We start from the raw sequence: 55754 nt of genomic DNA, 5'->3' as shown, positions 1-55754 counted from the left end.
CCTCGGCCTCATCCTCTTCTTCCGGCGTGGCCTTGGTGCGGCTGGTCTGCGCGTTCAGCATGTTCATGGCCATCATGATCATGATGAGACCGCCACCCACCTGAAGCGAAGCCACCGAGATATTGAAGAACTCGATGATCTGCTGCCCCAGCAACGCCGACACCGCCACCACGATTGCCACGGAGATCGACGCAATCTTGATAGTACGCAGCTTTTCCGCTTCGGTCTGCTGGTTGGTCAGGCTGATGAAGAACGGGATCGCCCCGATAGGGTTGATCAGCGCCAGCAGCGAGATAAACGACTTGAGCGTATCCATCGGTTGCGGGTTGCCAGCATCGCTGGCCGAATTCAGGCTGGAGAGGTGGGCGGGCGCCGCAACCAGCCGGCACGCCTACGGGTTCAGGAAGCTCAGAGCGTACCCTTGGTCGACGGGATCGTGTTGGCCGCGCGCGAATCCAGCTCAACCGCCATGCGCAGTGCCCGGCCGAAGGCCTTGAACACGGTTTCGCACTGATGGTGGGCATTGATGCCACGCAGGTTGTCAATATGCAGGGTCACGCCGGCATGGTTGACAAAGCCGCGGAAGAACTCAATGGTCAGGTCGACGTCGAAGCTGCCCACGCGCGCACGCGTGAACGGCACGTGGAACTCCAGGCCGGGGCGGCCGGAGAAGTCGATCACCACGCGCGACAGGCATTCGTCCAGCGGCACGTAGCTGTGGCCGTAGCGGGTGATGCCTTTCTTGTCGCCAATGGCCCTGGCGACGGCCTGGCCGAGCGTGATGCCGACATCTTCCACCGTATGGTGGTCGTCGATATGCGTGTCGCCGGTGGCTTCGACCTCCAGGTCGAACATGCCATGCCGGGCGATCTGGTCGAGCATGTGGTCGAGGAACGGCACGCCCGACGCCAGCTTCTGGCGGCCGGTGCCGTCGAGATTCAGGGAAACGCGGATTTGCGTTTCCGAAGTATTGCGGGTGACCTCTGCAACACGCATGGTGTTAATCCTGCAGCGACGCTGCGAATGCCTCTAGGAACTGCGCGTTTTCTTCGGGCGTGCTGACCGTGACGCGCAGACAATTGGCCAGCAACGGGTGCATTTTACTCACGTTCTTGATCAATACCTTCCGCGCCAGCAGGCGGTCGAAGGTCTGTGCCGCATCCGGCACGCGCGCCAGCAAGAAGTTGGCGGCGCTGGGGAACACCGTGACGCCTGCATGCGCGGCCATGCCATCGGCCACGCGGGTGCGCTCGGCGCGCAGCTGCGCGGCCTGTTCGTCCAGCACCGACACATGCTCCAGCGCGAACAGCGCGGCGGCCTCGGTCAGCACGTTGACGTTGTAGGGCGGACGCACCTTGTCGATCTGCGCCAGCCACTCCGGCGCGCCGGCCAGGTAGCCCAGGCGGATGCCGGCCAGGCCGAGCTTGGACACGGTGCGCATCACCAGCAGGTTGCCGAAGTCCGTCAGGCGCGGCATCCAGCTTTGCTGCGCGAATGGCTGGTAGGCCTCGTCGACCACCACCAGGCTGGTGCAGACATCGCCCTGCGCGGCGCGGAGGATGGCCTCCATGTCGGCCGCGTCGAACAGATTGCCGGTGGGATTGTTCGGATAGGCCAGGTAAACGATGGCGGGCTGATGCTCGGCCATCGCCGCCAGCATGGCATCGCGGTCGAGCGTGAAGTCGGCGCGCAGCGGCACGCCGACGAATTCGAGGCCGGCAAACTGCGCCGACATCGCATACATGACGAAGCCCGGCACCGGCGCCATCACCTTGGCCCCCGGCTTGGCGGCGGCCAGCGCCAGCATGCTGATGATCTCGTCCGAGCCGTTGCCCAGCAGCACATCCATGCCGGCGGGCACCTCCATCACGTCCCTCAGCCCGGCGCGCAGCGCTTCGCTGCTGGGCACGGGGTAGCGGTTCAGCGCTACCTCGCCCAGCCGCGCGGCCAGTTGCTGGCGCAGCTCCGGCGGGAGCTGGTAGGGGTTCTCCATGGCGTCGAGCTTGACCAGACCGTGCGAATCCGGCACGTGGTAGGCGCCCATGGCGCGCACGTCGTCACGGATGATGCGTTCGATCAGGGAGGGCTCTACGGCTGACATGGAAACTCCAGGTTTGACTGCGTGGGTTCAGTAAATCAACTGCGCTTGAAACGGTATTCCGCGCTGCGGGCGTGGGCCTGCAGGCCTTCGCCGTACGCGAGCTCGGCTGCAATCTGGCCGAGCATCTGCGCCCCGCCCTCGCTCACCTCGATCAGGCTCGAGCGCTTCAGGAAGTCATAGACACCCAGCGGCGACGAGAAGCGCGCGGTGCGCGAGGTCGGCAGCACGTGGTTGGGGCCGGCGCAGTAGTCGCCCAGCGATTCGCTGGTATAGCGGCCAAGGAAGATGGCGCCGGCGTGGCGGATCTTCTCGCTCCACTGGCGCGGGTTCTCGGCAGAGATTTCCAGGTGCTCCGGTGCGATCGCGTTGGCGATCTCGCAGGCCTCTTCCATGTCGCGCACCTTGACCAGCGCGCCACGGCCGGAGATCGACGCGGCGATCACGTCGCGGCGCGGCATGGTCGGCAGCTGGCGCTGGATGCTGGCTTCGACGCGGGCGATGTAGTCGCCGTCCGGGCACAGCAGGATCGACTGCGCCAGTTCGTCGTGCTCGGCCTGCGAAAACAGGTCCATTGCCACCCAGTCTGGGTCGGTGGTGCCGTCGCAGATCACCAGAATCTCGGACGGCCCGGCGATCATGTCGATGCCGACGGTGCCGAATACGCGGCGCTTGGCCGCGGCCACGTAGGCATTGCCCGGGCCGACGATCTTGTCGACCTGCGGCAGCGTCGCGGTGCCGTAGGCCAGCGCGCCCACGGCCTGCGCGCCGCCGATGGTGAAGACGCGATCAACGCCGGCGATCTGCGCGGCGGCCAGCACCAGCTCGTTGCGCAGGCCGCCGGGCGTGGGCACGACCATGATGATTTCCTTCACGCCGGCCACGCGCGCCGGAATCGCGTTCATCAGCACCGACGACGGATAGGCAGCCTTGCCGCCCGGCACGTAGATGCCGACGCGGTCCAGCGGCGTCACCTTCTGGCCCAGCATGGTGCCGTCGGCCTCGGTGTACTCCCAGCTGTGGCTGCCGCACTCGATCTTCTGCTTCTCGTGGTAGGCGCGCACACGCGCGGCGGCGGCTTCCAGCGCGGCGCGGCGCTTGGGCTCAAGGTCTTCGAGCGCGGCCTCGAGCTCGGCCTGCGACAGTTCCAGCGCCGCGATCGACGGCGCCTCCATGCGATCGAAGCGTTTCGTGTATTCCAGCACCGCGGCGTCGCCGCGTGCCTTCACGTCTGCCAGGATCTGTGCCGCCGCGCGGTCGATGGCCTCGTCCTCGCCGGCCTCGAAGGCCAGCACCTGGCGCAGCGCCTCGGCAAAACCCGGCTCTCTGGAATCAAGCCGGCGGATCGGCAGGTTTTCCATTTCGGATGCGGTTGCGTTCATGACTTCTTTTCCTTCTCAGTCGGCACCGGCCTGGTGTGGCCCGATGTGGCCTTACACCAGCGCCGCCGAAGCGCGTTCGAAAGCGTCGAGGATCGGCGCCAGCCGCTCGCGCTTGAGTTTGAGCGCGGCCTGGTTCACCACCAGCCGCGACGAAATTTGCACGATCTCTTCCACTTCGACCAGATTGTTGGCGCGCAGCGTGCTGCCGGTGCTGACCAGGTCGACGATGGCATCGGACAGGCCCACCAGCGGGCCCAGCTCCATCGAACCGTACAGCTTGATCAGGTCGACGTGAACGCCCTTTTTCGCAAAGTGCTCGCGCGCGGTCTGCACGTACTTGGTGGCCACCGCCAGCCGCGCGCCCTGGCGCACCGCGTTGGCGTAGTCAAACCCGGCAGGCACCGCCACCGACATGCGGCAGCGGGCGATGTTGAGGTCGATCGGCGCGTACAGGCCGGCCATGCCGTGCTCCATCAGCACGTCCTTGCCGGCCACGCCGAAGTCGGCGGCGCCATATTGCACGTAGGTCGGCACATCCGAGGCGCGCACGATCACCACGCGCACGGCGGGATCGGAGGTCGGCAGGATCAGCTTGCGCGAGGTCTCGGGATCTTCGGTGACCTGGATGCCGGCGGCTTCGAGCAGCGGCAGCGTTTCGGTAAAGATGCGGCCCTTGGACAGCGCCAGCGTCAGCTGGTTGGGCGAAGCATTGAAAGTGGGGCTCATCGGCGTCAGTTCTCGTGCTCAGGCAATGCGGCGGATCTTGGCGCCCACTGCAGACAGCTTGTCTTCCATGCGGTCGTAGCCGCGGTCCAGGTGGTAGATACGGTCGATCACGGTGTCGCCCTCGGCGACCAGGCCGGCGATGACCAGGCTGGCGGAGGCGCGCAGGTCGGTCGCCATCACGCTGGCGCCGGACAGGCGCGGCACGCCGTTGACCACCGCCGTGTTGCCTTCGACGGCGATGTCGGCGCCGAGGCGATTCAGTTCCTGCACGTGCATGAACCGGTTCTCGAAGATGGTCTCGGTCACGCGCGCGGTGCCTTCGGCCACGGCATTCAGTGCCATGAACTGGGCCTGCATGTCGGTCGGAAAGGCGGGGTATTCCGAGGTGCGGAAGCTCACCGCCTTCGCGCGGCGCGGCATCGCCAGGCGGATCCAGTCTGCGCCGGTCTCGATGCGGGCGCCGGCTTCGCGCAGCTTGTCGAGCACGGCATCGAGCAGGTCCGGGCGCACCTCGCGCAGCACCAGTTCGCCCAGCGTCGCGGCCGCGGCGCACAGGAAGGTGCCGGCTTCGATGCGGTCGGCGATCACGCTGTGGCGGGCGCCGTGCAGCTTGTCGACGCCCTGCACCACCAGCCGGTCGGTGCCGATACCGTCGATCTTCGCGCCCATCTTGACCAGCAGGTGGGCCAGGTCGGTGACTTCCGGCTCGCGCGCGGCGTTTTCCAGCACGGTCTCGCCGTCGGCCAGCGTGGCAGCCATCAGCAGGTTCTCGGTGCCGGTCACGGTGATCATATCGGTGACCACGCGCGCCCCCTTCAGGCGCCGGACGCGGGCATGGATAAAGCCATGCTCGATACTGATCTCGGCGCCCATCGCCTGCAGGCCCTTGATGTGCTGGTCGACCGGCCGAGCGCCGATGCCGCAGCCTCCCGGCAGCGAGACCCGGGCCTCGCCAAAGCGCGCCACCAGCGGACCCAGCACCAGGATCGACGCGCGCATGGTCTTGACCAGCTCGTACGGCGCCTCGAGCGAGTTGACGTCGGCGCCGTTGAGCGCGACGGTGGCGCCATCCTGTTCGGCGCGCATGCCCATCAGGCGCAGCAGCTTGAGCGTGGTGCGCACGTCCTGCAGGTTGGGCACGTTATCCAGCGCGACGGTATCGGCCGTGAGCAAGCCCGCGCACAGGATCGGCAGCGCGGCATTCTTGGCGCCCGAAACGCGGACTTCGCCCCGTAGCGGACCGTTGCCCTGGATCTGGAATTTGTCCATGTTGTGTCGATTCTGGCCGGGCCTGCGCCCGGCGTCATTGTTCTCGGACCGCGCATGCGGCGCGGTGCGGCACGGCCGGGCTTACTTGCCCTCGCCTGCCTGCCACTCGGCGGGCGTCAGCGTCTTCATCGAGAGCGCATGGATCTCGGCGCGCATGCGGTCGCCCAGCGCGGCATAGACACGCTGGTGGCGCTGGATCAGCCGCTTGCCTTCGAACTCGGTGCTGACAATGGTGGCAAAGAAGTGCTGGCCGTCGCCCTCGACTTCCAGATGTTCGCAGGGCAATCCTTGGGCAATGTATTCCCTGACTTGTTCCGGTGTAGGCAGCATGGGGTTCTCTTCAGCGTATTCAGTAATTGCGCAGTGTCAGTGCGGCCGCGCTCAGTGGCGCAGCTTGTATCCGGACTTCAGCAGCCGCAGCGCCAGCGCCGCGAGCACCACGAAGGCCGATCCCACCACCGCCAGGCTGAACAGCGGCGACACGTCGGAGACGCCGAAGAAGCCGTAGCGGAAGCCGTCGATCATGTAGAAGAACGGATTGGCGTGGGATACGGCCTGCCAGAAGGCCGGCAGCGAATGGATCGAATAGAACACACCGGACAGGAAGGTGGCCGGCATGATCAGGAAGTTCTGGAACGCGGCAAGCTGGTCGAACTTCTCGGCCCAGATGCCGGCGATCAGGCCGAGCGTGCCGAGGATGCCCGCGCCCAGCAGCGCGAACACCACGATCCAGCCGATGTTGGCGAAATGCAGGTTGGCAAACCACGCCGTCACCAGCAGCACGCCGAGGCCCACGGTCAGCCCGCGGATCACCGAGGCCAGCACATAGGCGCCGAACATCTCCCAGTGCGACAGCGGCGGCAGCAGCACGAACACCAGGTTGCCGGTGATCTTGGACTGGATCAGCGACGACGAGCTGTTGGCAAAGGCGTTCTGCAGCACGCTCATCATCACCAGGCCAGGCACCAGGAAGGCGGTATAGCTGATCTGGTCGTAGATCTTGACGCGGTCTTCGAGCACGTGGCCGAAGATCAGCAGGTACAGCACCGCGGTCAGCACCGGCGCGGCCACAGTCTGGAAGCTGACCTTCCAGAAGCGCAGCACTTCCTTGTACAGCAGGGTCCGGAAGCCAACCAGACCGCCAACGGCCATCGGGCCCAGGCGCGCGTCTTCCACCAGTTCGATTTCGCCGGGCTGCTTCATGCCGCGGCCTCCATGGCGGGGTCGGGCAGCGCGCCCGGCATGTGGCCCTCGCGCCGCATGATCTGGACAAACACGTCTTCGAGGTCGGCCTTGTTGATTTCCATGTCTTCAATGTCACAGCCCGCTTCGCGGCAGGCGGCCAGGATCGGCTCGACTGCCTGGTAGCCGGATAACCGCAGCCGCACCGCGCGCTCGCCCGGGTTGGCCGGCATGCGCAGCGGCTCCAGCGCTGGCGGCAGGGTGCCCCGCGCGAAAGTCAGCACCAGTTGCAGCCCGGCGAACTGCGTCAGCAGGTTGCTGGTGCGGTCCAGCGCCACCACTTCGCCGAACTTGAGCATGGCGATGCGGTCACACAGCGCCTCGGCCTCTTCCAGGTAGTGCGTGGTCAGGATGATGGTGTGGCCTTCCCGGTTCAGGCGCGAGATGAATTTCCACAGCGTCTGGCGCAGCTCGACGTCGACACCGGCGGTGGGCTCGTCCAGCACGATCACAGGCGGCCGGTGTACCAGCGCCTGCGCCACCAGCACGCGGCGCTTCATCCCACCCGACAACTGGCGCATATTGGAATCGGCCTTGCTGGTCAGGTCCAGGTTGGCCATGATCTCGTCGATCCAGTCGTCGTTATGGGTCAGCCCGAAATAGCCGGACTGCAGCCGCAGCGTCTCGCGCACCGTGAAGAACGGGTCGAACACCAGCTCCTGGGGCACCACGCCAAGCATACGCCGCGCCATCCGGTAGTCGGACACGACATCGTGACCCAGCACACGGACGTGGCCGGAGTCGGCACGGTTCAGGCCGGCGAGGATCGAGATCAGCGTGGTCTTGCCGGCGCCGTTCGGCCCGAGCAGACCGAAGAATTCGCCGCGTTCGACGGTGAAGCTGACGCCCTTGAGCGCCTGCAGGTTGCGGTAGCGCTTGCGAACGTCGTGGATTTCAATGGCTTTCATGGCCGATTGTTTGTGGCGTATCCGGCTTTTTTAGGGCCGCCCGCCTGAAAAGGGGGAGCTACTGCGTGCCCGGATGTCCTGGGCCGGTCCTGGCATGCACCGGAATCAGGCGGGGGGAAGGGCGAACAACCCGGAATTATAGGGGATGCGGGGTGGGTCCCGCTTGATCCCCACCGGATCCGCCCGCAGGGCGCGGCGACCGCACCAGGCCGTCGCCGGGGCATCGCGTTCGGACGCAAACGCCGCGCCCGGCGATGCCGGATCAATGTCGATGGTGGTGGCCCGGACGGGAAAGCGGGTCGGCGCCGTTCGCCAGGCCCAGCAGGCCATCGACGCCGTACAGGTTGGCCAGCTGCGACAGTTGCGCCGGCACCCCGCGCAGCGACAGCGCCAGGTTGCGGGCGGCTGCGGCACGATGCCACGCCAGCAGCACGGCAACCGCGGAGGAATCGACCTGCGCCAGGCCCGTGCAGTCGACCTGCACCTTGCCCTGCACCCCGCCCTGCGCCACGCGCGCCAGCCCGTCGCGCAGCACGGCGGCGGCATTCTGGTTGGTCAGCGAGGTACCCAGCGAAAGCATGGTGGCGTCAGGAGGTCGTTGGTGTGAAAAGAGAAAAATGCTGCGGCGGAAAGTAGAACTCCCGCGCTGAGGCGGGAGTCAGTGCCGCGAACGGCCATTGTAGTGCAAGATCGGCGCGCCGTGCTGCATTGCAGCGGCGCACGCTCGCCGGCTTAGATCTTGGCGTTGGCCAGCTGCCGGTTGCGGTCCTGCAGCGTCTTGATCACGCCCTCGACGCCCTGCTGGCCGACGATGGTGTTGAAGCTGCCCTTGTAGGCCTCGGTCAGCCACGCGCCCAGCACGTTGATGTCGTAGACCTTCCAGCCATTCGCGGTCTTCTCCAGGCGGTAGTCCATCTGGATCGGCTCGCCCTTGTTGATCACCTGGGTGCGGATGGTGGCATCGGTGTCCTCAGGCGTGCCGCGGTACGGGCGGTACTGCACAGCCTGGTCGCGGATCTGGGCGATGGCACCGGCGTAGGTGCGGATCAGCAGGGTCTTGAACTCCTCGGTGATCTGCTTCTGCTGCTCCGGCGTCGCCTTCGACCAGTTGCGGCCCATCGCGATCTGCGTGGTCTTCTGGAAGTTGGCGTTCGGGATGATCTTCTGCTCGACCAGCGCGGTGATCTTGGCAATATTGCCCGCCTGCATGTCCTTGTCGGCCTTGACGGTCGTCATCACGTCCTCGACCACCGACTTGACCAGCCCGTCCGGGGTGGCCGCGTCCTGAGCCGACGCCTGTGCATGGGCAGCGCCGGCGAAGGCTACTACCGTAAGAAAGGGGACCAACAGTCGCTTAATCATGGATTTTTCCTTCTTTCTCAAAGTCGTTTGCCGGCGGATCCGCCGGCTGGGCGCCGCCTGCCGGCAGCGGCCTTTGGGTGATTGGAACATAGCCCGGGCCGCGGGTTGCACGGACCAGCGCCTTCTCCGCCACTTCCAAACAAATTGTTTCAGCCCTGACAGGGCATTCACAGCCTGGCGCCCAGCCCGTCGGGCGTGGCGCCACACGGCCGTCAGCGGTCAGCGAATCCGGATCACGCCCGGGACGATACGCTGCATCGGCTCCACCGTCGGCACCGGCAGGCTCTGGCTTTCCGGCTGGATGTCGCCCTTGGGCAGCGTCGCTGCGGGCGCGGAGGCGTCGGCAGGCGGCGCGGCCGCAGGGGCGGAAGCGTCCACGGGCTGGGCCGCTGGCGCCGGCTGGGCTGGCGTTTGCGGTTCTGCAGGCGTTTCAGGCTTGCCGCCTTCGCTCGCGGCCGCAGCCGCCGGCGCACCCGCATCGCTGTCGGCGTCGTCGTCGCCGTCCGGCGGATTGCCGTCGTAAACCAGATACTGGCGGCGCTGCAGGTACGAGTCGCGCAGGAACGAGTACTTGTCCAGCGCCGCCTGCTCCAGCAAGTTGCTGGCGCCCAGCAGCTGCGCGCGGCCCGCGACGATGCGCACGCCGGTCAGCGAATTGCGCAGCGATACCGGGTAGAGATAGGCCGACGGGTCGAACTGGCGGTCCACCAGCATGCCGCCGGTATCGCGCACCGAGCTCGGGCCGAACAACGGCAGCACCAGGTACGGGCCCGGCGGCACGCCCCACACACCCAGCGTCTGGCCGAAGTCTTCCTTGTACTTGGGCAGGCCTGCCGGCGTGGCGATGTCAATCAGGCCGCCGATGCCCAGGACCGTGTTCATCGCCACGCGCATCGAATCTTCAGCGGCCCGGGTCGGCTTGCCCTGCAGCAGGTTGTTCACCGCCGAATACACATCGCTGACGTTGGAGAAGAAGTTCTCCACCGCGCGCTGCACCGGCGTCGGCATGTAGTCTGCATAGATCTCAGCCACCGGGCGCAGGATGCCCTTGTCGAAGTCTTCGTTGATCTTCGAGACTTCGCGATTAAAGGGCTCCAGCGGATCCTTCGGATTGGCCGTGGGGCCGGTGGCGCAACCGGCGAGCAGCGCCGCGGCCGCTGCCGCGGCCATCAGGCCAGCCACCGGGCGGCGCGCGGCGCAGCCCGGCTTGACGGGGGAAACAACTCTCATTTGGTTTCCCCACCCAGCGCCGGCGCGCTGGCGCCGGCCGCGGGCGAGCCGCTGGCACCGGCATCCGCCGCCTTGTTGTACAGGAACTGGCCGATCAGGTTTTCCAGCACCACCGCGGACTGCGTCATGGTGATGCGCGCGCCGTCGGCCAGCATGGCGGTGTCGCCGCCAGCCTCCAGGCCGATGTACTGCTCCCCCAGGAGGCCCGAGGTCAGGATCTTGGCCGAGGTGTCCTTGGGAAACTGATAGCGCTTCTCCAGGCTCATCTCGACAGTGGCCTGGTAGGTCTTGTCGTCAAAGCGGATCGCGGCAACGCGGCCGACCACCACGCCGGCGCTCTTGACCGGCGCGCGCGGCTTGAGCCCGCCGATATTGTCGAAGCGGGCCTGCACGGCGTAGGTGTCCTGGAAGGTGAAGGCGCTCATGTTGCCGGCCTTGAGGGCCAGGAACAGCAGGGCGACGAACCCCGCCACCACGAACAGCCCCACCCAGAAATCGAGTGCGTTCTTTCTCATTGGAATCTCTTTCTTCAACCCCGTAGTGTCTGTCGCTGTGTTGTAGTCAGTATGGTCCGCGCGGGTTGCCAGCCATCAATTGCTGAACATCAGAGCGGTCAGCAGGAAATCCAGCCCCAGCACCGCCAGCGACGCGATCACCACGGTGCGGGTGGTCGCGCGCGAGACGCCCTCGGGCGTCGGCTTGGCCTCGAAGCCCTGGTACAAGGCAATGAACGTCACGGCAATGCCAAAAATAAAGCTCTTGATCACACCATTGAGCACGTCGGCGCGCACGTCGACGCCGTCCTGCATCTGCGACCAGAAGGCACCGGCGTCCACGCCGATCAGTTGCACCCCGACCACGTAGCCGCCCAGGATGCCCACCGCGCTGAAGATCGCCGCCAGCACCGGCATGGCGATCACGCCCGCCCAGAAGCGCGGCGCAACCACACGCTGCAGCGGGTTCACCGCCATCATCTCCATTGCGGTCAGCTGCTCGCCCGCCTTCATCAGGCCGATTTCGGCAGTCAGCGAGGTGCCGGCGCGGCCCGCAAACAGCAGCGCGGTCACCACCGGCCCTAGTTCGCGCACCAGCGACAGGGCCACCAGCAGGCCCAGCGCCTGTTCGGAGCCATAGCGGTTCAGCGTGTAATAGCCCTGCAGGCCGAGCACGAAACCGACAAACAGGCCCGACACGGCGATGATCACCAGCGACAGGTTGCCGACAAAGAAAACCTGGTCGGTCACCAGCCGGAAGCGGCGCAGCAGCGCCGGCGACAGGCCCAGCACGGTAAGGAACATGCGGGTGGCATGGCCCACGCCCGTCACGTTGCGGCGCACGGCTGCGCCGATGGTGGTAAAGAAACCGATCACCGCGCAACTCCGGCAAAGTCCTCGGCCAGCGATGCTCCCGGGTAGTGGAACGGCACCGGGCCGTCGGCCTCGGCATGGACGAACTGGTGCACGAACGGGTCGGTGGAGGCGCGCAGCGCCTCGGGCTCGCCCTGCGCGGCGATGCGGCCGTCGGCGATGAAATACACGTAGTCGGCGATCTGGAAGGTCTCGTGCACATCGTGCGAGACGATGATCGTGGTCGCGCCGAGCGCGTCGTTCAGGCTGCGGATCAGCCGGGCGGTCAGGCCGAGCGAGATCGGGTCAAGACCGGCGAAGGGCTCGTCATACATCAGCAGCGCGGGATCGAGCGCGATCGCGCGCGCCAGCGCCACGCGCCGCGCCATGCCGCCCGAGATCTGCGACGGCATCAGGTCGCGCGCACCGCGCAGGCCGACCGCGTTCAGCTTCATCAACACCAGGTCACGGATCATAGAATCCGGCAGGTCGGTATGCTCGCGCAGCGGAAAGGCCACATTGTCGAAGACCGACAAGTCCGTAAACAGCGCGCCGAACTGGAACAGCATGCCCATCTGGCGCCGCGCCGCATACAGGCCGCGGGTATCGAGCTGGTGGATATCGGTGCCATTGAAGCGAACCGTACCCGCCTGTGGGCGCACCTGGCCGCCAATCAGCCGCAGCACCGTGGTCTTGCCGCACCCCGAACCGCCCATCACCGCGATCACCTTGCCACGCGGGAATTGCATGGTGAGGCCGGACAGGATGGGCTTGCCGTGGGTCGCATAAGCGAAATCCACCGCATTCAGTTCGACGAGGTTTTGAGCAGAATCGGTCACGTTGGCACCGGTCGGGACAGGGGCGCATTATAAGGTGTACTACCTAGCCCTGCTGGCACCCGTGTTTCGCGCGCCACATCGCTGCCGACCGATGCAATAGGAAAGCGTCTGATGCTGTGACCGAAAGTTCTCGCTTCAGGGTTCCTGCACCTGACTGACGTCCCGCAGGATCACCTGCCACTGGATCGATTCCGAACGGATGGCCGTGGCGAACGCCTCCGGCGAGTCGCGCAGCGTCGTCAGTCCGGCGGCCTGCAGCCGGGCGCGCACCTCGCGCTCGGTCATCACCGCATCGAGTTCGACCGCCAGCCGCGAAATGATCGCCCGCGGCGTCTTCGCGGGCGCCATCACGCCAAACCAGGCCGCCGCCGCGTACCCATCCAACCCCGACTCCTGCAGCGTCGGCACCAGCGGCGCCAGCGGTGAGCGCACCATGCCGGTCACGCCGACCAACCTCAGCCCGCCGCTGCGAACCTGGCTCTGGACCGCGGCAAAGGAACAGAAGCAGGCACTGATGCGGCCGGCGAGCATCTCCTGCACCACTGCGGACTCGCCCTTGGCGGTGACCAGCGGCACGCCGTTGCGGATGCCACGCACGGCGAACTCGGCATACAGGTGGGAAGGGCTGCCCGGCTGGCCGTAGCCATAGCTGTAGGAACCCGGGTTGGATTTCACCGCGGTCATCCATTGCTCCGGCGTACGCATCGGCAGCCGGGCGTCGATTGCCAGGAACAGCGGCGTGGTAGCGACCCGCGCCACCGGGGTGAAATCGCGCACCACGTCGTAGGGCACCGGCTCCAGCCCCGGCTGGATCAGCATATTGGCCTGGTGGAACAGCAGCGTATGGCCGTCCGAGCTGGCCTTGGCGACGACATCGCCGGCGGTGGTGCCGGCTGCGCCGGGGCGGTTGTCGACCTCCATCGGCACGCCCAGCCGCTCCGACAGGCGCTCGGCCAGCAGGCGCGCGACCGCGTCGGCCACACCGCCGGCCGGGAACGGCACGATCAGGCGCATCGGCCGGTTCGGGAAGGACATGCTGCGGACCAGCTGCGGTCCGGCTACAGCCGGCGTCGCGGGCACGGCGAGCGCGAGCGTGGCACAGCCCAGGGCATACAGGCACAGGAAAGACTGAGGCCCGCGTCGGAGCACCGTCCATGCGGACGGCCACGACACGAACTTCGCTTTACCTCGCCAAAGCTGCGGCATATTGCGCACTTCGGTCATCAATTTCCTCCCATCCATCCCCTAAGGGGAGGGCGAGCTGGTTCTGGGGAAAAAGGATTCGCGAGGCGGTTTCCGTTAGTTGTTTTTTGAAAATTGTAAGTAGATTGCCCGGACGGCCACAGGCACGTAAACCATAGCCGGGAGAACCCTGAAGGCCTTGTCCAGCCTTGCCAAACGCGCCATGGGCGAGCCCGGCCGCCGCCCTTGCCGGACCGCCGAACGGCATAGCCCCCCTGGCTATAATGGCGCAATGACGATGTTTCCCCAGCGGCTCATGACGGTCGCCGACCTGCCTGCCGTGCTGGCGGTGCAGGCCGCCTGCTATACGGACGTGCTGCTGGAAGGCCGCGACGCGCTCGCCAGCCGGCTGGCGCTCTCCCCCACCACGTGCTGGGTCGCCGATGATCCGCGCCGGACCGGTACCTTGGCCGCCTACCTGTTCACCCACGCCTGGCCCAAGACCAGCCTGCCCCCGCTCGATGGCCTGCTCGACGACCACTGGCGCCAGGCGCCAACGCCGGCGCCCCTGACCTGGTTCGTCCATGACATGGCCGTGGCGCCCGCCGGCCGTGGCGGCGGGCTGGCGGCACGCCTGTACGCGGCAGCGCAAGCGGGTGCGGTGGCGGCCGGACTGAAACATTCGCGGCTGATTGCCGTACAGTCGGCGGCGCCCTGGTGGCGCAGGCTCGGGTACGCGCCGGTGGCGGCGGAGGCCGCGGCGCGGCACGCCGACAAGCTGGCGGACTATGGCGCCGCTGCGGTCCTGATGGAAAAGACGCTGGCCGGCTGAGACCAGCCGCGGCGCCGCGTCCGCAACCAGCAAAAAGCCCGCCGGCTTGCGCCAGGCGGGCTTTTTGTTGTGGCAGTGACCTTGGATCAGCGCGGCAGGTCGGTATGCCCCATCAGGAACACATCGACCGAACGCGCGGCCTGGCGGCCTTCGCGGATGGCCCACACCACCAGCGACTGGCCACGGCGCACGTCGCCGGCGGCGAACACCTTGGGCACGTTGGTGTGGTACGCACGCTCGCCCTCGGTCGGGGCCTTGGCGTTCTTGCGCGCATCGGTGTCCACGCCAAACGCTTCCAGCATCGAACCCACCGGGTTGGTGAAGCCCATCGCCAGCAACACCAGGTCGGCCGGCAGGATGAACTCGCTGCCTTCGACTTCCTGCATGCGGCCATCCTTCCATTCGACGCGGCAGGCCTTCAGCGCGGTGACCTTGCCGTTCTCGCCGATGAATTCCTTGGTGGCGACCGACCAGTCGCGCTCGCAGCCTTCGTCGTGCGACGACGAGGTGCGCAGCTTGATCGGCCAGTACGGCCACACCAGCGGCTTGTTCTCTTCTTCCGGCGGCTGCGGCAGCAGTTCAAACTGTGTCACCGAGGTGGCGCCGTGGCGGTTGGACGTGCCCACGCAGTCGGAGCCGGTATCGCCGCCACCGATCACGATCACGTTCTTGCCTTCGGCGCGGATGTCGTTGGCGCCATCGCCAGCCACTTCCTTGTTCTGCGGGATCAGCATTTCCAGCGCGAAGTGGATGCCGTTCAGGTCGCGGCCCGGCACCGGCAGGTCACGCGGCACTTCCGAGCCCCCTGCCAGCACCACGGCGTCGAACTGGTCCATCAGGGCCTGGGCCGAAATCGTTTCACGCGCGTAGTTCTTGATGCCGGCCGGCAGTTCGCCATCGGTCACCATCACACCGGCGCGGAAGGTCACGCCTTCTGCCTGCATCTGTTCCATGCGGCGGTCGATCAGCGACTTCTCCATCTTGAAGTCGGGGATGCCGTAGCGCAGCAGGCCGCCGATGCGGTCGTTCTTCTCGAACACGGTCACGTCATGGCCGGCGCGTGCCAGCTGCTGCGCGGCAGCCATGCCGGCGGGGCCGGAGCCGACCACGGCGACGGTCTTGCCGGTCTTGTGGCGCGGCAGTTGCGGTGCAACCCAGCCTTCTTCCCAGGCCTTGTCGATGATGGCGTGCTCGATCGACTTGATGCCCACGGGCAGCTCGTTGATGCCCAGCGTGCAGGCGGCCTCGCACGGTGCCGGGCAGATGCGGCCGGTGAACTCGGGGAAGTTGTTGGTCTGGTGCAGCACCTCGATCGCCGACTTCCAGTCCTGGCGGTACACCAGGTCGTTGAAGTCAGGGATGATGTTGTTGACCGGGCAGCCGTTGTTGCAGAACGGGATGCCGCAGTCCATGCAGCGCGCACCCTGGATCTTCGCTTCGCTGTCGGACAGCGCGAACACGAATTCCTTGTAGTGCTTCACGCGCTTGACTACCGGTTCGTAGCCCTCATTCTGGCGCGGAAATTCGAGAAAGCCAGTCGCCTTACCCATGTTGCGTCCTTGGTCATGCTGCGCGGGACCGGCGGCTTCGCCGGCCCTGCGGTGGGGTCAGTATCTTGTCAGGGCCGCAGCGGCTTGCCGCGACCCGTCGCTACGTTGGTTTGCTGCGCTCGGCTAGCTGCGGTCAGGCCGCGATGGCTTCGCGGTCGCTGTCGCGGGCTGCCTGTTCCTTGGCGTACATCTCGCCCAGCGCGCGCTTGTACTCGGTCGGGAAGACCTTGACGAACTTGCGGCGTGCCGTGGTCCAGTCAGCCAACAGCGCCTTGGCGCGCTCGGAACCGGTGTAGCGGAAGTGCTGCTCGATCAGGTTGCGCAGGATGACTTCATCCAGCACGCGCTTGCCGTCGACCTTGTGCCACGAGGCCTGGGGCTGGCCCTTCTCCTGGTCGGCCGAGGCGAGCACCGCTTCCAGTGCCACCATCGAGGTGTTGCAGCGCTTGTCGAACAGGCCGTCCTCGTCATAGACGTAGGCTACGCCACCCGACATGCCGGCCGCGAAGTTGCGGCCGGTGCCGCCGAGCACCACCACCGTGCCGCCGGTCATGTACTCGCAACCGTGGTCGCCGGTGCCTTCCACTACCGCCACGGCGCCGGAGTTGCGCACCGCGAAGCGCTCGCCGGCCACGCCGTTGAAGAACGCTTCACCGGCGATGGCACCGTACAGCACGGTGTTGCCGACGATGATGTTGCGGGTCGGATCGCCGCGGAACTCATGCGGAGCGCGCACGATCACGCGGCCCCCCGACAGGCCCTTGCCGACGTAGTCGTTGCCGTCGCCCACCAGGTCCAGCGTGATGCCGTGCGCCAGGAACGCGCCGAACGACTGGCCGGCGGTGCCTTGCAGCTGGATATGGATGGTGTCGTCAGGCAGGCCTTCGTGGCCGTACTGCTTGGCGACCACGCCGGACAGCATCGCGCCGACGGTGCGGTTGACGTTCTTGACCGGCTGGATGAACGACACGCGCTCGCCCTTTTCGATCGCCGGACGGGCCTTGGCGATCAGCACATGGTCCAGCGCCTTGCCGGCTTCCTGCGACAGGCCGTGGTCCTGCACGTCGGTGTGGTACAGCGGCACGTCCGCGCCCAGAGACACCTGGTGGAAGATGCGGCTGAAGTCCAGGCCGCGCGCCTTCCAGTGCTCGATGCCAGCCTTGGTGTCGAGCAGGTCGGCGCGGCCGATCAGCTCGTCGAAGGTGCGGATGCCCAGCTGGGCCATGATCTCGCGCGCTTCCTCGGCAACAAAGAAGAAGAAGTTGACCACGTGCTCCGGCTTGCCCTGGAACTTCTTGCGCAGCTGCGGATCCTGCGTGGCCACGCCCACCGGACAGGTATTCAGGTGGCACTTGCGCATCATGATGCAGCCTTCGGCAACCAGCGGTGCCGTGGCGAAGCCGAACTCGTCGGCACCCAGCAGCGCGCCGATGACGACGTCGCGGCCGGTCTTCATCTGGCCGTCGGCCTGCACGCGGATGCGGTTGCGCAGGCCGTTGAGCAGCAGCGTCTGCTGCGTCTCGGCCAGGCCCAGCTCCCACGGCGTGCCGGCGTGCTTGATCGACGACCACGGCGAGGCGCCGGTGCCACCGTCGTGACCAGCGATCACGACGTGGTCGGCCTTGGCCTTCGACACACCCGCGGCCACCGTGCCGACGCCCACTTCGGACACCAGCTTGACCGAGATATCCGACGACGGGTTGACGTTCTTCAGGTCGTGGATCAGCTGCGCCAGGTCCTCGATCGAGTAGATGTCGTGGTGCGGGGGCGGCGAGATCAGGCCCACGCCCGGCACCGAGTAACGCAGCTTGCCGATGTAGTCCGAGACCTTGTGGCCCGGCAACTGGCCGCCTTCACCCGGCTTGGCGCCCTGCGCCATCTTGATCTGGATCTGGTCGGCGGAGGCCAGGTACTCGGCGGTCACGCCGAAACGGCCCGATGCCACCTGCTTGATCTTCGAGCGCAGCGAGTCGCCGTCCTTCAGCGGCAGGTCGGCCTCGATCACATCGCCCAGCAGGCTCTTCAGGCTGTCGCCCTGCTTGATGGGGATACCGCGCAGTTCATTGCGATAGCGCTTCTCGTCTTCGCCGCCTTCGCCGGTGTTCGACTTGCCGCCGATGCGGTTCATGGCGACAGCAAGCGTGGCATGGGCTTCGGTCGAGATCGAGCCGAGCGACATCGCGCCGGTGGCGAAGCGCCGCACGATCTCCTTGGCGGGCTCGACTTCTTCCAGCGGAATCGCCTTGGCCGGATCGACCTTGAACTCGAACAGACCGCGCAGCGTCATGTGGCGCTTGCTCTGGTCGTTGATGATGTTGGCGTATTCCTTGTACGTCTGGTAAGCGCCCTTGCCGTCGTCAGCGCGCACCGAGTGCTGCAGCTTGGCGATCGAGTCCGGGGTCCACATGTGCTCTTCGCCGCGGATGCGGTAGGCGTACTCGCCGCCGGCGTCCAGCATGTTCTCCAGCACCGGGCTGTTGCCAAAGGCGTCCGTGTGCAGGCGCAGCGCTTCCTCGGCCACTTCGAAGATGCCGATGCCCTCGACGTTCGACGGCGTGCCGTGGAAGTACTTCTGCACCAGTTCGCGCGACAGGCCGATGGCTTCAAAGATCTGCGCGCCGGTGTACGACATGTAGGTGGAGATGCCCATCTTGGACATCACCTTGAACAGGCCCTTGCCGACCGCCTTGACGAAGTTCTTGACCGCCTTCTCGGGCGACAGGTCGCCCGACAACCCGCTGGCCATGTCGGCCAGGGTTTCCATCGCCAGGTACGGGTGCACGGCTTCGGCGCCATAGCCGGCCAGCAGCGCGAAGTGGTGCACTTCACGCGCGGTGCCGGTCTCGACCACCAGGCCGGTGGACGTGCGCAGACCCTTCTCCACCAGGTGGTGGTGGATGGCGGACGTGGCCAGCAGCGCGGGGATGGCGACGTGGTCGGCATCCACCGGGCGGTCGGTCACGATCAGGATGTTGTAGCCCGAACGCACCGCATCCACGGCTTCGGCGCACAGCGAGGCCAGGCGCGCTTCGATGCCTTCCTTGCCCCAGGCGGTCGGGTAGCAGATGTTCAGTTCGTACGAACGGAACTTGCCGCCGGTGTAGTGCTCGATGTTGCGGATCTTGGCGATGTCCTTGAAGTCCAGCACGGGCTGGGACACTTCAAGGCGCATCGGCGGGTTGATGTTGTTCAGCTCCAGCAGGTTCGGCTTCGGGCCGATGAACGACACCAGCGACATCACCATGTTCTCGCGGATCGGGTCGATCGGCGGGTTGGTCACCTGGGCGAACAGCTGCTTGAAGTAGTGGTACAGCGTCTTGTTCTTGGACGAAAGGATCGCCAGCGGCGAGTCGTTGCCCATCGAGCCGGTGGCTTCTTCGCCGGCCAGCGCCATCGGCGCCATCAGGAACTTGACGTCTTCCTGGGTGTAGCCGAAGGCCTGCTGGCGGTCCAGCAGCTTGGCCACGGGCTTCTTCTCGGCGGCGACGTCTTCCGGCTTGGCGTCGATCTCGTCCAGCTTGATGCGGACGGCGTCGATCCAGCTCTTGTACGGCTTGGCGTTGGCCAGGTTGTCCTTGAGTTCCTTGTCGTCGATGATGCGGCCCTGTTCCATGTCGATCAGGAACATCTTGCCTGGCTGCAGGCGCCACTTTTCCACGATGCGCGACTCGGGGAACGGCAGCACGCCGGCTTCCGAGGCCAGCACCACGACGTCGTCCTCGGTCACGTAGAAACGTGCCGGGCGCAGGCCGTTGCGGTCCAGCGTGGCGCCGATCTGGCGGCCATCGGTAAAGCAGATCGCGGCGGGGCCGTCCCACGGCTCCATCATGGCGGCGTGGTATTCGTAGAAGGCGCGACGGTTGTCGTCCATCAGCGTGTGCTGTTCCCAGGCTTCCGGGATCATCATCATCATCGCGTGGACGAGCGGGTAGCCGGCCATCGTCAGCAGTTCGAGGCAGTTGTCGAACGATGCCGTATCGGACTGGCCCGGGTAGATCAGCGGCCACAGCTTGGGCAGGTCGTCGCCCAGCACCGGCGACGAGATCGCGCCGGTACGGGCGTTGATCCAGTTGACGTTGCCCTTGACCGTGTTGATTTCGCCGTTGTGGGCGACCATGCGGTACGGGTGGGCCAGTTCCCAGGCCGGGAAGGTGTTGGTCGAGAAGCGCTGGTGCACCAGTGCCAGGGCCGACACGGCGCGCTGGTCCTGCAGGTCCAGGTAGTACTCGCCGACCTGGTTGGCCAGCAGCAGGCCCTTGTACACCACGGTACGGGCCGACATCGACGGCACGAAGTATTCCTTGCCGTGCTTGAGCTTGAGCGCCTGGATGGCGTGGCTGGCGGTCTTGCGGATGACGTAGAGCTTACGTTCCAGCGCGTCCGTGGTCATGATGTCGCGGCCGCGACCGATGAAGATCTGGCGGATCACCGGCTCGGTCTTGCGCACCGTGGGGGACATCGGCATGGCGGCATCGACCGGCACGTCGCGCCAGCCCAGCACGACCTGGCCTTCCAGGCGGACCGTGCGCTCCAGTTCCTGTTCGCAGGCCAGGCGCGAGGCGTGTTCCTTCGGCAGGAAGATCATGCCGACGCCGTATTCGCCGGCGGGCGGCAGGCTCACGCCCTGCGCGGCCATTTCTTCACGGTAGAACTGGTCCGGGATCTGGATCAGGATACCGGCGCCGTCGCCCATCAGCGCGTCCGCGCCGACGGCACCCCGGTGATCCAGGTTCTCCAGGATCTTCAGGCCCTGGGAGACGATCTCGTGGGACTTCTTGCCCTTGATATGCGCGACCATGCCGACGCCGCAGGCGTCATGCTCGTTGGTCGGGTCGTACATGCCTTGCGCCTGCGGACGCAGGTCGAGGGCGGAGGAAGACTCGCTGATTTGCTCGCTGGTCTGCGCTTGGGCCGAAAGATTTTTCGTTTGGTCCACGGGCTGAATTCCGGTGAAGGCTGCGCGAACTGCTGGACACTACCGGAACGGGGACCGCGCGCTTTCTTCTTTACATCCACCCAAACCGGTGGACCGGCGGGAAAGGAAAATGGGGACGAAGCTGTCTGCGGGCCGCAGCGGCGTACACGAGCGTGACGCGCCGCACAATGACTGTGGGTGGAGCAACTATATGGGAATCCTGAAAGCCTCGCAAAAATTTTAAATGGGGTCAGAACACATTTAATATGGCACCGTTTCGGTGATTGAATTAAATGGGGCCAGATTAAGTTTGTGCGGCTGACGCCATGTCGATCGAGGTGGCCCGCACCTTTTTGGGGCGCCCCTTCGGTAGCGGTTGGACACGGCGCGTTGCACCCCGCTCAAGTTGCGCCAGGAATGCCTCATCGCCGAGAGGCCAACCGCTGTGGGCATGACTTCGAAGGGTCTGCAGCATGCGGCCCGTAAGGCCCTCGGCGGTCAGCATGCGGTAGTTTGACTGGCGCTCGAACGGGGTATTGCCCAGCTCCCAATACGCGGAGTGGTCGCTCACCAATGGGCTCGCCTCAATACCGGCGTGATGGCGGTAGCTGCTCCAGCGATCCGCCTCGGGGGTCGACACCTCTCCGGCGCGCAGCGCGTTGCCTTCGACATACAGCATGGCCGGCAGCATCCATGGCGCCGGCTCGAATACGGCCGAGCGGAAGCGTCCTTCCCACAGCGTGCCGGTGCGATTGGCGACGCAATTGAAGTAGCGCGCATAGCGGCGGCCGACCGCCTGCATGGTCAGGCTGAGCGAATCCGGCCCCTTGGGCGTGGCCACAAGGTGGACATGATTGGGCCGCAGCGCGTAGGCGTGGACCGCCAGGTCATGCTCGCGCGCGGCCATGCGCAGACAGTCGAGGTAGTGCAGGTAATCGTCCGGGCCGAGAAAGACGTCCTGGCGATTGTTGCCACGTTGCAACACCAGGGCGGGAAGTCCGGCGGGGGAGAAACGGGGAAGGCGGGCCATGGCAGGTCATGGGAACGTCGATGCCCGCATGATAGCCTGATCCGTCCCCAATTATCTGAAGGGCCTGCGCCCTTCCTTGCGTATCAGTTACCCTCGCTGACCGCGAAGATGCGCCGGTGCTCGCGGATCGCATAACGGTCCGTCATGCCGGCGATGTAATGCGCGATCAGCCGCGACTGGTCGGCGCCGTGGCCCGCCTGATACTGCGGCGGCAGCAGGCGCGGATCGGACATGAAGGCCCCGAACAGGTCGCCGACAATGCGCTGGGCCTTGGCCGACATCCGCATCACCAGGTAATGCCGGTACAGGTGCCGGAACAGGAAGCGCTTCAATGCCGCCGCTTCCTCATGAAGTTGGGGACTGAAGCCCACCAGGGGGCCGGCGGCTCGCACCGCGTCGATATTGCGTGGGTTGGCGGCGGCGATATTGTGGCTGGTGGTCTCGATCAGGTCGACAATCAGCGTGTTGATCATGCGCCGGACCGTCTCGTTGATGGCGCGCCGGCCATTGACGCCGGGGAAGGCGTCGGCCACCTCGGCGCGGTGGCGCGCCCACATCGGGACTTCGTCCAGTTGCTCCAGCGTCAGCAGGCCGGAGCGCAGGCCATCGTCGATATCGTGGTTGTTGTAGGCGATCTCGTCGGCCAGGTTGGCCAGCTGCGCCTCCAGCGACGGCTGGGTGCCCTCCAGGAAGCGCCGGCCCAGTTCGCCCAGCGCCGCGGCATTGACGCGCGAGCAATGCTTCAGGATGCCCTCGCGGGTCTCGAAGGTCAGGTTCAGGCCATTGAAGCCACCGTAGCGCTCCTCCAGCTCGTCCACCACCAGCAGGCTCTGCAGGTTGTGCTCGAAGCCGCCATGGTTCTTCATGCAGGCGTTGAGCGCATCCTGCCCGGCGTGGCCGAAAGGGGTATGGCCAAGGTCGTGCGCCAGCGAGATGGCTTCGACCAGGTCTTCGTTAAGGCGCAGGTTGCGGGCGATCGAGCGGGCGATCTGCGCCACCTCCAGGCTATGGGTCAGCCGGGTGCGGAACAGGTCCCCTTCATGGTTGACGAAGACCTGGGTCTTGTATTCGAGCCGCCGGAACGCAGTGCTGTGGATGACCCGGTCCCGGTCGCGCTGGAATTCGCTGCGCGACTGCGACGCGGGTTCGGCATGCACCCGACCGCGCGTCTGCGCGGAGCGGGCGGCGTACGGGGCGAGGTGGCTTTCAAAGTCGGTCATGCGGCAATCCGTTGGCTGGAGGTTTGGGGGCCTGGGTTGCGAGGCATAACCGGTCAATCAAGCGACCGTGGCCTCGGTGGGAGGTTTAAGCACCGCGTGCTGCAGGGTGGCACGCAGATCGGCGTCCGGCACCGTGGTGATGAACGCCTCGCCGAGCTTCTTCAGCAGGATGAACTTGATACTGCCGGCCTCGGCCTTCTTGTCGACCTTCATCATTTCGATATAGCGGTCGGTGCCCAGTTCCGGTGCCACCACCGGCAGGTTGGCTGCCTGGGTCAGCTGGCGGATGCGGGCGCGCGTCTCGATATCGATAAAACCGAGCCGCAGCGACAGGTCCGCGGCCATCACCATGCCGCAGCCCACCGCTTCACCGTGCAGCCAGGCACCGTAACCCATTCCGGCCTCGATCGCATGGCCGAAGGTGTGGCCAAAGTTGAGGATGGCACGCAGGCCGCCCTCGCGCTCGTCCTGCGCCACCACGCCCGCCTTGATTTCACACGAACGTTGCACCGCCACCGCCATCAGATCAGGGTCGCAGTCGTTCAGCGCCTTGATATTGCGCTCGATCCAGGCAAAGTACTCGGCGTCGGCGATGGCGCCGTGCTTGATCACCTCGGCCATGCCGGCGGCCAGTTCGCGCGGGGGCAGCGTGCCCAGCGTGTCGATATCCGCGATCACCACGTTGGGCTGGTGGAACGCGCCGATCATGTTCTTGCCGAGCGGGTGGTTGATGCCGGTCTTGCCGCCCACCGACGAATCCACCTGCGACAGCAGCGTGGTCGGCACCTGGATGAACGGCACACCGCGCATGTAGCAGGCGGCGGCAAACCCGGTCATGTCGCCCACCACCCCGCCGCCCAGCGCGACCAGCGTGGACTTGCGGTCGGCGCCGGCCTGCAGCAACGCGTCGAAGATCAGGTTCAGCGTTTCCCACTGCTTGAAGGCCTCGCCATCGGGGAGCGTGACCGTGCGCACGGTCTTGCCGAGCGACTTCAGGCTGGCCTCGACGCGCGCCGCATAGAGCGGCCCCACGGTTTCGTTGGTGACGATGACGGCGTGCTGGCCGCGCACGTGCGGGCGCAGCAGTTCGGCGTTGTCGAGCAGGCCGGTACCGATATGGATGGGGTAGCTGCGCGCTCCCAGGTCGACTTCAAGCGTGATCATGGATGAGTGGGGTCCTGCGGCGCCGGTTGCGGGGGATCGATCGCAAAGCCGGCCATTTCAAGTTGCATCAACACCATATTAGCAAGCTGCGCCACCGAAGGCTTGCCGGTTTCAATAATGAAATCCGCCACCTCGCGGTAAAGCGGGTCGCGCTGGGCGTACAGCGCCTCGAGCTTGCCCTTGGGGTCTTCGGTCTGCAGCAGCGGGCGGTTCCGGTCGTGCCGGGTGCGCAGCCACAGGTCGTGAGGGCTTGCGCGCAGGTAGACCACGGTGCCGCGGGCTTTCAGCACCTCTCGGTTTTCGGCGCGCAGCACCGCGCCGCCGCCGGTGGCCAGCACAATGCCCTGGCGCCCGGCCAGTTCTCGGATCATCGCGGTCTCGCGGTCGCGGAAGCCGGCTTCGCCCTCGACCTCGAAGATCACCGGGATGCGCACGCCGCAGTGCGCCTCGATCTCGTGATCGGAATCGAAAAACGGATAATGCAGACGCCGCGCCACCGTGCGGCCCACGGTGGTCTTGCCGGCCCCCATCAAGCCGACGAAAAAGAGATTGGGTCGATCGGATTCCGGTCGGTCGGATTCCTGTCGATCGGGGTGCGGGTGCGGTGCCGACCCTGTCGCAGAGGCTGTCACGGGACTGTCGTTCGGGAGCGCGGCGCCTGAGCCGCCCTCCCCGGTTAGGAACTGCATCATCTTCTTATGTTGTGGTGCGCACGGCAAGTGCCGGATGCAGCATCAGCCACATCGCTGCCGGTCCTGCCGTGCCGCCGGCCTCCTCCAGGCCTGGCTGGCCGCCGGACGGACCGGCGGCAAACAAAAAAGGCCGCATCGATCGATGCGGCCTGCCAGTCTACTGTATCCGGCGCGACGCACCGGGCGCGATCACCGAAGCGACACGCTTTCGTTCAGGATCCGCGGCGTCAGGAACACCAGCAGCTCGGTCCGGTTACGGACCTTGGCATTGTTCTTGAACAGGTAACCCAGCACCGGGATATCGCCCAGCAGCGGCACCTTGTCGGTGTCGTTGGACTCGGTCTGCGTGTAGATGCCGCCAATCACCACGGTGCCACCGTTCTCCACCAGCACCTGCGTCTGCACATGCTTGGTGTCGATGGCAAAGCCCGAGGTGGTCTGGATACCGACACTGTCCTTGTTCACGTCCACGTCCAGCAGCACATTGCCTTCAGGCGTGATCTGCGGCGTCACTTCCAGCTTCAGGTTGGCCTTGCGGAACTGCACCGAGGTGGCGCCGCTGGACGTGGCGGCCTGGTACGGCAGCTCGGTGCCCTGCTCGATCAGCGCCTTGATGTTGTTAGCGGTGACCACGCGCGGGCTGGAGATGATCTTGCCCTTGCCGTCCGCCTCCAGCGCCGACAGCTCCAGCGCCAGGAAGCGGGTGGCCGCGCTGTTGAACAGGCTGACCGCGATGTTGGCCGGGTTGGTGCCGTTGATCGAGCCGGCCGGCAGGCTGAGGAACGGGCCGTTGTCCGAGGTCGCGCCCGGCAGCACGTTGTTATAGGTATTGCCTACCTTCGCGTTGTTGTACTGCCCGGCGAAGCCCAGCTTCACGCCAAGGTTGCGGCTGAAGGAATCGGTAGCCTCGACGATGCGCGCCTCGATGATGACCTGGCGCACCGGGATGTCGATCTTGCCGATAAAGCTCTGTACCTCTTCCAGCTTGCTGGCAATATCCGACACGAACAGCTGGTTGGTGCGCGCATCGGCGGTCAGCGAGCCGCGCTTGGACAGCATGCGCGCGCTCGCGCCCGCGCCGCCGGCCACACCAACCGGGGTCGCGGCGCTGCCGGCGCCGCCGGCCCCCATGCCCAGCAGCATCCGGCGCACGTCTTCGGCGCGCTGGTAGTTGAGCTGGAAGACCTGGCTGCGGATCGGCTCGAGGTCATTGATCTGCTGCTGCGACTCCAGCTCGAGCTTTTCCTTGGTCTGGAGTTCCGCCTTGGGCGCCACCCACAGCACATTGCCGTTGCGGCGCGAGGCCAGCCCCTTGGCATCCATCACGATCTGCAGGGCCTGGTCCCACGGCACATCCTTCAGCCGCAGCGTGATATTGCCCTGCACGCTTTCGCTGGTGATGATGTTCAAGTTGGTGAAGTCCGCGAACACCTGCAGCAGCGAACGGATGTCGATGTTCTGGAAGTTCAGCGACAGGCGCTCGCCCCGGTAGCCCGGGCCGCTGATCAGCTTGGTCGGGTCTTCCTTGATGGGGCGCACCTCGACCACGAATTGCGTGTCGGTCTGGTAGGAGCTGTATTCCCAATGACCACGCGGCTCGATGGTCAGGCGCGCGTTGCCGTTGGTGTCGGAGGCAAGCAGGCTCTGCACCGGCGAGCCGAAGTCGCTGACATCAAAGCGCCGCCGCAGGTGGTCAGGCAGCGTGGTGCCGAGGAAATCGACCACCACGTTCTTGCCCTGCTGCGCGATATTGATGCCCGAATCGCGCGAGGACAGGTCCACCACCAAGCGCCCTGCGCCGTCCGCACCGCGCCGGAAATCGATATGACGCACCGAAGGCCGCGCCGCCGCGGCCGCAGGCGTCAGCGGCGCAGCCGGGGCGAACGTGGGCGCGGCGTTCTTGACCGCCGGCGCCACATTGTCCAGCGCCACCACGAAGACATTGCCGCGCTGGTCGGTGCGATACGTGGCGTTGCGCGTGAGTTCGAGAATCACGCGGGTGCGGTTGCCGATCTGCACCACGTTGGCGGCCTTGACCAGCTTGCCGCCGTAGTCATATTGCGCGCGTCCCTTGGCAATGCCGGTATCGGCAAAATCGATCGCAAGCCGTGCCGGGTTCTGCGTGGTGAAATCCATCGGCTTCTGCGCCAACGGCCGTTCGAGTTCGACCGTGAACACGGTCTGCTCGCCGACCGTGCTGACGTCTACTGCCTTGATGCGGTTGCTTTGTGCCAGTGCTGCCGGTGCGGCAATCAGCAGCCACAGCGCCAGCGTCGCGCTTGCGGCGCCCGCGAGCGCACGATACCAGCGCGCGGGGGTCATGCCGACACCTCCAGCTTGAGGCTGGTCATTTTCTCTTTCCACTCGGATACCCCCTCCCGGACTAATTCGCGCAACACGATCTCCTGATCGGTGATGCGGACCACCCGGCCATAACTCTGGCCGAGATACTGACCCACCTTCACGTGGTGGATCTTGTTATCGACGCGTACGATGCCGAAGGTCTCCCCCTGCTTTTTCAGCATCCCGAGCATCTTGAAATTCTCGAGGGGGTAGTCTTCCAGCGGCTGGCGCGGCCGCCCGGCTTCGGGCGAATCCGAAAGCGTCTTGTTCAGTTCGCCGATCTTGGCCTGGGCGAAGGGCTCCGGCGCATTGGCCGCGGCGTACTCGCGCGGCACGTAGGGCCTGGCTTCGGGCAACGGCTCGGGCGGCTTGGCGCGAGCGTTGCGCGTAGCGTCCATCCACTGGTGCAGCATGTCTTCGTCGCTGGCACCGCAGGCGCCGAGCAGGCCGGCAGCAAGCATGGCGGCCGCGAGCACGCGAGGCGATGCCCGCAGGCTCGACCATGCCGAGCCGCTAGTACGATGGGTGCGGCTCATTTGGCACCTCCCGTCTTGGCAGTGGCGGCAGCCGCAGCGGCCTTGCGTTGTGCAGCCTGCTCGTCAGGATCGAGCGCACGGTACGCCATTGCCACTGCCTCCATCGAGAGGCCGCCCTCCTTGGTATGGGCAAGCTGCAGGCTCTGCATCGACACGATCCGCGACAGCGCGGCCACGTCGGCATTGAACTGCGCCACCTCGTGGTAGCGGCCGGTCACGCGCAGGTTCACGGGGATCTCGGCAAAGTAAGGCTTGAGCACCGCCGCCTGCGGCTTGAACAGCTCGAACTGCAAGCCGCGCGCCACGCCGGCATGGTTGACGTCGGCAAGCAGCGCGTCCATCTCGGTCTTGTTAGGCAGCTGCCGCTCCAGCAGGGCGACGCGTTGCTCGACCTGCTTCTTCTGTTCGCGCAACGCGTCAAGGTTGGCCACCTGCGCCACCTTGGACTGGTACGCCTGCTTCAGGTTTTCCTGCTCCAGCCGCTGGCGGTCGAGCTCGTCGAACTTGCCGCTCCAGTAGAACTGCCAGCCCAGCAGCAGCACCAGCGCCGCTGCCGCCACGGCGAACAGTACGCGTGGCGCCGCCGGCCATGTTTCAGGCTCGTTAAGGTTGAGCCCGCGGAACTGGCTTGTCAGGTCGGCCAGGTTGATTTCGGTATTGAGCGCCATGGTCAGGCTGCCTTTCCGGATGCGGCTGCAGGGGCGGAAGCGGGTGCGGCGGCGGGATTGCCCGGCGTGCTTTTCTTGCCATTGGCGCCCGGTGGCGTTTCCGGCGCGCGGTACGCGAAGCGCATCGAGAAGTCGAACAGCCGGCGCTGCTCGCGCAGGTTATTGGTCATGGTGACCGCCTTGGACTCGACCAGCTCGGCCTTGTCGAGCCATGGCACACCGCCAAGGTTGCGCAGCAGCTCGGAAATGCGCTCGTTGGACTGGGCCACGCCGGCGATGGTGAAGGTCTCGCCCGCCTGCTTCAGGCTGGTCAGGTAAACGCCTTCCGGCACCTGGCGCACCAGTTCTTCCAGCAGCTGGACCGGGCGGTTGCGCTCGGTCTGCAGGCTTTCCACCGCCTTCTGACGCTGCAGCAGCGCGTCGATATCCTTCTTGAGGTTGTTGACCTCGCGAATCTGGCCGTCGAGCCTGGCGTTCTCCGTGCTCAGCACCTGGTTCAATGCGGCCACGGAATCGATACGCCCGTCGATATAGAGACCGCCCAGCAGCACAACCGCGGCACCGGCCGTGGCGGCGCCGGCCAGCATGGAATAGACCTTCTTGCGCCGCGCCGCCTTGCGGGCTTCGTGGTAAGGCAGCAGGTTGACCGAAGGCAGCGTGTTCGTAGACATTCAATGCCTCCGGTGCGTTATTGCAGGCCGCGCAGGGCCAGGCCCGCACTGACGATATACGCCGGCAGGTCGCGCTGCAGATAGCGCTCGTTGACCTTGGCGTTGGTCGCCATGTTGGCAAACGGATTCGCCAGCGTGGTGGTGATCTTGGTCTGCTGCTGGATCGCCGCCTGCACGCCCAGCAGCGAGGCATGGCCGCCCGACAGCAGGATCTCGTCGACGCGTCCCAGGCTGGAGCTGGAGATGAAGTTGCCGATCGCGGCCTGCACTTCCAGCGCCAGCGCATCGAGCGAGGGCTTGAGCAGTTGCGCGCGCCACGCTTCGGGCAGCGTGTTCTTGCGCTTCTTGATCTCGGCCTTGAGCGCGTCGAGCGTGAACATGCGCGCCGCGCTCTGCGTGAGCTGGTCGCCGTAGCTGTTCAGCGGTTGCTCATAGAGCTCTTTCCAGCCCTGGTAGAAAATCGCCTTGGAGCGGCTGCCGCCGAGGTGGACGACGGCCACCACGGGCAGCGCACGGGCATCGGCCTCGGACATCTCCTGGGGCACGCCCAGCATCTGCACGATCGAGCGCTGCACCGCGTACTCTTCGACGTCCATCACCTGCGGCTTGAGCCCGGCCATTTCAGCAGCGGTCACGCGCTCCTGCACGCGGTCGCTGTTGGCCGCGGTGACGCGCACGCCAATGCCGCCCTCGGTCTCGCTTGGACCGATCACGGCGAAGTCGAAGTTGACCGCCTGCGATGGCGGATAGAGCCGGTGTGCCTCGGACTCGACCTGCGAATACAGTTCGTCCTCGGACAGGTTGTCCGGCAGGCTGACCGTCTGTGATTCGGTGAGCATGGACGGCACGCCCAGCACCACGTCTTTCGAGCGGATTCCGGCCTTGCCGAGCGCACGCTTGAGCGCGATCCCGACGGCTTCAATGTTGATGACGTTGCCATCGGCAACGGCGTTGCGGTCCAGCAGTTCGCTGGCGCACTTTTCCAGCCGATAGTCGTGCTTGCCGCCACCGACGGACAGCTCGACTACCTTGATACTGGACGACCCGATATCCACGCCGACCGTAGTCCGGCGCAGAAGCCCCGACAAAATGCCCCGTTGCAAGGTGACCCCCCTGACTTTGAACTCGCCCACGGCTTGTACGCTCTAATCGGGCGAGCCTTGTTTCTTGACCGAAACACTTGCTCTTTTATGTTGGCCGATTCTCACAAAAACCGGCATCGGTGGCAATGTGCCGGTCTGACCACGCTTCCTTTTTCAGAAGGCTCTCGCCAATCCGTTGTCAAAACCCCACGGTCGTCGGGTTCCCTTCCGCCTAAGCTTGCTGCATGTAACTTCGCCCTGCTTGTCGCCTTCCGCCGCTTTACATCTTGTAACAGCGCGGTAGCGGCGCGCGGGGCACTGCGCGACCGGCGCGCCCGATGCCGGAAGATATAATGCCCGGCACCCCTGACTAGGTATTTTCCTTATGGCCACAGCACAACAGAAGCATCCTGCCCGCCGCCCGATCTGGGCGCGTTTCATGTTCTGGGCGGTGGGGCTGGTTGTTGCCGGTGCCGTCATGATCGCGCTGCTGCTTGGCTATGCGCTGCTGGTGGCCGCGCCCAACCTGCCCTCGCTGGACACCATCACCGACTACCGGCCCAAGATCCCGTTGCGGATCTACACGGCGGACAATGTGCTGATCGGCGAGTTCGGCGAAGAGCGCCGCAACTTCGTGCCGATCGCCGAGATCCCCGACGTGATGAAAAAGGCCGTCCTGGCGATCGAGGACGACCGCTTCTACGAACACGGTGGCGTCGACTTCGTCGGCGTGTTGCGCGCGGGGCTGGCCAACCTGCGCGGGGGGCTGTCGCAAGGTGCATCGACCATCACCATGCAGGTGGCGCGCAACTTCTTCCTGTCGAGCGAGAAGACCTACACCCGCAAGATCTACGAGATGCTGCTGGCGTACAAGATCGAGGCCAACCTGAACAAGGACCAGATCCTCGAGCTGTATATGAACCAGATCTACCTGGGCCAGCGCGCGTACGGCTTCGACAGCGCCGCGCGCGTGTACTTCGGCAAGTCGGTGCGCGACGTGACGCCGGCCGAGGCCGCGATGCTGGCCGGCCTGCCCAAGGCGCCATCGGCTTACAACCCGGTGGTCAACCCGCGCCGCGCCAAGGTGCGCCAGGAATACATCCTGCAGCGCATGCGCGATCTGCGCTACATCACCCCCGAGCAATATGACGCGGCGGTGCGCGAGGAACTGAAGGTGCGCACCGAGGGCAACGAATTCTCGACCCACGCCGAGTATGTCGCCGAAATCGTGCGCCAGCTGATGTATGCGCAGTACCGAGAAGAAACCTATACGCGCGGCCTGACGGTCTACACCACGCTGACCAAACCCGACCAGGATGCCGCGTATGAAGCCGTGCGCACCGGCATCATGAACTACGAGCGCAAGCACGGCTACCGCGGCCCCGAGGCCTTTATCGACCTGCCTTCCGATCCGGCCGAGCGCGAGCAGGCGATCGACGATGCGCTGGTCGAGCACCCGGGCAGCGGCGACCTGCGCTCGGCCGTGGTCACCAGCGTGTCGTCCAAGCAGGTCAAGGCCACGCTGCTGTCGGGCGAGGTGGCGACCATCGAAGGCTCGGCGCTGCGCTTTATCTCGCCGTCGATGTCGGCGAACGCGCAGCCCAAGATGAAGATGCGCCCCGGCGCGATCATCCGCGTGACGCAGGATGACAAGGGCACCTGGTCGGTCACGCAGCTGCCGGAAGTGGCCGCCGCGTTCGTATCGCTGAACCCGCAGGACGGCGAGATCCGCTCGATGGTGGGCGGCTTCGACTTCAACCGCAACAAGTTCAACCACGTGACGCAGGCCTGGCGCCAGCCGGGTTCGAGCTTCAAGCCGTTCATCTATTCGGCGGCGCTGGAAAAGGGCTTCTCGCCGGCCACGGTGATCAACGACGCGCCGCTGACGATCGGCCCCGATACCGGCGGCCAGGTGTGGGAGCCGAAGAACTACGACGGCCGCTTCGAAGGCCCGATGACCATGCGCCGCGCACTGGCCAAGTCCAAGAACCTGGTTTCGGTGCGGATCCTGCGCGCGATCGGCACGCAGTATGCGCAGGACTACATCACCCGCTTCGGCTTCGAGGCGGACAAGCACCCGGCCTACCTGCCAATGGCGCTGGGCTCGGGCGCCGTGACGCCGCTGCAGATGGCGGGCGCGTACTCGGTGTTCGCCAACGGCGGCTACCGCGTCAACCCGTACCTGATCCAGAAGGTGGTGGATGCGCGCGGCAACGTGATCTCCGAAACCCATCCGCAACGCGCGGGCACCGACGCCGTGCGCGTGCTCGACGCACGCACCGCGTTTATCGCCGACACCATGCTGCGCGACGTGGTCCGCTTCGGCACCGCCAACAGCGCCAAGCAGCGCCTGGGCCGCAACGACCTGGCCGGCAAGACCGGTACCACCAACGATGCGGTCGATGCCTGGTTCGCCGGCTACACGCCCAATCTGGTGGCGATCGCCTGGATGGGCTACGACCAGCCCAAGAGCCTGGGCGTGCGCGAGACCGGCGGCGGGCTGGCGCTGCCGATCTGGGTCAGCTACATGAGCAAGGCGCTCAAGGGCGTGCCCGAGTCGCCGGAGCGGCCGGCGCCGGAAGGCGTGCTGATGGTGGGCGGCGACTGGGCCTTCGAGGAGAACGCGGGCGGTGCCGGCGTGGCCTCGGTCGGCCTGGGCGATCCGTGGCCGGGCAAGCCGGACGAATCCATGACGACACCGTCGCCGGATACCGAGCAGGAAAAGCGCAAGATCCTGGAGATGTTCGGCGGCGCCTGACCGGTCCGCCAGAATCCGCCAGAAAGCAGAAAAGCCGGCCATGGCCGGCTTTTCTTTTTTGCGCAACGCGTGCCGGCTTCAGCCCAGATTGAGCGTGGTGCCGGCCTGCTCGCTCACATAGCCCGACAGCGCCGCGTACAGCTCGCCGCCGTTGCGCGTGTCGACCCAGCGCTCGCCCTCGCGGCGGAAGTGGAAGCCGCCGGAGCGCGCCGCTACCCACAGTTCCTGCATCGGCGCCTGGCTGTTGATGATGATCTTGGAGCCGTTCTCGAACTCCAGCTCCATCACGTTGCCGGTGCGGCTGATTTCCACATCGGCATCGGCCGCGTCGGCGGCCGCTTCGACCGCTGCTTCGATGCGGTCCAGCTCCTGCGTGGCCAGGGCCAGGAAGTCGCTTTCGCTCAGGGGGGGCATGCTAAACTCCGAGACCGCCGTTGCTGCCGCTGCCCGGACCGGGCGTACGTGGCGCGAACGGCGTTTTTTTGTTGAGAATTCACGCAGAGCTTGGACGACCCGGCCCGTTATGCGTCATTGCGCCGGAATCCGCCAACGCCATGCCAACAGCCTAAAGGACGACCGATGGGACGACCGATGCTGCGTCGTGTTGCAATTGTATCGGCGTTTGCCGCCACCCTTGCGATGCCCCTGCTGGCCGGATGCGGCATCCGCGGGCCGCTGACCATGCCCAAGGTACCGCCCGAGCCGACTGCGCCCACCGTGGCCGATCCCGGCCTGGGCCGCACCGATGCGGTGCCCCTTCCGGCGCCTGCGCCGGCTCCGGCCAGCCAGCCGGCATCGTCGCCCGCCGCCCCCACTACCCGATAACCATGACCGCTTTCTTCCATCGCCAGGACGGTGCGCTTGCCGTCGAACAGGTGCCGCTGGCGCAGATCGCCGCTGAATTTGGCACGCCCACCTATGTCTATTCGCGCGCGGCGCTGACCGCCGCGTACCAGGCCTACGCCGCCGCCTGCCAGGGCCGCAAGGCCCAGGTCCAGTACGCCATGAAGGCCAACTCCAACCTGGCGGTGCTGCAGGTGTTCGCCAGGCTGGGCGCGGGCTTCGACATCGTCTCGGGCGGCGAACTCAAGCGCGTGCTGACCGCTGGCGGCGATGCGCGCAAGGTGGTGTTCTCCGGCGTGGGCAAGAGCGCGGCGGAGATGGAACTGGCGCTGGCGCACGACGTGCGCTGCTTCAATGTCGAATCGATCCCCGAGCTGGATCGCCTGAACGAGGTTGCCGGCCGTGTCGGCAAGCGCGCGCGCGTGTCGCTGCGCATCAACCCCGATGTCGACGCCAAGACCCATCCTTATATTTCCACTGGCCTGAAGGGCAACAAGTTCGGCATCGCCTTCGAGGACGTGCTGCCGACTTACCGCGCCGCGGCGGCGCTGCCGCACCTGGAAGTGACCGGCATCGACTGCCATATCGGCTCGCAAATCACCGAGGTCGAGCCCTACCTGGAAGCGCTGGACAAGGTGCTGGACGTGGTCGAGGCGCTCGGGCGCGAGGGCATCAACCTTGAGCACATCGACGTGGGCGGCGGCCTGGGCATCACCTATACCGACGAGACCCCGCCCGACATCACCGGCTTTGCCACCACGCTGCTGGAACGCGTGGCCGCGCGTGGCCACGGCCACCGCGAGGTGCTGTTCGAACCGGGCCGTTCGCTGGTGGGCAATGCCGGCGCGCTGCTGACGCAGGTGGAATTCCTCAAGCCCGGCGAAGCCAAGAATTTCTGCATCGTCGATGCGGCCATGAACGACCTGGCCCGGCCGGCGATGTATGAGGCGTACCACCGCATCGAGCCTGTGGCACTGCGCGACGCGGCGCCGGTGACCTACGACATCGTCGGCCCGGTGTGCGAGTCGGGCGACTGGCTCGGTCGCGACCGCGCGCTGTCGGTGCAGCCGGGTGACCTGCTGGCGGTGATGTCCGCCGGCGCGTACGGGTTCACCATGAGCTCGAACTACAACACCCGCCCGCGCGCCGCAGAAGTGATGGTGGACGGCGCCCGCGTGCACCTGGTGCGTGAGCGCGAGCTGGTCGAAGACCTGTTCCGCGACGAGCGCCTGCTGCAGGACTGATCGTCACCGCGCAGCCGGCTACGCGGCCGGCTGCGGCGCATCGGCGCATCGGCGCATCATCAGGCAGCCCTGCCCTTGCGCGCCCACCACCAGACCCGCATCCCCAGCAGCACGAACACCACGGCGGCATAGATCGAGACTTCGCTGAAGTCGTTCTTGCCCGCCTTGTGCCACCAGTAGTGCAGGATCGCCAGCACGGCGGTCGCATAGACCAGCTTGTGCAGCGCCTGCCAGCGCTTGCCGCCCAGGCGGCGCACCATGCCGTTGGTCGACGTCAGCGCCAACGGCACCATCAGCACGAAGGCCGTAAACCCCACCGTGATAAAGGGACGCTTGTACACGTCCTTGATCATGTAGGCCAGGTCAAAGCCGCGATCCACGCCGATCCACAGCAGGAAGTGCTGCAGCCCGTAGAAGAACGCAAACAAACCCAGCATGCGGCGCAGCCGGATCAGCCAGTTCCAGCCAGTCAGCCGGCGCAGCGGCGTAATCGCCAGCGTCAGGCACAGCATCACCAGTGTCCATGTGCCGGTGGAGCGGGTGACGAATTCCAGCGGGTTGGCGCCATATTGCCCGGTTGCCCCCAGGTAAAGCAGCCGGATGAACGGCAACAGCGCCAGCAGCCACAAGGCGATCTTGATGGCGCGCACGCGCTGCGGCGACAGGGTAGCCAGGCCAGCCGGCTTGCGCGCCACGCCGCCCGCGGCGATCGCTGCGTTTGAAGGGGAAGCCATGCGTTCACCCGGCATCAGAAGTTCTTCTTCAGGTCCATGCCCTGGTACAGCGATGCCACCTGCTGGCCGTAGCCGTTGAACGGCAGCGTCTTGCGCTTGGGCGCGAACAGCGCGCCGAAACCGCCGCCGCGGTCCTCGCCGATGCGTCGCTCGGTTGCCTGGCTCCAGCGCGGGTGGTCGACGTCGGGGTTCACGTTGGAATAGAAACCGTATTCCTGCGGCGCCGCCAGGTTCCAGCTGGTGGGCGGCTGCTTGTCGACAAAGCGGATCTTGACGATCGACTTGGCGCTCTTGAAGCCGTATTTCCACGGCAGCACCATGCGCACCGGCGCTCCGTTCTGGTTGGGCAGCACCTCGCCGTACAGTCCGAAGGTCAGCAGCGCCAGCGGGTGCATCGCCTCATCGATGCGCAGGCCTTCGCTGTAGGGCCAGTCCAGCACGCTGCTGCTGACGCCAGGCATCTGCTTCTTGTCGGCGAGCGTGATGAACTGCACGTATTTCGCACCGGGTTGCGGCTCGACGCGCTTGATCAACTCGGCCAGCGGATAGCCGATCCACGGGATCACCATCGACCAACCTTCGACGCAGCGCAGGCGGTAGACGCGTTCTTCCATCGCCGCGAGTTTCATCAGCTCATCGAGATCGTAGACCTTTGGCTTCTTCACCAGCCCTTCCACCGACACCTGCCAGGGGCGCGGGCGCAGCGTGCCGGCGTTGCGGGCCGGGTCGGACTTGTCGGTGCCAAACTCGTAGAAGTTGTTGTAGGTGGTCACGTCCTCATAGGGCGTGCGCTTCTCGGTCACGACGTAGGCGTTGTTGAGCGTGGCCGCCAGCTTCGGGCCGTGCTGTCCCTGGCCCCAGGCGTTGCGGGCAAACCATGGCGCCAGCGTGGCGCCGGCGGCGCCCGCGGCGGCCAGCGCCAGCATGCGGCGGCGCGTCTCGAAGACATGGCGGGGGGTGATCTCGTCGGTGGCAATGTCGCCGCCGCGAAGCCATTTGGGGGAAGGAATCAACATGGTTTTCCTCGTTGCCTGGCGCGTCAAGATTGGACTCAAGGCTTGGTCGTGGCGTGCGGGCCAGTCCTGACAATTTTTTTCGATACGGCGTAGTCGCCACATCGACGGCTAGCCGCCCTGGTATTGCTGGTAGACCGCCTGCGCCAGCGTCAGCAGCCGGGCGCGCTCCAGCGGACCCGCCAGCGCAAAGCCGAGGTCGCGGTCGATCCAGTAGAACGCCATCGGCGCCGGGCCTGCAGCCGGCCCGGTAGTCGGCCGCCGCGCACCTTCGCGCGGCATGCGCTCGACGCGGAAGCCGGTGTCGGGCGTGCCCTGCGTCATGCGCCGCAACTGCAGCGACAGGCGCGTGCCGTCGTCCGCTTCGTACATCAGGATGGCCGACGGGCCGCCTTCGGCCACGCCCAGCCGCCCGCCGATCAGGTGGAAGCCCTGCGCGCGCAGGTCGGGCACTTGCAGCGCCATGCCTAGGCGCTTGGACAACCACGCGATCAGGTGCGCCTCGTCGCTGGCGGCGACTTCCACCGGGTGGCGCATTTCCGGCGCGTAAACCACATGCGTGGCAAGCGCCTCGCGCGCAAAGCGCTCGCCGGGTGCCATCGCCACGACGGTGCTGCCCATGCGATCGTGGGCCATCCAGCCGAGCGCGCCCCCGAGCGCCAGCAATGCCACCGAGGCGCAGCCCGCGGCCAGCGCCATGCTCCAGCGCGGCGCGCGCCGGCGCCCGGCCGGGCGCGGCTCGCCATGCAGGGCGGGCGGCAGCGCGGCCAACGGCACCGGTTCGTTCAATACGGGATCCAGCATGCCATGCAGCGCATCGGCCTGGCGGCGCCACGCGGCGACCTGCGCCGCTGCATCCGGGTGCTGCGCCAGGTACGCTTCCACTGCGGCGCGGCGCGCGCCGGACAGTTGGCCGTCGGCGTAGGCATGGAGATCGGCTTCGTGGATCGAGGACATCATTTCACCCGCTGCAGTGAGCTGGCGGCAGGCATCGGCTGGCCGGGAGCACCGCCGTCGAGCAAGCGCCGCATCTGCTCGCGCGCACGCGCCAGGCGCGACATCACCGTGCCTTGCGGGATGTCGAGCACGCGCGCCGCCTCCGCATAGGTCAGTTGCTCCAGGCTGACCAGCAGCAGCACCGCGCGCTGGGCTTCGGGCAGCTGCGCCAGCGCTTGCAGCAGGTCGCGGCGCAGGCCAGGGTCGGCCGCGGGCGCGCTGACCTCGGGCAGGGTTTCGGTAGCCACCACCAGGTCCTTGCGGCGCAAGCTGTTCAGGCGCAGCCGATGCATCAGGGTCAGCAGCCACGGCAACAGGCCGTCGGCGCCGTCGCCCCACCAGGCGCCAGGGCGCAGGCGGAAGCGCCAGCGGTAGCGCAGCGCGCGCTCGAGCGTGTCCTGCACCAGGTCGTCGGCCTGCGCCGCGTCGCCGGTGAGGCCGCGCGCGTGGCGCCGCAGCCGCGGCGCCAGCGCTACGAGCTGACCTTCAAAGCCTTCCATGCCGTGGCTTGCTTCAGGACGTCCAGGGCGTCAGCACCTCAGGGCTTGGCGACGTGCCAGACGTTGTTGAGGTTGTCGCCGGTCTTGTCGCCAGGCTTGGCGTCCTTGGCAAAGCGGTACAGCGGCATGCCGCGGTAGGCCCACTGCTTGCCGCCGTCATCGCGCGTGATGATGGTGTATTGGCCCGACGCATTGGAGCCCGGCGCGGCCATCAGCGGTGGCCAGTTGGTGGCACAGGGGCCGTTGCAGGCGCTCTTGCCGCTATTGGCGGTGTCGCGGTCGAAGGTGTACAGCGTCAGGCCCTGCGGATCGGTCAGCACGCCACTGGTCACCTTCACCGTGGGCGGCATGCTGCCGGCGCTCCCGCCGCCCATGCCCATGCCGGAACAACCGGCGAGCAGGACAGCAGCGCAGCCGAGCGCCAGCGCGGCTGGACGAACGAGGGATGCTGCCAAGGTAAGACGCACACGTGCCATGATCTTGTTCTCCATGCTAACCGGTGCCGCCAGCCGGCACCGCTCCTCAAGTAAACACCGGATGTGATGCCTTTATTCCGTCACGTTGCAAAAAAATCGAAAAAAAAAACCTGCCCGAAGGCAGGTTTTTTTGCATCGCACCATGGTGCGCCAGGCGTGGCGGTCAGAGCTCGCCGTAGCTGTGCAGGCCGGACAGGAACATGTTGACCCCGAGGAAAGCAAAGGTCGTTACCAGCAGTCCGACCAGCGCCCACCACGCAGCCACCGTGCCGCGCAGGCCTTTCATCAGCCGCATGTGCAGCCACGCCGCGTAGTTCAGCCACACGATCAGCGCCCAGGTCTCCTTCGGGTCCCAGCTCCAGTAACCGCCCCAGGCTTCGGCCGCCCACAGCGCGCCGAGGATGGTGGCGATCGTGAAGAAGGCAAACCCGACCGCGATGGACTTGTACATCACGTCATCGAGCAGCTCCAGCGACGGCAGCCGCTCGGCAAGGATGCCGCGCTGCTTGAGCAGATACGCGACCGACACCATCGCCGCCAGCGCAAAGGTGCCGTAGCCGATAAAGTTGGCCGGCACGTGGATCTTCATCCACCAGCTCTGCAGCGCCGGCACCAGCGGCTGGATTTCCTGCGCGTTGCGGGTGACCGTATACCACAGCAGGAAGCCCACCGCGGCCGACACCACGAGCATCACGAACGGGCCCAGCGCGCCCGTGGCGTAGCGGCCTTCGTAATAGAGGTAGAACAGCGAAGTGATCAGCGTGAACAGCACGAACACTTCATACAGGTTCGAGATGGGGATATGGCCGATGTCGGTGCCGATCAGGTACGACTCGTACCAGCGCACCAGCATGCCGGTGAAACCCAGCACGATCGCGCCCCAGCACAGCTTGCTGCCGATGCTGTAGCCGGTGTTCGAGCGCGTTGCCAGCCCGACCCAGTAAAACAGCGTGGACAGGAACACCAGCGCGCTCATCCATAGGATGGCCGACTGGCTCGACAGGAAGTACTTGAGGAAGAAGGCCTGGTCCGCGCGCGCCAGCTGGCCCTGGTAGAGCTGGATCGCGAACAGCGACAGCACCGTCAGCCCCAGCATCAGCGGCCGTACCGGCTTCCAGTGCCAGCCGAGCAGTGCAAAGGCAGGCACGGCGCCGATCAGCACGGCCTTGTCGTAGCCATCCATCCACTGGCCATATTGCGACAGTGCAACGCCCGCGCCGACGGCCAGCGCAAGCGCGAACAGCCAGTCCACCCACGTCAGCCGGCGCAGGAAGGAAGGTTCGAGATAGGCCTCGTCGCCGGCGCCCCCGTGGGCGGGCGTGGCGCGCGTGGCTTGCGTGGCGCCGCGCATGGCTTGGTCGCCCGGATTCACGTTTGAAGACATAGCGTACCTGCTCGTTTAATGGCTGCCGCCTTGATGTGACGTTTCAGTGGGGGTCCCGCCAGCGGCACGGCCGACGTCGTCGCGCAGTGCCGTGAATTCCTTTTCGAAGTCCATCGTGCGGCGCTGGGTCGACATCGCCATCAGTACATGGCTGCCGGGCATCGTGGCTTCGCCCTCGGCGGGCTTGTCCTTGATCCAGATCCAGACCCGGCGCTCGCGGATATAGAACATCGCGAACACGCCCAGTGTCAGCAGCAGACAACCAAGATACACGATGTTCTTGCCCGGCGCACGGGTCATCTGGAACACGCTGGCCTTGATTTCCTTGAACTCATCGAGCTGCAGAAATACCGGTGCGCCGTAGAAGAAACTGTCCGACAGCGCATTGATCGCCTGCTGCAGGAAGGTGCCGCTTTGTGCGCTGTTTGGCACCACGGGCAGCTTGTCTTGGTCGCGTGCCAGCTGCCACAGCTCCCACATCGAGCCATTCAGGATCTTCAGCAGCACGTCGGCGGCCTTCTGCTGCTCAGCCTGCGGCACCGACTTTTCCAGGAATGCCGCGATCGCGGTGAAGCCGCCCGGCGGCGAGTCCGGCGTCGGTCGCGTGGCGCCGGCAAACAGGTCGAGCGCGCGCAGCGCGCTTTCGGCAAGCTGGCGGCGCAGGTCGGCCTTGTCATCTCCCGGCATCGAGGCCAGCGCAAAACGGCGCGCGGCCTCGCCGCGCAGCGCGCGGTCCTGCAAGGCGGCGCGCAGGCGCATCCAGTCGGCAACGCTGCCCTGGTCGTCGGCGGGAATGCGCAGGTAGCGGAACTGCTCGCTCGGCGATTCGCGCATGCCGGCCAGGAACACAGACTGCCCGTCCATCTGCACCGGCACCATGTAGTTGTTGTACTCCCGCGCCTGCCCGGTGCGATCGCGCAGCTTGTACTGCACCGAGGGGCCCACGTTGCGCAGCGTCTTGGCGCGGTCGGCACTGGCCGCGGCGCCCAGGTGCTTCTCCAGCGTCTCGTTCAGCGACTTGCGCGCGACGCCGCGCGCATCGGGCTTGCCCGAGGCATCGGTGACGTTCTCGATATTCATCAGTCGGAAGTCGCTGAACTCGACCGTCACGCCTTCGCTGTCCGCGCCGGTGCCGGTGCCCTTCAGCCGCGCATTGCCGCCCACGGCACCGTCAATGGCAAAGGTGCCGCGTGCGGTGCCCTGCATCGGGTAGCCGACGAACTTCAGGCGCGAGCCGCCATCCTCGAAGCTGGACTGGTAGATGGCAATACCGTCGACGATCAGCGGCTCGTTCACCTTGATGGTGGCCTCGGTCTGCTTGCCGGTGACGCGGTCAGTGACGATTACGTCGGAGGCGAACAGCTTGGGCATGCCGGTCTGGTAGAAGTCGATCGAGAATTTCTTGAGCGTGAGCGCGAACGGCAGGTCCTGCACCAGCGCGCCGTCGGCAACGTTCAGGATGGCCGTGGACACGGTCTGCCCCTCGGGCACGTAGGCATTGCCGCGAAAGCCAGGGTTGGTCGCCGGCAGCCGGTGCTGCGGCGGGATCTCGCTGATCACCGCGTTGCCGCTGATGGGGGTCTTGCCACCCAGCCACATCTGCGCGCGGATCAGCATGTCGCCATCGAGCAGTCCACCGATGCAGATCACAACGATGGCGGTATGCGCCAGGATATAGCCGACCTTGTTGGCGGCCCCCGCCTTGCCCGCCAGCAGCGTGGCGCCGTCATGATCGACGGCCTTGACGCGGTAGCCGCGGTTGCGCAGCAGCGCCGACAGCCTGCCGACCGCCTCGGTGCGCGTGCGCGCGCGATCGAACTCGCCGCGATGGTGGAAGGCGCGCAGGCTGCGCTCGCGCACATGGTCCTTCCACGAACGCATGTCCGCGATCATCTTGGGCGTGTTGCGCACCAGGCAGAGCGTGGTGGACACCACCAGGAAGGCCAGGATCAGCAGGAACCACCACGAGCCGTAGATCTTCTGCAGCGACAACGTATGGAAGACATCGGCCCAGAACGGCCCGAACTGATTGACGTAATTCGGATACGGCTCGTTCTGCTTGAGCACGGTACCGATCACGCTGGCAATGGAGATCACGGTCAGCAACGTGATCGAGAAGCGCATCGAGGACAACAATTCGACCGCGTCGCGCAAGACGCGGTGAGAGGTCTTCAGGTGCAGCCCTGAAGTGGAGGCGGTCGACATGTGCAGTGAAACCTAAGACAACGTGCTGCTTTGAATTGAAAAAGGGTGGACTTGCTTAAACGAGCAGGCCACCCTTTTCGATTTTGACAGGCGCGTTCGGTTGCATGCCACGCGGGCTGCACGCCGAAGCGCCGGCGCCTGGCGGGGCGCCAATGTCTGCGCTAACGTCGTTACCGGACGCCGGCGACGTAGTCCGCCACCGCCTTGATCTCGGCATCCGACATCTTGGCGGCGATGGTCGTCATGACCGAATTGTTCTTGCGGGTGCCCTGGCGGAACGCCACCAGCTGTGCCTCGGTGTATTCCGACCACTGTCCGCCAATACGCGGATACTGGGCCGGGATGCCGGCGCCGGCGGGACCGTGGCAGGCGGCGCAGGCAGGCACGCCCTTGGCGGCGATGCCGCCACGGTAGATCTTCTGGCCTTCTTCGATCGTGTCCTTGTTCTTGGCGGTGGCCGGCTTGATCGGCTGCTTGGCCAGGTAGGCGCCAATGTTGCGCATTTCCTCGTCAGTCAGCACCGATGCCATCGGCACCATGATCGCGTTGTTGCGCGCCTTGGACTTGAAGTCGGCCAGTTGCTTGTGAACGTATTCCGGATGCTGCGCAGCCAGCTTGGGGTTGGCGGCGGCTGCGCTGTTGCCGGCTGCGCCGTGGCAGCTCAGGCAGGCGGGCACATTGCGATCGGGGGCACCTTGCGTGTACAGCGTCTCACCCTTGGCCGGGTCGGCCTTCGCGGCGGCCTGCTCTGCGGCAGATGCCAGTCCGGAAAGGGCGGCTGCAGGAACGGCCAGTGCCAGGACACCCAGAATCTTCGCAATGCGGTTCATTCGCACACCTTCTCTGAATTGTTTTGGATACCGTAATGCATGCCGGCCGGCACTCTGCCGGCGGTGAGGACGCGCCGGGACAAAGGCCTGACATCGTGGCGACCCGCGCGGATGACCGATCCGCTGCGGTTTGCCTGGCGGCAGACCTCCGCCAGCCCCTGCTCCGCCGCCGCGGCACCCGGAGGTGCAACGCATGAATCGAAACAAGGTCGTGCCCACGATAGGACGACACAACGAGGCTTCCCGTCCGGACAACGGCAGCCGAGCCACGCGGCAAAGGATGTCGCGCGTCACCCAGTCAGGAGACCGTAAACCGGCGTATTGTACAATAAGTTATGTGCCGGATTGATGCCTTGCGCCCTGCTGTGCCGTGTTGAACCGGCCGCGGGCTGCGCCAGATCAAACCCCGGCGAGCGGCCCCGGCCGCAGCCCTGCCCACCCTTGGCGGTACCCGGCCACGGCCGCGCCAAAGCGCGCCCCGGCGCCCCCACCCTACCTCTCCAGCGCATGTCCCTTCTCCACCAGGCCCGCTTCTTTATTACCGTCAATCACCTGCGCGACCTGCCCGCCACGGCCGTGCCCGAGGTAGCGTTCGCCGGCCGCTCCAACGCCGGCAAGTCCACCGCCATCAACATCCTGTGCAACCAGAAGCGGCTGGCGTTTTCCTCGCGCACGCCCGGGCGCACGCAGCACATCAACTATTTCACGGTGGCCCCGGTCAAGGTGCCGGAACCGCAGGCGTTCCTGGTCGACCTCCCTGGCTACGGTTATGCAGAGGTGTCGGGCTCGGCCAAGTACCACTGGCAGGGCTTGCTCAGCGACTACGTGCAGACGCGGCCGCAACTGTCGGGCCTGATCCTGATGATGGATGCGCGCCGCCCGTTTACCGATCTCGATTGCCAGATGGTCGAGTGGTTCCTGCCCACCGGCAAGCCGATCCACGTGCTGCTGACCAAGGCCGACAAGCTCACCAACAGCGAGAACGCCAAGGCGTTGCGCGAGACGCGCAAGATGCTGCAGGGCTATGCCGAGCAGTTGGAAACCCCGGTGCCCCTGACGGCACAGCTGTTTTCCAGCCTCAAGCGTCGCGGCATCGAAGAAGCGCAGGGCGTGATCGCGGGCTGGCTCAACTTGCCTGAAGCGCAGAAAAATGCGCCGCAAGACGCGGCCTCGACAACCGCAGCCGAGCCGCCAGTTCCCACGGATCCTGCGGGCCCTGCGGCATAACGCCGCAGCATTGCAAGTGCAAAAAAAAGCCCCGCTGCAAGCAACGGGGTCGAACGTTCCCGCCGCTGGGGCGGGTACCCGCTCAGGGAGGAGTAGCGGGGGACACCGCGCCACGCAAGGCGCAACGTATAGTGTCCGCGAGTATGATGGCGGGCACGCACAAAAGTTTAGTTTTTCTTCAGCCGGCAACTTTGCGCCGCGCGCGCAGTGCTTGCCGGCTGGCAATTGGGACCTTCCTGTCCCGTCTCCAGCACAAGAAGCCTGCCATGTCGACCTTCCCCGAGTACCGCCCGCGCCGCATGCGACGCGACGATTTCTCCCGCCGCATGATGCGCGAACATCGCCTGTCGCCGGACAACCTGATCTATCCGGTGTTCATCCTTGACGGCCAGAACCAGCGCCAGTCCGTGGCCTCGATGCCAGGCGTCGAGCGGGTCTCCGTGGACCTGCTGATGCCGGTGGCCGAAGACTGCGTCAAGCTCGGCATCCCGGTGCTCGCGCTGTTCCCGGTGATCGACCCATCGCTGAAAACGCCGGATGGCACCGAGGCCATTAATCCCGACGGCCTGGTGCCGCGCGCGGTGCGTGCGCTGAAGGACCGCTTTCCCGAACTCGGCGTGCTGTGCGACGTCGCGCTCGACCCCTACACCAGCCACGGCCAGGACGGCGTGCTGGATGAAAACGGCTACGTCATCAACGACACCACCGTGGAGATCCTGGTGCGCCAGGCGCTGGCCCAGGCCGACGCGGGCGTCGATATCGTGGCTCCGTCCGACATGATGGATGGCCGCATCGGCGCGGTGCGCACGGCGCTGGAAGACAACGGCCACATCCATACCCGCATCATGGCCTACTCGGCCAAGTACGCGTCGGCTTTCTACGGTCCGTTCCGCGACGCGGTGGGCTCGGCCGCCAACCTGGGCAAGGGCAACAAGATGACCTACCAGATGGACCCGGCCAACACCGACGAGGCCCTGCGCGAAGTGGCGCAGGACATCCTCGAAGGCGCCGACATGGTGATGGTCAAGCCCGGCATGCCGTACCTCGACATCGTGCGCCGCGTGAAGGACGAGTTCCGCTTCCCGACCTACGTCTACCAGGTCAGCGGCGAGTACGCGATGCTGAAGGCTGCCGCGCAGAACGGCTGGCTCGACCACGACAAGGTCATGATGGAATCGCTGCTGGCCTTCCGCCGCGCCGGCGCCGACGGCATCCTGACTTATTTCGCACGCGACGCCGCGCGCCTGCTGGCCGCCTGACCTGTATCGCTCTTTCGGGAACTAAGCGTCTATGGAACTGCTCGGCTTCTCGGCCAGCCAGGTACACCCGCTTGCCTCGCTCGCCGACGCGGGCAGCTTCCTCAGCGGCAACGCCGCCGCGCAGTTCGTCTGGGCGGATTTTTCCACCGACGAAGTCAGCTCCGCCCCTGATACCTGGCGCGAGAACGTGCGCCAGCTCGCCGGCGCGCCGATCCTCGACCTGCACCTGGCCGACGCCACCAATGCCGCACATCCGTCGTATTTCGACACGACCAATGCGTATGACATGGTGATCTTCCGCAAGCTGACCTTCGAGACCAGCCGCGCGATCGCCGAGGCCGAGCCGCAGGAGGCAACGCCGGCGAGTGCGGCCAAGGCGTCGGGCGATGCGACGGCTCGTGCGCGGCGCTATCCGCGCGGCTTCCTGCCCGCACTGGCCAAGATCGATACGCAGCCGGTCACGTTCTTTGTCTTCGATACGCTGCTGGTCACGGTGCGCAGCGGCCCGTCGCGGACAGTTGACCAGGCGCGCCAGCGCCTGGTCGAGCTTTGCCACGCGCCGCGGCCGCAAGCGTCGCCCGCGCGCGGCAACGGCCAGACGTTGCTGCACGGCGTGCGTCCGCCCAACCGGCCCGAGGATCTGATGCTGCGCCTGCTCAATGCGATGGTGGACCGCTATCTGGAACTGCGCGCCCCGCTGACACGCCAGCTCGACCGCTGGCAGCGCGCGCTGCTGAACTCGCGCCGCAGCTTTTCCAGCTGGGAGGGGCTACTCGACTCGCGCATCCAGCTGCGCAAGCTGGAGCACCTGAGCGAGGAGCAGCGCGATGCGTTGCAGGAATTCCGCGACAGCCTGCTGGACAACCGCTACAGCAGCGACCAGCCCGGCAGCCCGGTAGATATCCCGGGGCGCGACGAAGTGTTGCTGGTGCGAATCAACGACGTCATGGAACATATCCAGCGCGTGCTCGCGCATGCGCGCCGGCTGGAGGATTCCATCGAATCGGCGGTGCAGATCCACTTTTCGGCGGTGGCTCACCGCACCAACCGCACCATGCGCATGCTGACGCTGATCACGGCGCTGTTCATGCCGCTGACGCTGATCACCGGCATCTTCGGCATGAATTTCGAGCGCATGCCGTGGCTGCAGGCGCCGGACGGATTCTGGTGGTCCATCGGCCTGATGGGGGCGGTGGTGGTGGTGCTGGGCGCGCTGTGGGCCGTGGCGCGGCAGCTGGAGCACTAGCGCAGGCGCGGGTACGCCTCAGGTGCTGGTGCGCTTGCCGAAGGCCCGCTCCAGGCTCTCCAGGAAACGGTTGGCCGACTGATAGCCGATCACGCGCACCGGCCGCTCGCGCCCGTCCGGCCCGAACAGGATGATCCCCGGCGGTCCGAACAGCCCGAAGCGCTTGAGCAGCGCCTTGTCGTCGGCATTGTTGGCGGTCACGTCCGCCTGCAGCAGCACGATCTCGGACAGCCGCGCGCGCACGCGCGGGTCGACGAAAGTCATGCGCTCCATTTCCTTGCAGCTGACGCACCAGTCGGCATAGAAATCGAGCAGCACCGGCTTGCCGGCCGCGGCGGCCTGCGCCACGCGGCCATCCAGTTCCGCGACGCTGCGCACGCGCTCGAAGCGCACCGCCTGGGCAGCGCCTGCGCTTTCCGCACCGCGTCCCGCGCTCAGGTGCGACAGCGGCTGCAGCGGATCGCGCCCGCCCGACGCCACGCCGATCAGCACGATGGCCGCGGCGATCGCGAACAATACGCCAAGCCCCTTGCCCACACGCGCCAGGTTGCGCGGATCGGACCCGAGCCCGTCGAAAGCGCCGAGGAACACCGCGGCCACCAGCAGCAATGCCGCCAGCAGCAGCATCGTCGTCCATGCCGGCATCACCGGCCCGAGCATCCACAACGCCACTCCCAGCAGCAGGAAGCCAAAGAAGCGCTTGGTCACCTCCATCCAGCGCCCGGCGCGCGGCAGCAGGTTGCCCGCGCCCACGCCCACCAGCACCAGCGGCACGCCCATGCCGATCGCCATCGCAAACAGCGCCGCGCCGCCGATGACCGCATCGCGGGTCTGCGCGATATAGGCCAGCGCCCCCGCCAGCGGCGCGGTCACGCACGGCCCGACGATCAGCGCGGAGATCGCGCCCATCGCTGCCGCACCGGCCACCTGGCCGCCCTGGCGGCGGTTCGAAGATTCAGTCAGCCGCGTCTGCCAGCGCTGCGGCAGCTGCAGTTCGTACAGGCCGAACATCGAAAGCGCCAGCGCCACCATCAGCGCCGCGAACAAGCCCAGCACCCATGGCGTCTGCAGCGCGGCCGACAGGCCTTCACCCAGCAGCCCGGCAGCCACGCCAACCGCGGTGTATACCACCGCCATGCCCAGAACATAAGCCAGCGACACCACCAGCGCACGTTTGCGCGTCACGTGCTCGCCGACGACGATCGAGGACAGGATCGGCACCATCGGCAGCACACATGGCGTGAAGGTCAGCAGCAAGCCCAAGCCGAAGAAGAGCGCCGCGACCAGGCCCGCGTTGCGGCTCGCCAGTGCGCCGGCGATGCGGTCGCTGTCATCCGCACGCAGCGTCGCAGCGGGCCCCGGCTGGGCCGGCAATGGGGCCGCAGCGGGTGCATCGGAGCGCCCTCGTTTGCCGAACAGGTCGGCCAGGCCGGCGCCACCGACCTTGTAGACGCTTTCCATTGGTGGATAGCACAGGCCCTTGTCGGCGCAGCCCTGCGAGGTGACCGTCAGCGTCCACTTTCCGTCCGCCGGCGCCGCCGCCACCGGCACGCGGATGGTCACGCTGTCGCGATACGTCTCCATCTCCTTGCCGAAGGTGTCGTCGAACTTGACCTTGCCGTGCGGGAAATCCGGCGTGCCGAGCTTCACTGCGGCAGGCTCCGTCGCAAAGGCGAAACGCTCCCGGTACATGTAGTAGCCGGGCGCGACATCGAAACGCACCTCCACGGTGTTTTCGTCGATCTGGCGCGCAGCGAAGCGAAAGGCTTGCTCCGGCGGCAGAAAGTCGTCCTCCGTTGCCGCCCGCGCTGCGCCAGCCAGGCAAAGCCAGGCCAGTACTGCCAGCAGGACTGCGGCAATATGCCGCGCGCGGACCAGCCCGCGCGCGCGCTCCGGAAGTGCCAAACCGATGTTCATGAACCTGTTTCCTGTCTGTACTGACCGATAGGTCCCGCCGCACCCGCTGCTGCGCGGCAGTCTCCTTAGCCCCTTATTCCGCCGGTTTCGCACCGGTACCCGTCTCGCTGCCGACCCACCCCAGGTAAGGCGCAAAACCGGCCGTCACCGGCACGGCGATAATCTCCGGTACGTCATAGGGGTGATATTGCCTGATCACGGCCTCCAGTGCAGCGTAGCGCGCACGCGTGGTCTTGATCAGCAGCGGCCATTCCCGCGCCTGCTCGAACGCGCCTTGCCACCAGTACTCGGATTCCACCGGAGCCAAACGGTTCACGCAGGCCGCTGCGCGCGCCTCCAGCACGGCCCGGGACAGCCGCGCCGCTGTCTCGGCATCGGGGGTATTGGTGATCACCACGAGCACCTCGGCGGGGTCGGCTGACTGGCTGGCATCGGGCATCGGCACTCTCCTGGATTGGCTGGCAATGGCGGCTGGCGCCCAAAACAAAAGAGCCAGGCGGATGCCTGGCTCGATTGTAAGCGGTGTGCCCGCAACCGTCGCACGACGGCAGCGGGCAGGAAACGCACTTATTCCGCAGCTTCTTCAGCCGGGGCTTCGGTGATTTCCGGACGATCCACCAGCTCGACCAGCGCCATCGGCGCGTTGTCGCCCTGACGGAAGCCGAACTTCAGGATGCGGGTGTAGCCGCCCGGACGGGTGGCGTAGCGCGGGCCCAGTTCGGTGAACAGCTTGGTGACCATGTCGCGGTCGCAGGCGGGCGAAAGCCAGGCGGCGGTTGGCAACAGTGTCCTTCTTGGCCAGCGTGATCAGCGGCTCGACGACCTTGCGCAGTTCCTTGGCCTTCGGCACGGTGGTCTTGATCAGCTCGTGCTGGAACAGCGAGTTGGACATGTTGCGCAGCATCGCGAGGCGGTGCGACGAGGTGCGGTTCAGTTTCCGCAGACCATGACGGTGACGCATGATGATTCCTTTCAGTTAAGTGTTTGACCAGCTCTTCTATCGTCCGATACGGCTGGACGCGGGCCGGTAGTCATACGAGCCCCGGCCGAAGCCAGGGCGGTTACCGCGTTGCAGGGGCTAAACCCCTGCGCCACAATTACTTTTCCAGACCTGCGGGCGGCCAGTTCTCGAGCTTCATGCCGAGGGTCAGGCCACGCGAGGCGAGGACTTCCTTGATCTCGTTGAGCGACTTGCGACCCAGGTTCGGGGTCTTCAGCAGCTCGTTCTCGGTACGCTGGATCAGATCGCCGATGTAGTAGATGTTCTCGGCCTTCAGGCAGTTGGCCGAACGCACCGTAAGCTCCAGGTCGTCGACCGGGCGCAGCAGGATCGGATCGATCTGCGGCGTGCGGCTCGAAGCAGCCTCGGCTGCCGACTCGGTGCCTTCCAGCGCGGCGAACACGGACAGCTGGTCGACCAGGATGCGGGCCGACTGGCGGATCGCTTCCTCGGGCGAGATCACGCCGTCGGTTTCGATGTTCATCACCAGCTTGTCCAGGTCGGTACGCTGTTCCACGCGAGCGGACTCAACGGCGTACGACACGCGGCGCACCGGCGAGAACGAAGCGTCCAGCACGATACGGCCGATGACCTTGCCCGACTCATCGCCGAACTTGCGCACGTTGCCCGGCACATAGCCACGGCCTTGCTCGACCTTGATCTGCATGTCCAGCTTGCCGCCGGCCGACAGATGGGCGATCACGTGGTTCGGGTTGATGATCTCGACGTCGTGCGGCAGCTCGATATCGGCAGCCGTGACCACGCCTTCGCCATCCTTGCGCAGCGACACCGTGACTTCATCACGGTTGTGCAGCTTGAACACCACGCCCTTCAGGTTGAGCAGGAGGTTGACTACGTCTTCCTGCACGCCATCGATGGTGGAATACTCGTGGACTACCCCAGCGATCGTGACTTCGGTCGGGGCATAGCCGACCATCGACGACAGCAGCACGCGACGCAGGGCGTTACCGAGCGTATGGCCGTAGCCGCGCTCGAACGGCTCCATCACGACTTTGGCGTGATGGTCGCCCAGAGGCTCGACGGCAATGATTTTTGGCTTGAGGAGTGCTGTTTGCATTAGGTTGTCCTTTTCAATACCCTCGGCTCGTTACACCGATAAGGCTGACGTTTGGAACCTGAAAATACCCATCGAAACGATGGGCGAAGCCCGACCGCGCGTAGCGCGCGTCGGGCTGAAAGAGAAGCTTTGCGGAGAACGCAAGCGCTGGGCCGTCTGCTCGCGGATTAACGCGAGTACAGTTCGACGATCAGGCTTTCGTTGATGTCGCCGGAGATATCGGCGCGATCCGGAACTTGCTTGAAGGTACCTTCGAACTTCTTGGCATCCACGGCAACCCAGGTCGGGAAGCCCGACTGCTCGGCGAGCGACAGCGATTCGGCGATACGGACTTGCTTCTTCGACTGTTCGCGGATGGCAACGACGTCGCCCGACTTGATCTGGGCCGACGGCACGTTCAGGGTCTGGCCGTTCACCAGGATCGCCTTGTGCGAAACCAGCTGGCGCGCTTCAGCGCGGGTCGAGCCAAAGCCCATGCGGTACACGACATTATCCAGGCGCGATTCCAGCAGTTGCAGCAGGTTTTCGCCGGTGTTGCCCTTGCGACGGTCAGCTTCGGCGAAGTAGCGGCGGAACTGGCGCTCGAGCACGCCGTAGATGCGCTTGACCTTCTGCTTTTCGCGCAGCTGGTTGCCGTAGTCCGAGGTGCGTGCACCCGAGGTGCGGCCATGCTGGCCCGGCTTGCTGTCCAGCTTGCACTTGTCGGCCAGCGAGCGGCGCGAGCTCTTCAGGAACAGGTCGGTGCCTTCACGGCGGGAAAGTTTGGCCTTCGGGCCGGTATAACGTGCCACGTTGTCTTCCTTTGATCGATCACGGCGCCTTCTTGACGCGCCGCGAGTCCGTCAATGCAGTGCCTCCCAGAACCCTGGGAAGACCGTGACGGACGGTGGGCTTATGAGACGCGACCTGGCCGGATGTGGCCGGGTACGACGCTGAAAGCATTTACCGTGCACCGATTGCGGAATGTGCCTTATGCGACATTCCCTCGATGCAAAACGAAAACCTGCCGCATCAAATGCAGCAGGTCAACGCGCGATACTACCATATCCGAAACCAGCGGGTAAACCTGCTGGGTCCGGACACGCCTACGCTTAGATGCGGCGGCGCTTCGGCGGACGGCAGCCGTTATGCGGAATCGGCGTGACGTCTTCGATGATCGCGATCTTGATGCCCAGCGCGTTCAGCGCGCGGACAGCCGACTCACGGCCAGGGCCGGGGCCCTTGATGCGCACTTCCAGGTTCTTGATACCCTGGTCTTGCGCCACGCGGCCGGCGTTCTCGGCAGCAACCTGGGCAGCGAACGGGGTCGACTTGCGCGAACCCTTGAAGCCCTGGCCACCGGCGGTCGCCCACGACAGGGCGTTGCCCTGACGGTCGGTGATCGTGATGATGGTGTTGTTGAACGAGGCGTGGACGTGCGCAATGCCGTCGGCAACGTTCTTCTTGACCTTTTTACGCGCGCGAGCGGCGTTATTCGGACCTTTTGCCATTAGTTTCTTCCTCTGCCTTCGGCTTTACTTCTTCAGAGCCACGCCGGCCTTGCGCGGACCCTTGCGGGTACGGGCGTTGGTCCGGGTACGCTGACCGCGCATGGGCAGGCCCTTGCGGTGACGCATGCCACGATAGCAACCAAGGTCCATCAGACGCTTGATGTTCATCGTGGTTTCACGACGCAGGTCACCCTCGACCGTAACCTTGCCCACTTCGTCACGAAGCTTTTCCAGGTCGGCGTCGGTCAGATCCTTGACCTTCTTGTCAAACGGTACACCGGTGGCCTCGCAAATCTTGCGAGCGCGCGAGCGGCCGACACCATAAATGGCCGTCAGGCCGATTTCGGTGTGCTTGTGGTTCGGGATGTTAACCCCTGCGATACGTGCCATTCGTCAATCCTCTTTCCGATTAGCCTTGGCGTTGCTTGTGGCGGGGATCCGACGAGCAGATCACGCGCACGACACCGTTGCGCTTGATGATTTTGCAGTTGCGGCAAATGCGCTTCACAGAAGCCAGCACTTTCATAATTTTCCTCTTCCTTCAATTCCTGTTCGCTCACTTCGTCCGGAAGACGATTCGTGCGCGCGACAGATCATATGGAGTCAGCTCGATCGTCACCTTGTCACCCGGAAGAATCCGGATGTAGTGCATTCTCATCTTGCCGGAGATGTGGCCCAGCACTACGTGGCCATTCTCCAGCTTGACTCGGAACGTCGCATTGGGCAGGTTCTCCAGGACCTGTCCCTGCATCTGGATGACGTCGTCTTTTGCCATACCTAGCCTGTACCGATCCGAAGTCAGCGCAAGGTCAGATTACCCTTGAAATTCGCCTTCTTCAGCAGCGACTCATACTGCTGCGACATGACATAGGACTGAACCTGGGCCATGAAGTCCATCGTGACGACCACGATGATCAGCAGCGAGGTTCCGCCAAAATAGAACGGAACGTTCCAGCGCAGCACCAGGAATTCCGGCAACAGGCAAACCAGCGTGATGTAAACCGCGCCAGCCAGCGTCAGTCGCACCAGAATCTTGTCGATATAGCGCGTCGTCTGCTCGCCCGGACGAATGCCCGGAATGAAGGCACCGCTTTTCTTCAGGTTGTCCGCCACTTCACGGCTGTTGTACACCAGCGCCGTGTAGAAGAAGCAGAAAAATACAATCGCAGCAGCGTACAGCAGGATGTAGACCGGCTGGCCCGGCGACAGCGTGGCAGCCAGGTCCTTGATGAACCCGCCCACCGAACCAGTCGCGTCAGACGTAAACCAGCCCGCGATCGTTGCCGGGAACAGGATGATCGACGATGCGAAAATCGGCGGAATCACCCCTGCCATGTTCAGCTTCAGCGGCAGGTGCGACGACTGGCCGCCGTACACCTTGTTGCCGACCTGACGCTTGGCATAGTTCACCAGGATCTTGCGCTGGCCACGCTCGACAAACACCACGGCGAAGGTCACACCGATCACGATCGCCACGATGAAGATCGCCGCGATGATGCTCATGGAACCCGTGCGGACCAGTTCGAACAGTCCGCCGATCGCGTTGGGAAGCCCCGCCGCGATACCGCCGAAGATGATGATCGAGATGCCGTTGCCGAGACCGCGCTCGGTGATCTGCTCACCCAGCCACATCAGGAACATCGTGCCGGTCACCAGCGTGATCACCGCCGTGGCCCGGAACATCAGGCCAGGATCCAGCACCAGCCCAGGCTGCGACTCCAGCGCCACCGCAATCGACAGCGCCTGGAACGTGGCCAGGACCACGGTGCCGTAACGCGTGTACTGCGTGATCTTGCGCTGCCCTGCCTGCCCTTCCTTCTTCAGCGCTTCCAGCTGCGGCAGCACGATCGTCAGCAACTGCATGATGATCGACGCCGAGATGTACGGCATGATGCCGAGCGCGAAGACGGTAAAGCGCGACAGCGCCCCGCCCGAGAACAGGTTGAACATCCCGAGGATGCCACCCGACTGACTCTGGAAAAGCTTCGCAAGCTGCTCCGGATCGATACCGGGCACCGGAATATGAGCGCCGATGCGGTACACGATCAGGGCCAGCACCAGGAACATCAGCCGGCGCTTGAGGTCGCCGTACTTCGCCGTGTTCCTGGCTTGCGCGCTTGCATTGGGTTTCGCCGTGGCCAAACGATGCTCCGACTATAACTGCCTATGCTGCGATAAATGCCTGTCAGGCTGCGATCTGGCCGCCGGCGGCTTCGATCGCGGCCTTGGCACCAGCGGTGGCGCCCAGACCCTTGATCGACACCTTGCGGGTCAGTTCGCCAGCCTTGATGACCTTGGCGCTCTTGACCAGCTCGCCCACCAGGCCAGCTTGCTTCAGGACCAGCAGGTCGACTTCAGCCGCTTCCAGGCGCTCGATGTCACGCAGCGTGACTTCGGCGGTGAACGCCTTGGTCAGCGAGGTGAAGCCGCGCTTCGGCAGGCGACGATACAGCGGCATTTGACCGCCTTCGAAGCCCACCTTGTGGAAGCCGCCCGAACGCGACTTCTGACCCTTGTGACCGCGACCGGCGGTCTTGCCCAGGCCGGAGCCGATACCGCGGCCGACGCGACGCTTGGCGTGCTTCGAACCGGCGGCCGGTTTCAGGTTGTTCAGTTGCATCTTGCTCTCCAAGTCCCGATCAGGCCAGAACCTTGACCAGGTACGAGACCTTGTTGATCATGCCGCGCACGGCGGGCGTGTCCTGCAGCTCCGACACCGAGTTGATGCGGCGCAGGCCCAGGCCACGCACGGTGGCGCGATGATCCTCGCGCGTGCCGATCAGGCTGCGCACGAGTTGCACTTTTACGGTTTTCTGCGACATTGCGTTCACCTTAACCCAGGATGTCTTCGACCGACTTGCCACGCTTCGCGGCGATTTCGCCCGGCGTGCTCATCTTCTGAAGGCCGTCCAGCGTGGCGCGAACCATGTTGTACGGGTTGGTGGAGCCGTGCGACTTGGTCACCACGTTGGTGACGCCCATCACTTCGAAGATCGCGCGCATCGGGCCGCCGGCGATCACGCCGGTACCTTCCTTGGCGGGCATCATCAGCACCTTGGCGGCGCCGTGCTTGCCAACGACTTCGTGTTGCAGCGTGCCGTTCTTCAGCGAGACCTTGACCATCTTGCGACGGGCTTCGTCCATTGCCTTCTGAACAGCAACCGGCACTTCCTTGGCCTTGCCCTTGCCCATGCCGATGCGGCCATCGCCGTCACCAACCACGGTCAGGGCAGCGCAACCGAGTATCCGGCCGCCCTTCACCACCTT

General features: G+C 65.7%; 55 protein-coding genes and 1 pseudogene (1 of these 56 running past the window's edge). 7 read left to right on the top strand and 49 right to left on the bottom strand.

Annotated elements, in window-relative coordinates:
• The 16 genes from ACIP1U_RS22200 to ACIP1U_RS22125 form a co-directional block, all read right to left on the bottom strand.
• A protein-coding gene (locus ACIP1U_RS22200) for a YchE family NAAT transporter (RefSeq protein ID WP_400319391.1) crosses the window boundary here: on the bottom strand, positions 1–316 show its 5' portion. The gene continues 308 nt to the left of window position 1, outside the view; the window shows 316 of its 624 coding nt (coding positions 1–316); the start codon lies at positions 314–316; the stop codon falls past the left edge of the window.
• A gap of 92 nt (positions 317–408) precedes the next feature.
• On the bottom strand, positions 409–996 hold the full coding sequence (hisB, locus tag ACIP1U_RS22195; RefSeq protein WP_400319389.1) for an imidazoleglycerol-phosphate dehydratase HisB: 588 nt from the start codon (positions 994–996) through the stop codon (positions 409–411).
• 4 nt (positions 997–1000) lie between these two features.
• Positions 1001–2101, bottom strand: coding sequence for a histidinol-phosphate transaminase (hisC, locus tag ACIP1U_RS22190; RefSeq protein ID WP_400319387.1), 1101 nt, complete (start codon positions 2099–2101; stop codon positions 1001–1003).
• A gap of 35 nt (positions 2102–2136) precedes the next feature.
• Positions 2137–3480, bottom strand: coding sequence for a histidinol dehydrogenase (gene hisD / locus ACIP1U_RS22185; RefSeq protein ID WP_400319384.1), 1344 nt, complete (start codon positions 3478–3480; stop codon positions 2137–2139).
• Positions 3481–3531: 51 nt separating this feature from the next.
• On the bottom strand, positions 3532–4206 hold the full coding sequence (gene hisG / locus ACIP1U_RS22180) for an ATP phosphoribosyltransferase (protein WP_400319382.1): 675 nt from the start codon (positions 4204–4206) through the stop codon (positions 3532–3534).
• 18 nt (positions 4207–4224) lie between these two features.
• Entirely contained in the window at positions 4225–5475 is a 1251-nt protein-coding gene (gene murA, locus ACIP1U_RS22175) for a UDP-N-acetylglucosamine 1-carboxyvinyltransferase (protein ID WP_400319380.1), read from the bottom strand.
• Between the two features lie 81 nt (positions 5476–5556).
• The gene (locus tag ACIP1U_RS22170) at positions 5557–5805 is read right to left on the bottom strand and encodes a BolA family protein (RefSeq protein WP_029047629.1); all 249 of its coding nucleotides are present in this window, start codon (positions 5803–5805) and stop codon (positions 5557–5559) included.
• Positions 5806–5856: 51 nt separating this feature from the next.
• The gene (locus ACIP1U_RS22165) at positions 5857–6678 is read right to left on the bottom strand and encodes an ABC transporter permease (protein ID WP_133093460.1); all 822 of its coding nucleotides are present in this window, start codon (positions 6676–6678) and stop codon (positions 5857–5859) included.
• Positions 6675–7625 carry an ABC transporter ATP-binding protein gene (locus ACIP1U_RS22160; protein WP_400319377.1) on the bottom strand — a complete coding sequence of 317 codons (951 nt, stop codon included), beginning with the start codon at positions 7623–7625 and terminating at the stop codon, positions 6675–6677. The genes ACIP1U_RS22165 and ACIP1U_RS22160 overlap by 4 nt, the downstream gene beginning before the upstream one ends.
• A 262-nt stretch (positions 7626–7887) precedes the next feature.
• Complete coding sequence (locus ACIP1U_RS22155) at positions 7888–8244, bottom strand: lipid asymmetry maintenance protein MlaB (RefSeq protein WP_400319600.1); 357 nt, start codon at positions 8242–8244, stop codon at positions 7888–7890.
• Between the two features lie 113 nt (positions 8245–8357).
• The gene (locus ACIP1U_RS22150) at positions 8358–8987 is read right to left on the bottom strand and encodes a phospholipid-binding protein MlaC (RefSeq protein ID WP_400319375.1); all 630 of its coding nucleotides are present in this window, start codon (positions 8985–8987) and stop codon (positions 8358–8360) included.
• Between the two features lie 219 nt (positions 8988–9206).
• A complete protein-coding gene (locus tag ACIP1U_RS22145) occupies positions 9207–10217 on the bottom strand; it encodes a VacJ family lipoprotein (RefSeq protein WP_400319372.1) in 1011 nt (336 codons plus the stop codon).
• Complete coding sequence (gene mlaD / locus ACIP1U_RS22140) at positions 10214–10732, bottom strand: outer membrane lipid asymmetry maintenance protein MlaD (protein ID WP_400319369.1); 519 nt, start codon at positions 10730–10732, stop codon at positions 10214–10216. The genes ACIP1U_RS22145 and mlaD overlap by 4 nt, the downstream gene beginning before the upstream one ends.
• Positions 10733–10807: 75 nt before the next feature.
• Positions 10808–11587, bottom strand: coding sequence for a lipid asymmetry maintenance ABC transporter permease subunit MlaE (mlaE, locus tag ACIP1U_RS22135; protein WP_400319367.1), 780 nt, complete (start codon positions 11585–11587; stop codon positions 10808–10810).
• Positions 11584–12402, bottom strand: a complete 819-nt coding sequence (locus tag ACIP1U_RS22130; RefSeq protein WP_400319365.1) for an ABC transporter ATP-binding protein — start codon at positions 12400–12402, stop codon at positions 11584–11586. The genes mlaE and ACIP1U_RS22130 overlap by 4 nt, the downstream gene beginning before the upstream one ends.
• Positions 12403–12537: 135 nt before the next feature.
• Positions 12538–13626 carry a Bug family tripartite tricarboxylate transporter substrate binding protein gene (locus tag ACIP1U_RS22125; RefSeq protein WP_400319362.1) on the bottom strand — a complete coding sequence of 363 codons (1089 nt, stop codon included), beginning with the start codon at positions 13624–13626 and terminating at the stop codon, positions 12538–12540.
• Between the two features lie 250 nt (positions 13627–13876).
• On the opposite strand from ACIP1U_RS22125, the gene ACIP1U_RS22120 reads away from it, so the two are divergent.
• Positions 13877–14416 carry a GNAT family N-acetyltransferase gene (locus ACIP1U_RS22120; RefSeq protein WP_400319360.1) on the top strand — a complete coding sequence of 180 codons (540 nt, stop codon included), beginning with the start codon at positions 13877–13879 and terminating at the stop codon, positions 14414–14416.
• Between the two features lie 86 nt (positions 14417–14502).
• On the opposite strand, the gene ACIP1U_RS22115 is transcribed toward ACIP1U_RS22120, so the two are convergent.
• From ACIP1U_RS22115 to pilM, 11 genes are all read right to left on the bottom strand, one after another.
• The gene (locus tag ACIP1U_RS22115; protein ID WP_400319357.1) at positions 14503–15966 is read right to left on the bottom strand and encodes a glutamate synthase subunit beta; all 1464 of its coding nucleotides are present in this window, start codon (positions 15964–15966) and stop codon (positions 14503–14505) included.
• Positions 15967–16099: 133 nt separating this feature from the next.
• On the bottom strand, positions 16100–20806 hold the full coding sequence (locus tag ACIP1U_RS22110; RefSeq protein ID WP_400319597.1) for a glutamate synthase-related protein: 4707 nt from the start codon (positions 20804–20806) through the stop codon (positions 16100–16102).
• A 379-nt stretch (positions 20807–21185) separates the two neighbouring features.
• Positions 21186–21911, bottom strand: coding sequence for a transposase (locus ACIP1U_RS22105; RefSeq protein WP_400319354.1), 726 nt, complete (start codon positions 21909–21911; stop codon positions 21186–21188).
• An 83-nt stretch (positions 21912–21994) separates the two neighbouring features.
• A complete protein-coding gene (locus ACIP1U_RS22100; protein WP_400319351.1) occupies positions 21995–23131 on the bottom strand; it encodes a deoxyguanosinetriphosphate triphosphohydrolase in 1137 nt (378 codons plus the stop codon).
• A gap of 57 nt (positions 23132–23188) precedes the next feature.
• The gene (gene aroB, locus ACIP1U_RS22095; protein WP_400319348.1) at positions 23189–24295 is read right to left on the bottom strand and encodes a 3-dehydroquinate synthase; all 1107 of its coding nucleotides are present in this window, start codon (positions 24293–24295) and stop codon (positions 23189–23191) included.
• The gene (locus tag ACIP1U_RS22090; protein ID WP_133093536.1) at positions 24292–24825 is read right to left on the bottom strand and encodes a shikimate kinase; all 534 of its coding nucleotides are present in this window, start codon (positions 24823–24825) and stop codon (positions 24292–24294) included. Before ACIP1U_RS22090 ends, aroB begins: the two co-directional genes overlap by 4 nt.
• 351 nt (positions 24826–25176) lie before the next feature.
• Positions 25177–27309, bottom strand: coding sequence for a type IV pilus secretin PilQ (pilQ, locus tag ACIP1U_RS22085; protein WP_400319346.1), 2133 nt, complete (start codon positions 27307–27309; stop codon positions 25177–25179).
• Positions 27306–27866 carry a pilus assembly protein PilP gene (locus ACIP1U_RS22080; protein ID WP_400319344.1) on the bottom strand — a complete coding sequence of 187 codons (561 nt, stop codon included), beginning with the start codon at positions 27864–27866 and terminating at the stop codon, positions 27306–27308. Before ACIP1U_RS22080 ends, pilQ begins: the two co-directional genes overlap by 4 nt.
• A complete protein-coding gene (locus tag ACIP1U_RS22075; protein ID WP_400319341.1) occupies positions 27863–28534 on the bottom strand; it encodes a type 4a pilus biogenesis protein PilO in 672 nt (223 codons plus the stop codon). Before ACIP1U_RS22075 ends, ACIP1U_RS22080 begins: the two co-directional genes overlap by 4 nt.
• Positions 28535–28536: 2 nt before the next feature.
• Complete coding sequence (locus tag ACIP1U_RS22070) at positions 28537–29205, bottom strand: PilN domain-containing protein (protein WP_400319338.1); 669 nt, start codon at positions 29203–29205, stop codon at positions 28537–28539.
• A 17-nt stretch (positions 29206–29222) separates the two neighbouring features.
• Positions 29223–30293: a type IV pilus assembly protein PilM gene (gene pilM / locus ACIP1U_RS22065; protein WP_400319594.1), complete on the bottom strand. Its 1071-nt coding sequence runs from the start codon at positions 30291–30293 to the stop codon at positions 29223–29225.
• Positions 30294–30672: 379 nt separating this feature from the next.
• Between pilM and ACIP1U_RS22060 the strand changes: the two genes are divergently transcribed.
• On the top strand, positions 30673–33045 hold the full coding sequence (locus ACIP1U_RS22060) for a penicillin-binding protein 1A (protein WP_400319335.1): 2373 nt from the start codon (positions 30673–30675) through the stop codon (positions 33043–33045).
• A gap of 78 nt (positions 33046–33123) precedes the next feature.
• On the opposite strand, the gene cyaY is transcribed toward ACIP1U_RS22060, so the two are convergent.
• Positions 33124–33459 (bottom strand): iron donor protein CyaY, encoded by a 336-nt coding sequence (gene cyaY / locus ACIP1U_RS22055; RefSeq protein WP_400319332.1) that lies wholly within the window; start codon positions 33457–33459, stop codon positions 33124–33126.
• A 177-nt stretch (positions 33460–33636) separates the two neighbouring features.
• On the opposite strand from cyaY, the gene ACIP1U_RS22050 reads away from it, so the two are divergent.
• Positions 33637–33870: a hypothetical protein gene (locus ACIP1U_RS22050; protein WP_400319591.1), complete on the top strand. Its 234-nt coding sequence runs from the start codon at positions 33637–33639 to the stop codon at positions 33868–33870.
• Between the two features lie 2 nt (positions 33871–33872).
• Positions 33873–35132: a diaminopimelate decarboxylase gene (gene lysA / locus ACIP1U_RS22045; RefSeq protein WP_400319329.1), complete on the top strand. Its 1260-nt coding sequence runs from the start codon at positions 33873–33875 to the stop codon at positions 35130–35132.
• A gap of 59 nt (positions 35133–35191) precedes the next feature.
• Here lysA and msrQ read toward each other — a convergent pair whose 3' ends face one another.
• The 8 genes from msrQ to ACIP1U_RS22005 all read right to left on the bottom strand — a co-directional run bounded on the left by msrQ (position 35192) and on the right by ACIP1U_RS22005 (position 43270).
• Positions 35192–35881, bottom strand: coding sequence for a protein-methionine-sulfoxide reductase heme-binding subunit MsrQ (gene msrQ, locus ACIP1U_RS22040; protein WP_400319326.1), 690 nt, complete (start codon positions 35879–35881; stop codon positions 35192–35194).
• Entirely contained in the window at positions 35881–36882 is a 1002-nt protein-coding gene (gene msrP / locus ACIP1U_RS22035; RefSeq protein WP_400319323.1) for a protein-methionine-sulfoxide reductase catalytic subunit MsrP, read from the bottom strand. The genes msrQ and msrP overlap by 1 nt, the downstream gene beginning before the upstream one ends.
• A 108-nt stretch (positions 36883–36990) precedes the next feature.
• Positions 36991–37839: an anti-sigma factor family protein gene (locus tag ACIP1U_RS22030; RefSeq protein WP_400319320.1), complete on the bottom strand. Its 849-nt coding sequence runs from the start codon at positions 37837–37839 to the stop codon at positions 36991–36993.
• Positions 37836–38375: an RNA polymerase sigma factor gene (locus ACIP1U_RS22025; RefSeq protein ID WP_400319317.1), complete on the bottom strand. Its 540-nt coding sequence runs from the start codon at positions 38373–38375 to the stop codon at positions 37836–37838. Before ACIP1U_RS22025 ends, ACIP1U_RS22030 begins: the two co-directional genes overlap by 4 nt.
• A gap of 38 nt (positions 38376–38413) precedes the next feature.
• Positions 38414–38851: a hypothetical protein gene (locus ACIP1U_RS22020; protein ID WP_400319315.1), complete on the bottom strand. Its 438-nt coding sequence runs from the start codon at positions 38849–38851 to the stop codon at positions 38414–38416.
• A gap of 163 nt (positions 38852–39014) precedes the next feature.
• Positions 39015–40235: a c-type cytochrome biogenesis protein CcsB gene (gene ccsB / locus ACIP1U_RS22015; RefSeq protein WP_400319312.1), complete on the bottom strand. Its 1221-nt coding sequence runs from the start codon at positions 40233–40235 to the stop codon at positions 39015–39017.
• Between the two features lie 15 nt (positions 40236–40250).
• Positions 40251–42440 (bottom strand): cytochrome c biogenesis protein ResB, encoded by a 2190-nt coding sequence (locus ACIP1U_RS22010; RefSeq protein WP_400319310.1) that lies wholly within the window; start codon positions 42438–42440, stop codon positions 40251–40253.
• 170 nt (positions 42441–42610) lie between these two features.
• Positions 42611–43270 carry a c-type cytochrome gene (locus tag ACIP1U_RS22005; RefSeq protein ID WP_400319308.1) on the bottom strand — a complete coding sequence of 220 codons (660 nt, stop codon included), beginning with the start codon at positions 43268–43270 and terminating at the stop codon, positions 42611–42613.
• 507 nt (positions 43271–43777) lie between these two features.
• On the opposite strand from ACIP1U_RS22005, the gene yihA reads away from it, so the two are divergent.
• From yihA to ACIP1U_RS21990, 3 genes are all read left to right on the top strand, one after another.
• A complete protein-coding gene (gene yihA / locus ACIP1U_RS22000) occupies positions 43778–44497 on the top strand; it encodes a ribosome biogenesis GTP-binding protein YihA/YsxC (protein WP_400319306.1) in 720 nt (239 codons plus the stop codon).
• A gap of 266 nt (positions 44498–44763) precedes the next feature.
• Positions 44764–45756 carry a porphobilinogen synthase gene (hemB, locus tag ACIP1U_RS21995; protein WP_400319304.1) on the top strand — a complete coding sequence of 331 codons (993 nt, stop codon included), beginning with the start codon at positions 44764–44766 and terminating at the stop codon, positions 45754–45756.
• 31 nt (positions 45757–45787) lie between these two features.
• Positions 45788–47002, top strand: a complete 1215-nt coding sequence (locus ACIP1U_RS21990; RefSeq protein ID WP_400319302.1) for a magnesium transporter CorA family protein — start codon at positions 45788–45790, stop codon at positions 47000–47002.
• Positions 47003–47020: 18 nt separating this feature from the next.
• Here the strand turns inward: ACIP1U_RS21990 and dsbD are convergent, their stop codons facing one another.
• From dsbD to rpsE, 13 genes and pseudogenes are all read right to left on the bottom strand, one after another.
• A complete protein-coding gene (gene dsbD / locus ACIP1U_RS21985) occupies positions 47021–48919 on the bottom strand; it encodes a protein-disulfide reductase DsbD (protein WP_400319299.1) in 1899 nt (632 codons plus the stop codon).
• A gap of 73 nt (positions 48920–48992) precedes the next feature.
• On the bottom strand, positions 48993–49358 hold the full coding sequence (gene cutA / locus ACIP1U_RS21980; RefSeq protein ID WP_400319296.1) for a divalent-cation tolerance protein CutA: 366 nt from the start codon (positions 49356–49358) through the stop codon (positions 48993–48995).
• Positions 49359–49486: 128 nt separating this feature from the next.
• A pseudogene (gene rplQ / locus ACIP1U_RS21975) lies at positions 49487–49880 on the bottom strand (50S ribosomal protein L17).
• 136 nt (positions 49881–50016) lie between these two features.
• Positions 50017–50997, bottom strand: a complete 981-nt coding sequence (locus ACIP1U_RS21970) for a DNA-directed RNA polymerase subunit alpha (RefSeq protein ID WP_010812374.1) — start codon at positions 50995–50997, stop codon at positions 50017–50019.
• Between the two features lie 167 nt (positions 50998–51164).
• Positions 51165–51788 (bottom strand): 30S ribosomal protein S4, encoded by a 624-nt coding sequence (rpsD, locus tag ACIP1U_RS21965; protein ID WP_209761054.1) that lies wholly within the window; start codon positions 51786–51788, stop codon positions 51165–51167.
• A 300-nt stretch (positions 51789–52088) separates the two neighbouring features.
• On the bottom strand, positions 52089–52487 hold the full coding sequence (rpsK, locus tag ACIP1U_RS21960) for a 30S ribosomal protein S11 (protein WP_010812376.1): 399 nt from the start codon (positions 52485–52487) through the stop codon (positions 52089–52091).
• Between the two features lie 24 nt (positions 52488–52511).
• On the bottom strand, positions 52512–52877 hold the full coding sequence (gene rpsM, locus ACIP1U_RS21955; protein WP_010812377.1) for a 30S ribosomal protein S13: 366 nt from the start codon (positions 52875–52877) through the stop codon (positions 52512–52514).
• Positions 52878–52896: 19 nt separating this feature from the next.
• Positions 52897–53013 (bottom strand): 50S ribosomal protein L36, encoded by a 117-nt coding sequence (gene rpmJ, locus ACIP1U_RS21950; protein WP_008642959.1) that lies wholly within the window; start codon positions 53011–53013, stop codon positions 52897–52899.
• A 30-nt stretch (positions 53014–53043) separates the two neighbouring features.
• The gene (gene infA / locus ACIP1U_RS21945; RefSeq protein ID WP_400319289.1) at positions 53044–53262 is read right to left on the bottom strand and encodes a translation initiation factor IF-1; all 219 of its coding nucleotides are present in this window, start codon (positions 53260–53262) and stop codon (positions 53044–53046) included.
• Between the two features lie 23 nt (positions 53263–53285).
• Positions 53286–54629, bottom strand: coding sequence for a preprotein translocase subunit SecY (gene secY, locus ACIP1U_RS21940; protein ID WP_010812379.1), 1344 nt, complete (start codon positions 54627–54629; stop codon positions 53286–53288).
• Positions 54630–54672: 43 nt separating this feature from the next.
• Entirely contained in the window at positions 54673–55107 is a 435-nt protein-coding gene (gene rplO / locus ACIP1U_RS21935) for a 50S ribosomal protein L15 (protein WP_116320345.1), read from the bottom strand.
• Between the two features lie 19 nt (positions 55108–55126).
• On the bottom strand, positions 55127–55309 hold the full coding sequence (rpmD, locus tag ACIP1U_RS21930) for a 50S ribosomal protein L30 (protein ID WP_010812381.1): 183 nt from the start codon (positions 55307–55309) through the stop codon (positions 55127–55129).
• Positions 55310–55319: 10 nt separating this feature from the next.
• Positions 55320–55754 (bottom strand): 30S ribosomal protein S5 (rpsE, locus tag ACIP1U_RS21925; RefSeq protein ID WP_400319283.1); only part of this gene is annotated, 435 nt, incomplete at its 5' end.

Source organism: Cupriavidus sp. NPDC089707, from assembly GCF_044748965.1.
GTDB lineage: Bacteria > Pseudomonadota > Gammaproteobacteria > Burkholderiales > Burkholderiaceae > Cupriavidus.
Note: the sequence above shows the minus strand (reverse complement) of the source record. Positions and strands in the feature narration are given on the sequence as shown.

Excerpts from the sequence above, each read along its gene's own strand:
- hisB (WP_400319389.1), bottom strand. The coding sequence starts at position 996 with ATGCGTGTTGCAGAGGTCACCCGCAATACTTCGGAAACGCAAATCCGC.
- hisC (WP_400319387.1), bottom strand. The coding sequence starts at position 2,101 with ATGTCAGCCGTAGAGCCCTCCCTGATCGAACGCATCATCCGTGACGAC.
- hisD (WP_400319384.1), bottom strand. The coding sequence starts at position 3,480 with ATGAACGCAACCGCATCCGAAATGGAAAACCTGCCGATCCGCCGGCTT.
- hisG (WP_400319382.1), bottom strand. The coding sequence starts at position 4,206 with ATGAGCCCCACTTTCAATGCTTCGCCCAACCAGCTGACGCTGGCGCTG.
- murA (WP_400319380.1), bottom strand. The coding sequence starts at position 5,475 with ATGGACAAATTCCAGATCCAGGGCAACGGTCCGCTACGGGGCGAAGTC.
- ACIP1U_RS22170 (WP_029047629.1), bottom strand. The coding sequence starts at position 5,805 with ATGCTGCCTACACCGGAACAAGTCAGGGAATACATTGCCCAAGGATTG.
- ACIP1U_RS22165 (WP_133093460.1), bottom strand. The coding sequence starts at position 6,678 with ATGAAGCAGCCCGGCGAAATCGAACTGGTGGAAGACGCGCGCCTGGGC.
- ACIP1U_RS22160 (WP_400319377.1), bottom strand. The coding sequence starts at position 7,625 with ATGAAAGCCATTGAAATCCACGACGTTCGCAAGCGCTACCGCAACCTG.
- ACIP1U_RS22150 (WP_400319375.1), bottom strand. The coding sequence starts at position 8,987 with ATGATTAAGCGACTGTTGGTCCCCTTTCTTACGGTAGTAGCCTTCGCC.
- ACIP1U_RS22145 (WP_400319372.1), bottom strand. The coding sequence starts at position 10,217 with ATGAGAGTTGTTTCCCCCGTCAAGCCGGGCTGCGCCGCGCGCCGCCCG.
- mlaD (WP_400319369.1), bottom strand. The coding sequence starts at position 10,732 with ATGAGAAAGAACGCACTCGATTTCTGGGTGGGGCTGTTCGTGGTGGCG.
- ACIP1U_RS22125 (WP_400319362.1), bottom strand. The coding sequence starts at position 13,626 with ATGACCGAAGTGCGCAATATGCCGCAGCTTTGGCGAGGTAAAGCGAAG.
- ACIP1U_RS22120 (WP_400319360.1), top strand. The coding sequence starts at position 13,877 with ATGACGATGTTTCCCCAGCGGCTCATGACGGTCGCCGACCTGCCTGCC.
- ACIP1U_RS22115 (WP_400319357.1), bottom strand. The coding sequence starts at position 15,966 with ATGGGTAAGGCGACTGGCTTTCTCGAATTTCCGCGCCAGAATGAGGGC.
- ACIP1U_RS22110 (WP_400319597.1), bottom strand. The coding sequence starts at position 20,806 with ATGTACGACCCGACCAACGAGCATGACGCCTGCGGCGTCGGCATGGTC.
- ACIP1U_RS22105 (WP_400319354.1), bottom strand. The coding sequence starts at position 21,911 with ATGGCCCGCCTTCCCCGTTTCTCCCCCGCCGGACTTCCCGCCCTGGTG.
- ACIP1U_RS22100 (WP_400319351.1), bottom strand. The coding sequence starts at position 23,131 with ATGACCGACTTTGAAAGCCACCTCGCCCCGTACGCCGCCCGCTCCGCG.
- aroB (WP_400319348.1), bottom strand. The coding sequence starts at position 24,295 with ATGATCACGCTTGAAGTCGACCTGGGAGCGCGCAGCTACCCCATCCAT.
- ACIP1U_RS22090 (WP_133093536.1), bottom strand. The coding sequence starts at position 24,825 with ATGGGGGCCGGCAAGACCACCGTGGGCCGCACGGTGGCGCGGCGTCTG.
- pilQ (WP_400319346.1), bottom strand. The coding sequence starts at position 27,309 with ATGACCCCCGCGCGCTGGTATCGTGCGCTCGCGGGCGCCGCAAGCGCG.
- ACIP1U_RS22080 (WP_400319344.1), bottom strand. The coding sequence starts at position 27,866 with ATGAGCCGCACCCATCGTACTAGCGGCTCGGCATGGTCGAGCCTGCGG.
- ACIP1U_RS22075 (WP_400319341.1), bottom strand. The coding sequence starts at position 28,534 with ATGGCGCTCAATACCGAAATCAACCTGGCCGACCTGACAAGCCAGTTC.
- ACIP1U_RS22070 (WP_400319338.1), bottom strand. The coding sequence starts at position 29,205 with ATGTCTACGAACACGCTGCCTTCGGTCAACCTGCTGCCTTACCACGAA.
- ACIP1U_RS22060 (WP_400319335.1), top strand. The coding sequence starts at position 30,673 with ATGGCCACAGCACAACAGAAGCATCCTGCCCGCCGCCCGATCTGGGCG.
- cyaY (WP_400319332.1), bottom strand. The coding sequence starts at position 33,459 with ATGCCCCCCCTGAGCGAAAGCGACTTCCTGGCCCTGGCCACGCAGGAG.
- ACIP1U_RS22050 (WP_400319591.1), top strand. The coding sequence starts at position 33,637 with ATGCTGCGTCGTGTTGCAATTGTATCGGCGTTTGCCGCCACCCTTGCG.
- lysA (WP_400319329.1), top strand. The coding sequence starts at position 33,873 with ATGACCGCTTTCTTCCATCGCCAGGACGGTGCGCTTGCCGTCGAACAG.
- msrQ (WP_400319326.1), bottom strand. The coding sequence starts at position 35,881 with ATGCCGGGTGAACGCATGGCTTCCCCTTCAAACGCAGCGATCGCCGCG.
- msrP (WP_400319323.1), bottom strand. The coding sequence starts at position 36,882 with ATGTTGATTCCTTCCCCCAAATGGCTTCGCGGCGGCGACATTGCCACC.
- ACIP1U_RS22030 (WP_400319320.1), bottom strand. The coding sequence starts at position 37,839 with ATGATGTCCTCGATCCACGAAGCCGATCTCCATGCCTACGCCGACGGC.
- ACIP1U_RS22025 (WP_400319317.1), bottom strand. The coding sequence starts at position 38,375 with ATGGAAGGCTTTGAAGGTCAGCTCGTAGCGCTGGCGCCGCGGCTGCGG.
- ACIP1U_RS22020 (WP_400319315.1), bottom strand. The coding sequence starts at position 38,851 with ATGGCACGTGTGCGTCTTACCTTGGCAGCATCCCTCGTTCGTCCAGCC.
- ccsB (WP_400319312.1), bottom strand. The coding sequence starts at position 40,235 with ATGTCTTCAAACGTGAATCCGGGCGACCAAGCCATGCGCGGCGCCACG.
- ACIP1U_RS22010 (WP_400319310.1), bottom strand. The coding sequence starts at position 42,440 with ATGTCGACCGCCTCCACTTCAGGGCTGCACCTGAAGACCTCTCACCGC.
- ACIP1U_RS22005 (WP_400319308.1), bottom strand. The coding sequence starts at position 43,270 with ATGAACCGCATTGCGAAGATTCTGGGTGTCCTGGCACTGGCCGTTCCT.
- yihA (WP_400319306.1), top strand. The coding sequence starts at position 43,778 with ATGTCCCTTCTCCACCAGGCCCGCTTCTTTATTACCGTCAATCACCTG.
- hemB (WP_400319304.1), top strand. The coding sequence starts at position 44,764 with ATGTCGACCTTCCCCGAGTACCGCCCGCGCCGCATGCGACGCGACGAT.
- ACIP1U_RS21990 (WP_400319302.1), top strand. The coding sequence starts at position 45,788 with ATGGAACTGCTCGGCTTCTCGGCCAGCCAGGTACACCCGCTTGCCTCG.
- dsbD (WP_400319299.1), bottom strand. The coding sequence starts at position 48,919 with ATGAACATCGGTTTGGCACTTCCGGAGCGCGCGCGCGGGCTGGTCCGC.
- cutA (WP_400319296.1), bottom strand. The coding sequence starts at position 49,358 with ATGCCCGATGCCAGCCAGTCAGCCGACCCCGCCGAGGTGCTCGTGGTG.
- ACIP1U_RS21970 (WP_010812374.1), bottom strand. The coding sequence starts at position 50,997 with ATGCAAACAGCACTCCTCAAGCCAAAAATCATTGCCGTCGAGCCTCTG.
- rpsK (WP_010812376.1), bottom strand. The coding sequence starts at position 52,487 with ATGGCAAAAGGTCCGAATAACGCCGCTCGCGCGCGTAAAAAGGTCAAG.
- rpsM (WP_010812377.1), bottom strand. The coding sequence starts at position 52,877 with ATGGCACGTATCGCAGGGGTTAACATCCCGAACCACAAGCACACCGAA.
- rpmJ (WP_008642959.1), bottom strand. The coding sequence starts at position 53,013 with ATGAAAGTGCTGGCTTCTGTGAAGCGCATTTGCCGCAACTGCAAAATC.
- infA (WP_400319289.1), bottom strand. The coding sequence starts at position 53,262 with ATGGCAAAAGACGACGTCATCCAGATGCAGGGACAGGTCCTGGAGAAC.
- rplO (WP_116320345.1), bottom strand. The coding sequence starts at position 55,107 with ATGCAACTGAACAACCTGAAACCGGCCGCCGGTTCGAAGCACGCCAAG.
- rpmD (WP_010812381.1), bottom strand. The coding sequence starts at position 55,309 with ATGTCGCAGAAAACCGTAAAAGTGCAACTCGTGCGCAGCCTGATCGGC.